We start from the raw sequence: 51,815 nt of genomic DNA on the forward strand, positions 1-51,815 counted from the left end.
CAGACTCAGCACAGCCACATCGGTAGTGCCGCCGCCGATATCAACCACCATAGCCCCGCAGGGCTCGGCAATCTCCAGACCGGCCCCCAGCGCCGCTGCCAACGGTTCTTCGATAAGATAGGTCTTACTGGCTCCTGCCTGCACGGCAGCTTCCAATACCGCCCGTTTTTCCACGGTAGTCACACCGGAAGGAATACATACCATGATTCTGGGTTTGAAAAAGAAACTCTTGCCGGCCACTTTCTGGATAAAGTGTCTGAGCATAATTTCGGTGGTGTCATAATCGGCAATTACCCCTTCGCTTAACGGACGGATGGCAATAATGTTGCCCGGTGTCCGGCCAAGCATCCGGCGCGCTTCTTCACCGATAGCCAGAATACGGTTAGTGTCACGGTCAATAGCCACCACCGACGGCTCCCTCAATACAATACCTTTTCCTTTTATGTATACTAAAACGTTGGCTGTTCCCAAATCGACGCCAATATCCATTGTCCCAAACATGTAGAATCTTAATCCCCTTTCACGTTATCTTCCTTATTCCCCGGGCTTGTCTTACCTTGCGGTAAAGAAAAAGGAGGAAACAATAAGATAATCACAAGTGATTTAATTATTCTACAAATAAATTAAAAGTCCTCTATTTTCTGCCATCTATCATTACGGTCTGACAGATTTTTTCTCCTTACTCTTTGCTCTTTGTTTATTCTTCTTTTTCTTCCTGGTATTTCTTCCGGGTGGCCTCACCGCCGCGTATATGCCGCTCGGCCTTGTTCAGTTCCAAAATGTTTTTTACCTTGGCTGCCAGCCGTTTATTAATTTCAGGGAGACGTTCAATCATGTCCTTGTGAACAGTACTTTTACTTACCCCGAAAACAGTGGCTGTTTGACGCACGGTGTGCTTGGTTTCCATGATGTGGTTACAGATATCCAGCACCCGTTTGCGAATATATTCTTTCATCCAGTCTTTCCCCCCCGCGCCCGTCCTTTTAACCCTTTGCTAACATGTATATGCGGAGGAAAAGAAAAAATGACCCTGCATGAGGGCCATTCTTATACCTAAGTTAAATTAATCTTAGTATGCAGTTCAAGACTCCTGCAGCTGCATGCATCAGTCAGTTTTACTGAAGCGAGCTGGCCGGAATATCCGGAAATAGTTCCTGAGGATTGACTGCCTTTTGTCCGTCATTGGTTTTAACGGCCAGATGCAGGTGAGGTTCAGGCTCACCACCGCAAATCCCCATAGAGCCAATAGGCGTGCCTGGTTTAAGCATAGCATTTTTTTGCACCGCAGCACTGGCCAGCGAACTATAATACACCGTATATTTGCCGCTGCGGACGGCTACTGTCAAACCATATGCCTTGTCAGTATACACATCAACAACTTCACCACTTAGCAGCGCCGGCACGATTTGTCCTTCGCCGCCGCCGATATCTACGCCATTATGGTACCGCCAGTCCCCATATAATGGATGGAGCTGCCAGCCAAAGGCATGGGTAATACCACCATGCCATAACTCTTGAATGGCTTCATTCGCGGCACTATTGTCCTCGGCAACCGCCGCCTCCGGTATGGTTGGCGCAGCTGCCGCTTCCTGAATACTGCCGGTGTTCACAGGTTCAGGCAAATTAGCAGTTGCAGCAGCCTCTGGCAATGGTACTGCCTCGGAAACCGGTGCTGTGTTAGGCGGCAGCGGCGCGGCGCCCTGCTGTACTGCACTAATAACACTGAGCAGCATAACTGAGGCTACTGCCAGCAGCACCCCGGCTGTCATTGCTTGTCTGCCATAACGGCAGCCTGCAACCTTGCCCCAAATTCTTCTGGGCATATTATCACCTCATAGATAGTATGCCCAGAAATTGCCTGCTTGACACCTTGCGGCCAATACGACCCTATGACCCAAAAATATTTCTGATGCCGGCACCGGTGTAATAATAAGTCAAAATCTGACGGAAATCCCGGTTTTCTTTGGCCTGGCCATTGGCTCCATACTGGCATAAACCAACGCCATGCCCATAGCCGATAGTTTTAAATACCAGCTTATCTGCCGCCGGCTCCACTGTAAAGTTAGTAGAACGCAGCTCTAATTTCTGCCGTATTTCCTGGCCTGTCAGCGTTTTGGCACCGATCCGCACTTTATTCACCCTGCCGGAATCGGTTCTGTCAATAATCCCGGCAATAGCGGTACTGTCGCCGCTCTGGAGCGCCGCCATGATTCCGGCATCCGCCCCCAGCCGGCCTTCTAATTCGGCAAAGGTTATTTCTTTCGTTTCCTGATATCGCGGTGATTGCCGGTCCCAGGTACAAGCAACACTTTGCAAATAGGGATAATCAAAACCCCACACTTCTTTGGCACTGGCTGTCCGTTCCCCGCTGGTAGAGTGAAATACGGCATTAATCGGCTCGCCATTATACGTAAGTATCAGTCCCCGTGTTTGGTCCACCGCCTGGTTGATCTTGCGCCAATACTTGCCGTAATTTGCACCCCATTTGACTCTGAGCCGAGTTTCATCAAGCCAGGCCTGACTGTCTTTATAATCGGTAGTTACGTCGGCACCCGGGTGTTCTGCCGAGCCGGTACCGCCAAAAATTTCCATATGCTTTACGGCATAAGTCCGGGCAGCCACCGCCTGGGCCTTAAGCGCCTCCAGTTCAAATTCGGCCGGCATTTCGGCGGCTATAACCCCTTTTATATAATCCTCCAGGTTCATGGAAACAATTTGATTAATTTCGTGCATATACACTTTAATCGTAATATCTTCCCCCCGGTAAGCAAAAGGCTGGTTTATGGCCGCCTTTTCCTTATTCCAGTCATACAGCCCCAATACTACCACCGACGGAATAGCGACAACCGACAGGATTACCAATACGATGCCATAAAGCACCACATATCTCAAGCTGATCACCCCTGGCGCCATTTTGCCCTTGTTTTCAGCATTGTCAGGTGACTCACCCGCGCCACCTGAAGCTAAGTCTACTTTAATAATATGCAAACAAGCTTTGAGGTATGAGCAAATACGGAAAACAAAGAGATTGCCACGCTGTGTCCGTCGCGACAAAGGCATAAGGCCCCTCCGTTCAGGGTGAACATAGGCGAAGCAATCTCCAATTTACGGGAAGCTGCACACTGTATTTAGGCCTGGAGAATATCATCCATGGGCAAAAGTAAGATTAGCAAGGTTTCTCTTACATGGTTATTTTAATGCACATCGCCGTACAATCATCTCGCAGGACACCGATGCCTGCCGCATTTCTAACACCTTCTACCACTTCATCAAAGGCAGCGTTTACCGGAAGACTGCCCTCTTCTACAAACTGATCGGCAATGCCGTCACTGTAGAAACAAATAATGTCCCCTGCGGCTATCGGCATGGTCAGGACTTCAAATTCCGGCTGATCGGATAACCCTAAAAATGAGCCGAAGGTTTTGAGCCGGCCTTTGACCAAAGCCGAGCTGATGAAAAATTCCGTAATGCCTGCCGCTATATAGCTGAGTTCCTGGCGTTTAAAATCCAGTTGAAAGCAGCACGCCGCCACCATGGTATCGTCTCTGAGATATGAACCTATTCGCTTATTTAGCTCAACCATGCCTTCGGCTAACGAGAAGCCGGCATGCAAATTTTCCTGAATCATCACATTGATTGCCGCCGTCTGCAGTGCTGATGCCGCACCATGGCCGGTGACATCGATGATATATCCAAAAAGAATGTCGCCTTTTTCCAGCCAGTGATACCCGCAGAAGTCCCCGCTGACATGCATGCTGGGCTCATAAATTATCCTTAAGGCTAGACGCTCCTGCTCGATATCCGGCGGCAGCATGGACCTCTGCTCCTTGCCTGCCTTCATCAGTTCAGAGTGCAAACTCTCGCGCAGTTTTTGCTCCCGCTCGGTTATTTCCTCCAGCGCCTTGGTCCGTTCCGCAACCTTCTGCTCTAAGCCTTCCACCAGGCCGGTAATTTGCTGGGCCATCGCATTGAAAGAGCGCGCCAGCTGTCCAAGTTCATCCTGCCTGTCCGTATCCGGCACCGCCTGCAATCGTCCTTCGGCAAGTTCGTGAGCTGCCGAGTTAAGCCTGAGTATCGGGCGCGCTATCCATCCGGCTGTCCAAACCGCCATAAAGGAGGCGCCAATTACCGCAAGTATTGTTATCACCAGAGTCCAGGTGACTGTCCTTTTCATATCTCCGAGAAAATCATCATTTGCCAGGACCACATAGATGTTCCAATTGATTCCGCTCGCCTGGAACCCTTTCACGCCTACCAGAAAGGAACGGTTATCATACTCAATCTCGCGTGATTCGCCCCCGCTTTCACTCGCTAAGGACTGCACGGCTGTTCTCAGCACCGGGTTTCTGGCCTCACTGGCCTGAACCCGGCTAACCTGACCGTCCTTTTCCACAAAAAGCGCATTCGATGTTGATGTGGCAACCAGCAATCCTTCGGCATCGGTGATAAATATCTGTCCGGAGGTGCCTACCGGTATTTCCCGCAGAACATCTCCCACCCAGGACAAAAGATAATCCACACCGAAGACGCCAACCACCTTCCCACCGGCGTCAAATACAGGATGAGCGGCAGTAACAGTCGGCTCATGAAACACGAAATGCCGGTATACGCCGCTAAAGGTCGGTCTGCCGAGCTTTGCCGCACCTTCGTACCAGGGCCGGGTCCGCGCATCAAACCGCTGGAAAATTTCCTCACGGTCAACGGCGTCACCCTGCGGTGAAACAGAATAATACCAGGAATCCCCGCCGGTCTCCCGGTTGTTCCGCACCACCTGGATTTCACCGGTGGCTTTGCGCCGGGCACCGTAAAACGCGCCGTCATGCAGGCCGGCAAACGTCATGGCCGCACCCGGGAAAGCCCGGATATGGCTGGTGAAATACCGTTCCCTGGCAGTTGTATCAGCTAAATCCAGTATCCCGACGCGCCAGGCGTCGACATTCAGGCGGTTAAGCTTCACCGGTTCTTCCATATAACGGCTTAGCTGTTCGTAAACCCGTTCCAGAACTTCGCGCTGCATTTCTTTAAGAACGGCATTTACAGCCTGTTGGCCGCCATAGACGCAAATGCCTGCTATCAGCCCAAACAGCACCATAAACTGAAACACAAAAGCAACCGAGAACACCTTTTGCAGCGAAAGTTTTGCCGCCATATTCCGCAAAACCGTCTCCAGCGTGCCGGCTGCCTGCTTTTCTCCCGAATTATCTCCCGCGCGCATTCATAACACCTTCTATACTGAGATTGGATCTTTACGAATTCATCCGGCTTTTTCCCGAAGCCGCTTGACCATCATGATTTCTCTGCCATTTCGGCTGTAGCATACTTTGTCAAAAATGGCGTCAATCAACATAAGCCCCCGCTGAGACTCCTTGTCCACCACCGTCTCAAAGGGGTCTCCCCTGATGGTCCGGATAGCTGTCAGTAACTGGTTGCCAGAAAACCCGCCCTGTTGGTTTTTTATCCGGATAATTATGATTTTACCTTTGATAATGACCAATTTGACCAATATTGGCTGTACCGGATTATTCAATGCCTGCGAATGGGCAATCGCATTATTCAGCGCTTCGTTGAAGCCGACATACAGCAACCCGGCATCGCTTTCCCCCAGCACTCCGCGAACCTGTTCCCGAAATGCCGGTATTTGCTCTTTGTCATATATTTTGAACCGGGTAATAAAGGTTTGTAATTTCGCACCTTGATGAAATAATCCAGACAAATTGTCATCCCCTTTTTGAACCGTTCGCCGGTTATGTGTAAAGGTAGGCAATGGTTGTCATAAAGCCGCTCTACTGCCTAATATCGAAAACCCTAATCAGCCCCGAGAAAGATGGCAGTCACCGCAATCAGAGTCATCAGCTTGGTAAAAATTTTCATATCCCTAAGTACATTCATAATACCCCTCCTCCACACAGCCCATAATATTACTATGTATTGTAAGAAATCTTGTCAGCATGCTCAGTTGCCAACATGAAACACATATTTTTTGGCGCGAAACGCAACAATTTTACAAATGTATATAGGAAATCTAATTAACTGTCATTATATAGGGCTGTACCATAATTATCTAGTACCCATGAAGATAAAAATAAAGCGCCAGAACAGGTTTATTTTATCTTCGCGCGATACCGCCCAGTGATCAAGCCTGGAAAGATATAAAGAAAAATAAAGTAAGGCGGCCGGGCGTGAGCGCGGCCGCCTTACTTTATTGCTTTCTGGCATTATAATTAATTAGTTCAGTTAACCGACACGTTCAATATCTGCACCAATACCACGGAATTTCTCTACCAAATTGTCATAACCGCGATCAATATGGTGAATATAGCTGATCTCAGTTTGACCTTCGGCCACCAGTCCGGCTAATACCATAGCTGCGCCGGCCCTAAGATCGGTGGCTTTCACCTGGCAGCCGGTAAGCTTGGCCACCCCTTCCACCACGGCGCTGCGTCCGTCAATTTTGATCGAGGCACCCATGCGCTTGAGTTCATCAACATGCATAAACCGGTTTTCAAATACTGTTTCAGTAACTATGCTGGTACCCTGGGCAATGGTCATAAGGGCCATAAGCTGGGCCTGCATATCGGTCGGAAAACCGGGATAGGGCAGAGTTTTAATATCCACAGACCGGATCATACCGGTTCCGCGTACTCTGACACCATTGATATCTTCTTCAATAACAACGCCGGCTTCCTTTAGTTTGGCGATAACCGGTTTTAAGTGCTCTATCAGGGCATTTTCCACATAAACATCGCCACCGGTCATGGCGGCAGCCACCATGTAAGTGCCGGCCTCAATTCTGTCAGGGATGACTGCGTGGCAAGCCCCTTTCAGTTCGCTTACGCCTTCAATCCGGATTAGATTAGTACCGGCGCCGCGGATGTTAGCCCCCATGTGATTAAGCATATTGGCTAAATCAACAATTTCAGGCTCTTCGGCCGGGTTTTCGATAATGGTCTGGCCTTTTGCCATACTGGCTGCCATCATGATATTTTCAGTAGCGCCGACGCTGGGAAAATCCAGATAAATTCTTGCGCCTGTCAGACCCTGCGGTGCTCTGGCTTCAATGAAGCCATGGCCGGTAATGATTTCAGCCCCTAAGGCCTCAAAGCCTTTAAGATGCAAATCAATAGGCCTGGTACCAATGGCACAGCCGCCAGGCAGCGAAATTTTCGCGCATCCTTCACGCGCCAGGAGCGGTCCCATGACTAAAAAAGATGCCCGCATTTTGCGCACAAGCTCATAAGGAGCCTCAAGGGCCGTTATTTTCGTGCAATCGATATATAGCGTACCTGGTTCGATTCTCACCGACGCGCCTAAATGCTCAAGCACTTCAGCAATTGTGCGGACATCCTCCAGATCCGGTATGTCTTCTAACGTGCTGGGAGTTGTCCCCAACAATGTTGCCGCAATGACCGGCAGCACAGCATTCTTGGCTCCACTGACTCTGACTGTGCCAAAAAGACGCCTGCCTCCACGAACAATTAATTTTTCCACAAGATTTCCTCCCACCACAGCGGTAAGTACATTTTTCCTAGACTAGTTTATCATTACCGTAGTAGCTAAGCAAGAGCCCGAGTCCAAAAATTACATTTAACTGCAAATGTCATCTTTATTTTTTCCAGTATTTAGGCAGGTTATCCATGTAAATTATGGTGAAATAAAAAAATGAGATTGCTTCCATCTGCCGGCAGGCATGATGGAGCAATCTCATTTTTTATTTACTTCCGGCAACCCTTAGACGGGTCATAGCACGTCTCAGAGCCATTTCAGCCCGTTCGACATCTACATCCTGGCCGCCTTTTAAGCGGGATTCAGCCCGCTCTTTTGCAGCTTCCGCCCGTTTAATATCGATTTCTTCCGGTAATTCCGCACAAGTAGCCAAAATGGTTACTTTCTCAGGACGGACTTCGATGAAGCCGCCGCATACAGACAGCTGCTGCTCACCTTCCTCGTTCTTTATCCGCAACGGCCAAACAGTAAGGCCGGCAATGAGCGGGGCATGTCCGGGAAGAATACCCAGATCACCGTCTGTGGCTCTGGCAATAACCATAGTAACATCTTCGGAATAAACCATCCGATCAGGAGTAACAATATCCAGCCGCATCTTATTGGCCATATATTATTCCCCCTTCATCTTTTGAGCCTTTTCCACTGCCTCGTCAATAGTTCCTACCATATAAAAGGCCGTTTCCGGCAGATCATCATACTTACCGCTGATAATTTCCTTGAAGCCGCGAATGGTTTCTTTGAGCGGCACATATTTACCGGGGGTGCCGGTAAAGGCTTCCGCTACGAAGAACGGCTGGCTCAGGAATCTTTGAATCTTCCGCGCCCGGGAAACTGTCAGTTTATCTTCATCAGATAATTCTTCCATACCCAGGATAGCGATGATGTCCTGCAGCTCTTTATAGCGCTGGAGAACTTCCTGCACACCGCGGGCCACTTGATAATGGTCTTCGCCTAACACATTGGGGTCCATAATCCGGGACGTAGAGTCCAGCGGATCAACCGCCGGATAAATGCCAAGCTCGGCAATCTGGCGGGATAATACCGTGGTGGCATCCAAGTGAGCGAAGGTGGCTGCCGGAGCCGGGTCAGTCAAGTCATCGGCAGGCACATATACGGCCTGAACCGAGGTGATTGAGCCCTTTTTCGTGGAGGTAATCCGTTCCTGCAGGGCGCCAACGTCGGTGCTCAGCGTCGGCTGATAACCTACCGCGGACGGCATCCGGCCTAAGAGTGCCGAAACTTCGGAACCGGCCTGGATGAAACGGAAGATGTTGTCAACAAACAGGAGCACGTCCTGACCGCCGACATCACGGAAATATTCGGCCATTGTCAGGCCGGTAAGCCCTACACGCATACGCGCTCCGGGCGGTTCATTCATCTGACCGTAAACCAGCGCCGTCTTGTCGATAACGCCTGATTCAATCATTTCATTCCACAAATCATTGCCCTCACGGGTACGTTCGCCTACACCGGCAAATACCGAGTAGCCGCCATGCTCTGTGGCTATATTACGGATAAGTTCCATAATTAATACCGTCTTACCAACACCGGCGCCGCCAAACAGGCCGATTTTGCCGCCAAGCGCGTAAGGGGCAATAAGGTCAACAACTTTAATGCCTGTTTCCAGGATCTGAGTGGTTGTTGCCTGGTCTTCAAAAGCAGGAGCCGGACGATGGATAGGCCAAAATTCGTCGGCATTCACCGCCTCAGCATTGTTGTCAACTGTTTGTCCAAGTACATTAAATACCCGGCCCAGTGTACCTTTGCCGACAGGAATTTTAATAGGCTCCCCGGTATCAACTGCCTTCATGCCGCGAGTCAGGCCATCTGTGGAAGACATGGCAACGCAGCGAACGGTGTTATCACCAAGATGCTGCATTACTTCAGCAGTCAGCTTAACAGTAACGTCGCCGACTGTTTCGTCAACCGTAACAGCATTATAAATGGCAGGCAGTTTTTCCGGGGGAAACTCGACGTCAATAACAGGACCGATAACTTGAATAATTCTACCGATATTCACGGGGTTCCCCCTCCTTAACTTCTTCAACCCTTCTACTTAAGTGCCTCGGCCCCGCCCACAATCTCGTTGATTTCACTGGTAATCGTGGCCTGGCGTACTTTGTTGTAGTTTAAGGTCAGTTTGGAAATGAGTTCTTGCGCGTTATCTGTGGCTGAGCCCATGGCAGTCATCCTCGAGCCCAGTTCACTGGCAGACGACTGTAACAGTGCGCCATAAATGACGGTTTCCAGATAGCGTGGCAGCAAGAGGCTCAATACTTCACCGGCTGACGGCTCAAATATATACTCGGTCTGAGGAGTTTCTTCCCCATCGCCGGTTCCGGTTACCGGCAACAGTTTGACGGTTGTCGGTTTCTGGTTAACAGGTGAATAAAAGTGAGTGTAGGTCAGATATATTTCATCATACTCACCTGAGGCAAATTTCTCAGCCATCAGTTCTGCCAGCATTACGGCATCCTGGTAGGACGGCTTTTCCGAAAAACCGAAATATTCGCCATCAATTTTATAGCCGCGCCGTTTGAAATAGTCACGGGCTTTGCGCCCGACAGTAACTAATCTGGCATTATCTTTGCCGCTGATCTGCGGCAAAACCTCTTTCACCAGGTTGGACGAGTACGCTCCGGCCAGACCTTTATCGGCACTAAGCACAAGATAACCTACCTGTTTCACTTCCCGCACTTCTAAAAGCGGATGGGAAGCATCACCGGCATTGGCTGTCACACTGGCCAATACTTCTCTGATCTTGTCAGTATATGGCCTGCTGGCAATAGCCCGTTCCTGTGCCCGGCGAAGCCTGGCAGCAGCCACCATCTTCATGGCCTTGGTGATTTGCTGGATATTCTTTACACTTTTAATGCGGCGGCGGATATCTCTGGCGTTAGCCATATATTATCACCTCGCCGCTTCAACTTTAACAAAAGTATCTTTAAATTCTTTGATTGCTTTTTTGAGGGCCGCCTCAGTTTCGCTGTCAAGGTTCTTCTTATCTCTGATGGTTTTGGCCACTTCGGCGTAATTGCTGCGCATGAATTTAAGCAAATCCTGCTCAAACTTGGTTACATCCTCAATGGGCACATCATCAAGATAGCCGTTGATGCCTGTAAAAATAACCATAACCTGTTCTTCTACCGCCATAGGTATATATTGCGGCTGTTTCAGGATTTCCATCATCCGCTGACCACGGTCAAGCTGCGCTTTGGTAGCTTTGTCCAGGTCGGAACCAAACTGGGCAAAGGCCGCCAATTCACGGTATTGTGCCAGGTCCAGACGCAGACGGCCTGCAACCTGCTTCATGGCCTTGATTTGAGCCGAACCACCTACGCGGGATACCGACAGACCGGCATTAATCGCCGGACGGATACCGGAGTAGAACAGTTCGCTCTCCAGGAATATCTGACCATCAGTAATGGAAATTACGTTGGTAGGAATATAGGCGGAAACGTCGCCGGCCAATGTTTCAATTACAGGCAATGCGGTAATGGACCCGCCGCCCAGTTCGCTTGAAAGCTTGGCTGCACGCTCTAAGAGACGGGAGTGTAAATAAAATACGTCGCCCGGATACGCTTCGCGTCCGGGAGGACGGCGGAGCAAAAGCGACATGGCACGATAGGCTACCGCATGTTTGGATAAATCATCATACACGCAGAGCACGGCGCCGCCTTTATACATAAAATACTCACCCATGGAAACACCGGCATAAGGTGCCAGATATTGCAGCGGCGCACTGTCAGAAGCAGTCGCGGCAACAACTATGGTATACTCCATAGCGCCGGCTTCTTCCAGGGTCTTAACGACACGGGCCACGGTGGAGGCTTTTTGGCCAATAGCGACATAAATACAAATTACGCCCTGACCTTTTTGGTTGATAATGGTGTCAATAGAAATGGCTGTTTTACCGGTACCACGGTCGCCGATAATCAGTTCGCGCTGGCCGCGGCCGATAGGCACCATGGAGTCGATGGCTTTAATGCCTGTTTGCAGCGGTTCTTTAACCGACTGCCTGGCGGCAATGCCAGGTGCGGCATATTCAACCGGACGGTGTTCGGTGGTAACAATCGGTCCTTTACCGTCAATCGGCTGACCGAGTGCATTGACAACACGGCCAACCATGGCTTCGCCTACAGGAACCTGCATGATGCGTCCTGTGCGGCGTACTGTGTCGCCTTCTTTGATTTCAATTTCGCCGCCCAATAATACGGCGCCGACATTATCTTCTTCCAGGTTTAGAACCATACCAAATACTTCATGCGGAAATTCTAATAGTTCGCCGGCCATAGCCTTTTCCAGGCCGTGAATCCGGGCGATACCGTCGCCTACTTCGATAACAGTGCCAACATCATCAACATTGAGGTCTACCTGATACTGCTCAATCTGTTGCTTGATGATAGCCGTTATTTCTTCTGGCCTCATTTTCATACCTTGTATGTCACCCCAATCATAAAGTCTACAGCAAGACGGCTCAAACTGCCTTATACTAAAAATACTGAGACTACACAGCAGCAGTGGCTTGGTTAGTCAAAAGCGCAGCTTTGAGCGCTTTTAGCTGACGGGCTACGCTGCCGTCAATCAGTTTGTCGCCAATTTTGACAACAACACCGCCGATCAATTCCTGATCGATAGTTGTCTTAATCACGATATTTTTACCGGTAACCTGGCTTAGTTTTGCTGCCAGGGCCTTACGCTGTTCTTCACTCAGCTCTTTGGCGGTAAAGACCTCGGCTTCGGCAATATTTCTGGCATCATTGGCCAGACGTATGTACTCGCGAATGATAGCCGGTAAAGCCGGCTCACGCCGTTTGTCAACTAAGAGCAGCAAGAAATTACGGACAAAAACGTCCAAATCCTCGGCAAAAATCCGGTTGATTGTTTCTTTTTTTGCTGGTGCAGGCACCAATGGATGGTACATTAAAGTAGCCAACTCTTCATGTCCGGCAATTGTGGCATCAACCAGTTTAAGCTGTTGTTCCACTGTATCCAGCGCAGCTTTTTCAGTGGCAATTTCATAAATGGCCTGCGCATAGGTAAGAGCTAACTGATTGGTTAGCATGGCAAACCACCAATTTTCTTGCCATCCAAATTGTTAATGAAATCATCAACAATTTTAGCATTGGCTGTGTCATTCATATTTTGAGCAATAATTTTGGAAGCCGCGGCAACAGCCAATGTCACCACTTCGCCTTTAAGCTCGGCAACAGCGCGCTCACGCTCCCGGGCAATTTCCTCCTGGGTGGCTTTTAACAGCCGTGCGCTTTCTTCACGGGCTTCCTTAAGGATTTCGTCTTTGGTTTGTTCAGCCAGCTTGGCAGCCTTATCAACAATAGTTTGCGCCTGTACACGGGCTTCGGTCAATTGGGCAAGATATTCCTGCTTGAGTTTTTCAGCAGCTTGCTTTTCCTGTTCAGCCGTTGCCAGGCTATCTGCGATTTTGGCCTGCCGGTCAGCCAGCGCCTTCATTAGCGGTTTATATGCCACTTTTGTTAAAATAGCCACAAGTATAAGAAAATTTATAATTTGCGCTATAAGCGTCGCATTCAAATCAACCAACTGAGGGCCCCTCCTCTTTCCGGCGTATAAGGGGAACAAAAGGCAGAAGGCATAGTCCGTTCTGCCAGTTGCCCGATAACGCTTAGATTACTTAATAAATGGATTGGCAAATACCAGCACGATAGCAATAACGGCAGCAATAATAGGAATAGACTCGATCAAACCTACTGAGATAAGCATGTTTACGAGAATAGTTCCCTTAGCTTCCGGTTGTCTTGCCATCCCCTCAATAGCTTTGGCAGTAACTGCACCGTCACCGATACCAGCACCAATAGCGGCAAGGCCGATAGCCAAACCCGCTCCAATAGCAGAGGCTGCAATAATAATAGCTTGTTCCACAAAAAACTCCTCCTTATTCTTTGTTCAATATGAGTATTTCTGAGTAAGTAATTTTAATGGTGTCCATCCTGTAATGAGTTGGACAAATACGACATGGACAGCATGGTAAAAATAAACGCCTGTACAACGCCGACAAACACACTGAAAGCCAACCATGCTGTTGGAATAACATACGGTACGAGCATTCCCAAAATGATGAGCAATATCTCACCAGCCAGAATGTTGCCGAATAAACGGAAGGATAAGGTAATCGGCTTAGCCACTTCTTCAATAATGTTGATAATAACAAAGGGGATGTAAGGTTCAAAAAAATGTTTAAGATACCTGACAGGACCTTTGTTTACAGCCCCGAGAATATGTACCATAACAACAATCATCAGCGCTAGGCCCAGTGTGGTGTTAATGTCATTGGTCGGTGAGGTAAACCCCGGTACCAGACCCAATTCGTTACCAACAAGCAGGAACAAAAACAGCGTGATAATAAGTGGTGCTAATTTTCTCCCCTTGGGCCCCATGGTATTATCAATCTGATCTAACAAAGCAGTAACTGCCATCTCCAGGAAGTTTTGCCAGCCGCGGGGAATAATTTCTACCCGGCGGGTGGCAACCATTGCCAGAGCAATGACAATCGCCATGGTTAGCCATGTCATGTATAAGGTGTCGAGATTGAACGTCAGTCCGGCAAAATGCGCCAGCTTATGTCCCATCTCATGGCCTCCTCCACCATGTCCCATACTTTCATTTTCACTCCCTTCCTGAATTATTTTGCTTGCCGAAATTTGCTATAAGTCCGCAAACCACGATATACACGGCATTTATCAGTAATACTATATGAAGTGAGAATAAACCCACTACTGCCGCCAAAAAATCAATACCGGGCACTTGGACTGATAAGACAAGTATGGCTATGATAAACCCCAAGCGTATTAGCCACCCTGCCCGCATAGAAGCCAGCGCCTGGCCGGGTGGTAATTCAGCGCTCTGTTTTACCCGGCGGCACATCAGCAGAAAATAGATTACACTGCTTGTCCAACCGGTCAACAGGCCGGGTATCACAAAAGTTTGGCCTGCCGCCAGCGCACTCAGGGTCATAAACAACCCCAGCGCCACTAACTGCAGTAACGTCCGCCGTACTTGAACGACGTAGTTGTCAGCAAAACCTGCTTTAAACACTATAACATCCTTTATCACTTAACAATTTTTTTGTAGGTAGACCACAGCCCGCCCGCCATGCCAAAAACAATACCTGACACGGTAAACCAGGGAAAGGTGTTGAAATACTGGTCAGCCCACTTGCCGCAGAACAGCCCCACAGCTACCATGGCAGCCATATTAAGACCAATCGTTCCCGCCAGGCTCAGAGCCGCCCACATCCCATCCTGTTTTTTCGGCATATCTGCACCTCTTGTTAAGCCAAGCGCAAATTTCTACAAATTTCTACAAATTAACGCAGCTCAACTTTATAGCCTATTCTCCATCATCCTCTGAAATTCCTGCTGATTACAGAAAAGAATAAAGATTTGGTCATATTTACACTAAATGTAAACTTTGGTAGTTTTATAGGCATACTTCGAATTCACCGGGCCGGCTGCCAACCAGCCCATATTTGTGTAAAATAGCCGCCACAATGCGGCTGGAAGCCTTGCCGTCCCCGTAAGGATTGACGGCATTGGCCATACGCTGGTATTCTGCTTTGTTAACAATCAATTCCTTGGTCTCTTTATATACAAGCTCCCGGTCTGTGCCGATGAGTTTAACAGTACCGGCAGTTACCGCCTCAGGCCGTTCGGTGGTATCACGCAAAACCAGCACCGGTTTACCAAGGGCCGGCGCTTCTTCCTGAATCCCGCCCGAATCGGTCAGCACCAGGTAAGACCTGGCCATGAGATTGGCAAAGGGCTGGTAGTCCAGCGGATCAATCAGGTGAACACGCGGGGCTGAGCCCAATTCCTCCTGCACCACTTGCCGGACTAACGGATTCTTATGTACCGGAAAAACAATCTCAACATCGGTAAAGGCGGTAACAATATCTCTTAACGCCTGATACACATGGCGCATAGGCTCGCCTAAATTTTCACGGCGGTGGGTTGTAACCAGGATAACTTTACGGTTAGCATAATCAATCCCCTGCAATAATATGTCGGTAAACTGGTAGGCTGGGTCCACAGTAGCTTTTAACGCATCAATTACCGTGTTGCCTGTCACCAAAATGCTTTCATCGTCGATATTTTCCCTGAGCAGATTTTGTCTGGCCGTAGCTGTCGGGGCAAAATGGACATCGGTAAAGGACCCTGTCAGCTTGCGGTTCATTTCCTCAGGAAAAGGTGAGTATTTGTCGCCGGTACGCAGTCCGGCTTCCACATGGCCAATCGGGATCTGGTGGTAAAAAGCAGCCAGCCCCCCGGCAAAAGTAGTGGTGGTATCGCCATGAACCAGCACCATATCAGGCTTTTCTGCAGCAAACACCTGATTGAGTCCCTGCATGGCCCGGCAGGTAATGTCAAACAGCGTTTGCCCCTGACTCATAATATCAAGATCATGGTCAGGCGTAATGGCAAACAGCCGCAGCACCTGGTCAAGCATTTCCCGGTGCTGGGCGGTTACCGTCACCACCGGGGTTATGTATTCAGGATGCTTGGCCAATTCCAAAACAACAGGCGCCATTTTTATAGCTTCAGGCCGGGTGCCGAAAACCGTCATAACTTTAATACGGGACATGTATATTGCTCCTTCCGCAACAATAAGTGCGCACTTTCACTTTCTACCTTTATAAACACAAGGCGGGCACCAAATGCCCGCCTTGCCATTGTGTGAAATACGGTATGAGGTCTGTGCTGAAAATTAATGACTCTTAAGCGAATCAGGGCTTTTCAGGACACCGTCATTATTATTTAATACGCCAATTTTCTTGGCGCCAAAAAAGGCTACTAAAATGATAGCAAGCAAAATTAAGGCAGCATATACTTTACTTACCTCTGTCAGGGCAATAGCGCTTATCCCCAGGCAGCCACTGATTACATACATCAGCAAAACAGCCTGTTTTTGGCTTAGCCCCATGGCCAGCAGCCGGTGATGCAAATGACCTTTGTCCGGTTTAAAAATCGGCCGGCCGCTCATATACCGGCGGATAATGGCAAACGCCGTATCCATAATTGGCAGCCCTAAGGCGATAATGGGTACAAATAACGCAATGGTGGCAGCACTTTTAACCGTTCCCAGCACAGAAACAGCCGCCAGCATGTACCCTAAAAACATACTGCCGGTATCACCCATGAAGATTTTCGCCGGATTAAAATTATGCTGTAAGAAGCCAAGCGCACTGCCGGCCAGCGCTGCCGTCAAAATAGCCACCGTCCAAAAGTTCTGCTCCAGTGCCACCAACAGAATGGTAATCGAGGCAATGGTAGATACCCCGGCTGCCAGTCCGTCCAGACCATCAATCAGGTTTACCGTGTTTGTCAGGCTGACTACCCACAAAATAGTAAGCGGAATAGATAAATAATTGACATAAATCATTTCACCAAACGGATTTGTCAGCCATTCAATGCGGATGTCAAATAAAATAAGGACAATAGCGGCCGCAATCTGTCCCAGCAGTTTGACTTTTGCCGACAACTGTTTCAGGTCGTCGATAATGCCAACAGCCAAAATGACGGTACCGCCCAGCAGCAAGCCCAGAATTTCATGATTGACATGCATGCTTGACAGCACGGCCAGCACAAAGCCAAAATATATTGCCAACCCGCCCATGCGGGGAATCGGGCTGGTATGCACTTTACGGGCATCCGGAGCATCAAGCGCGCCGGCTTTAATGGCTAAATCCTTAACACGCGGCGTGATAAAGTAAGCTGCAGCCAAGGCAACAGTAAAAGCCACTATATAGGTTTGCATATTATAACACCTCTTTTTCTACGCAACACTCATTTTACCTTACTTGTGCAAAAGTTGTCAATCCGCAGCAAGCAGGCAATTCGTCCCGTATTCCTATTATTTTCACTACCAATAACAATATGCATGAAATACACTCACTATACCTTAATTTAGCTCAGCCGGATACCGTCCTGGAACGGCTGCCATTTAGCAATAACCCCGCCGCTGCAGCTTGTTCACATGTCCGGCAACCAATTCAGCAATATTTACGGCATACCGTCCGGCCAAAATATACATCATCGTAAAACAGCATTGCGCAATATCCAATAATTCCAAAGCCGCTCCCCGGTTGACTTCGTCAGGATCAAGCCGGGCCTGTTCACCGGATGCTCCGGCATGCTTGCCCAGAAACTGGGTCAGTTCGCCTATTTCCTCCTGAATCTTGCACACAGTAGTCAATAAGGTAACATTATCAAGCCTCAGGTGCGGGAGGCTGATATATTTATAGTTGCCATCCTGCCGGTTTGGGGTTGTGGTAATGCGGTAATTTTGACTGGTATCATAAGCATAACCTTTATCTGCCAGTTTGGCGAGGTGTTCACCAATCAGACTGTCGGCGTCAATGCCGAAGGAATCCTCCATAACAAAAATCATGGTAACACAGGTCTGAGCCACATCCAGGAGTTCTTCCTTGACATCGGCAAGCAGGGCAATGGCCTCAGTCTGTTCTTTCAATTCAGCCGGGCTGAGTTTTTCCCAAGGCATAAAATTCAGTACCGCCCGGGCTAATTCCCCCGCCTCTTCCATGGCTTTCAGCAGAGTGGAATCAAGGGTGGGGGTGAGATATCTCAGTTTAGGTAAATAAATGGCTTCCAGCATGCAAAAACTCCTCTGTAAAAAAGCTGGTTGAGTATTGGGAAACCCAGATACCAAACCAGCTCTATAGTTAGGAAAATGCGGCTTGCGCCGCCAGCGACCAAATAATGGCAAAGTATTATTGATTACCGAGGGAATATATTCGCCATGTTTGCTATAAATCCTTCTTGGGTTTATTATAAAGCGGAATTTTCTGGCAGGTTGAGTTTTTTTTGCTCTGATTTGACTTTGAACCTGACTAATAAGTTTGGAGTATAAGAACGGGCTTACTTTTGGCATTGCCCCAAAAGTAACAAAAAGTCTAGGCCTGGAGCCTCCAAAAGCTGAAAAGCCGGGCGGTATTCCTAAAATCCGTAAACTCGCTACGCTCAAACAGTACGGATTTCTTAACGGAATACCGCCCGGCTTTTCTCCTGCGGAACGCTTTTTCCGGCAATGGCCGGGAGGGTTACGGGAGTTACGAGGGGTACGGAGATACGGGGGTACGAGATTACCGCGCATTGCCAGGGGTTATCGGAGATTGTAGCTTCAAAAAAACTGCCTAACACTCCGAACAGAGTATTAGGCAGTTATATTTATTTAGGTAAAACAAACATATTCGATTCCGGCTTCGGCAATTAATTGCTCGGCCAGTTTATCCGGATAACTGTACTGGTAAACGATGCGTTTGATACCGGCGTTTATTAGAATCTTGGTACAGGCTGAACAAGGCTGATGGGTGGAATAAATGGTGGCATCACGAATGGATACCCCGTACATGGCTGCCTGAACGACAGCGCTTTGTTCGGCATGAAGCCCCCGGCACAATTCCTGACGTTCGCCGGACGGTACCTGATTGTTCGCGCGAATACAGCCGGTTTCGCCACAGTGGGTCAAACCGCAGGGTGCACCATTATAGCCTGAACTCAAAAGCCGTTGTTCCTTGACAATAACAGCGCCGATTTGCCGGCGAAGGCAGGTTGAACGGGTAGCAACCACCTTGGTAATATCCATGAAATATTCATCCCACGATGGCCGGTCAAGCCCTTTGTTGTCATTCATACTATTCCCCCTTGACCAAACGGTGTATTACCAATGTATTCACAGCCCTGGTACACAGTGATTTATCGAAACAGATAATTTTCTTCCAATTACTTTGTGCCGAAAATCCGGTCACCGGCATCGCCCAGACCGGGCACAATATAGCCATGTTCATTCAGATGGCTGTCGACAGCGGCAACATACACCTCTACATCCGGATGGTGTGCGTTCATCACGGCAACACCTTCCGGCGCCGCTACCAGACACATTAATTTAATCTGTTTGGCACCTTTGGCTTTCAGCATCTCAATGGCCGCCACCGCCGAGCCGCCGGTCGCCAGCATGGGATCAACAACAATCAATTCACGTTCTGCCACATCGGTAGGCAGTTTGCAAAAATACTCGACAGGCTTTAAGGTTTCATGATCACGATATACCCCGATATGTCCCACCTTGGCGGCTGGAATCAGTTTGACGATACCGTTTACCATCCCCAAACCGGCGCGCAAAATGGGCACTATGGCAATTTTTTTGCCTGACAGCATCTTGCAGGTGCAGGTGGTAAGCGGCGTTTCTACCTGCGTTTCTTCCAGGGGCAGGTTCCGGGTCAGTTCAAAGGCCATAAGTGTTGAGATTTCTTCCAAAAGCTCGCGAAACTCTTTGGTTCCGGTTTTAACATCACGGACAAGTGACAATTTATGCTGAATCAAGGGATGGTCGATTATTTTTACTTGCATGCATTCATCTCCTCATACTTCATATGTTATGCCCAAAGCAACAGCCTTTTAAGCATACAACGGATATTTGCGGCACAGCTGGGCCACCATGGAGCGGGCCTTATCCCGGGCAGCGCCGTCCTCCAGCTTAGTCAGGGTCATGGTGATAATGTCGCCGATTGCCACCATATCCTCTTCAACCATACCGCGCGAAGTGACGGCAGGAACACCTATGCGGATACCGCTGGTAATAAACGGACTGGCCGGGTCGTTGGGAATGGCATTTTTATTGACAGTAACGCCAATCTCATCCAAAAGTTCCTCAGCCTGCTTGCCGGTAATATGCTGCGAGCGCAGGTCAACCAACATCAAATGATTATCCGTACCGCCGGATACTAACGTAAAGCCATTTTGCTTAAGGCGTTCAGCCAGAGCTTGCGCATTTTTGATAATTTGTCCCTGATACAGGCGGAATTCCTCGCTGAGAGCTTCCTTAAAGGATACAGCCTTGGCGGCAATAACATGCATTAACGGGCCGCCCTGGATGCCGGGGAAGATGGCTTTGTCAATGGCCTTGGCATACTGGGACCGGCAAAGGATCATGCCGCCGCGCGGACCGCGCAGGGTTTTGTGGGTGGTTGTAGTAACAATATCCGCATGCGGCACCGGGCTGGGATGATAACCGGCAGCCACCAGGCCGGCGATATGCGCCATATCAACCATGAACATGGCACCGGCTTCACGGGCAATTTGTCCCAGGCGGGCAAAGTCAATAATCCGGGAGTAGGCACTGGCACCGGCTACCAGCATTTTCGGTTTGTGTGTCATAGCCAGCTCGGCAACCTGATCATAGTCAATCCGGTGGGTAACATCATCAACACCATAGGCCACAATATTGAAGTATTGCCCGGAAATATTAACAGGACTGCCATGGGTCAGATGGCCGCCATGGGCAAGATTCATACCTAAAATGGTATCGCCAGGCTTCAGAAAGGCAAAATATACAGCGGTGTTGGCCTGCGCTCCCGAATGGGCCTGAACATTAACATGTTCTGAGCCAAATAACTTTTTGGCCCGGTCGATAGCCAGTTTCTCGACAATATCAACATATTCACAGCCGCCATAATACCGGTGCTCAGGGTACCCTTCGGCATATTTATTAGTCAATACTGAACCTTGCGCCTCCATTACCGCTTTGCTGACAAAGTTCTCTGAGGCAATAAGCTCCAGTTTGGTTTGCTGACGGGTGCGTTCGAGCTCAACAGCTCGTGCTACCTCGGGGTCTACTCCTGCAAGTATTGTCATGTTCTATTCCTCCTCAAATTACATGTAAATATATATTTAAAAGCACATTAACAGAGCTCATAAACAGCGCGTGCCCCGCCGATCAGTTTGGGCCTGGTGCGGGCGGCTGTCAAATAGGCTTGTCCGATATATTTTTGCGTCAGGCGTACCGGAATGGCGACTTTTTTAATATGCATGCCAATGAGTGTGCTGCCAATGTCCAGACCGGCCTGGGCCGTAATGCTTTCCACCACCGCCGGATTGTCAAAGGCGCGCATCGCCTCGGCGGCCAGCGCACCACCGGCTTTAGGCACCGGAATAACCTGGACCACTTCGAGGTTATGTGTGTCGGCTACAGCCTGTTCAACAACCAGCGCCCGGTTAAGGTGCTCACAACACTGTATGGCCAGCGAAACCTGATACCTGGAGCAAACTTTAAAAAGACTCGACAAAAGTCGAGCAGCTATTACTTCAGAGCCATAGGAGCCGATACGCGCCCCTTGCACCTCACTGGTACTGCAGCCCACTACCAGAATGTTCCCTGGTTTTAACCGGGCTGTTTTTATCAGTTCTTCCGCCGCCTGTGTTATCTGGCGTCCAATGGTTGCCAAATCTGTCTCCACAGTTCTTCACTCCCTACACCTTTTCGAGGGCCATTATCTTTTCTACCCGGCAGGCATGCCGGCCGCCGGCAAACGCAGTTTTGAGCCAGACCTCAACAATCATCCGGGCCAGACCGGGACCAATCACCCGTTCACCCAGTGTCAGGATATTGGCATCATTATGTTCACGCGACATTTGCGCGGAAAAGACATCATTACAAAGCGCGGCTCTAATGCCGTTAATTTTATTGGCGGCAATACTTACCCCAATACCTGTGCCACAAACAATAATGCCCCGTTCATATTCACCCTTGGCCACAGCTTCGGCTACCTGCCGGGAAATGTCGGGGTAATCAACCGAGTCCGCCGTATGGGTGCCAAAATCGTCGGCATCCACACCAAGCTCTGCCAGCAGAGCTTTAAGTTCTTCTTTCAGGCAAAAACCGCCATGATCGCTGCCAATAGCTACCTTCATGCAAGTACACTTCCTATATTTCATATTTAACGTCTTTTCACCTTTTTCCACGTTAATTACTTTTTTCCTGCCAAACTGACAATTTTTCCCCAGGCCTGGGTAAGCAGCTGCCGGATTTGCCCGGCACATTCCCGGTATACAGCCTCACTGCCGCCGAAAGGATCACTCACATCCCTGGTTTCACCGGCAAACTCAGCCAGCGTGTACAGTTTTCCCTCCAGGCCTGCTGCCATACCGACAAGAGCCTGTTTATGCGCCGCCGTCATGGTTAGGATGACATCTGCTGCCGTCAGCAGCTGCAGCGTCAGTTGTTGGGAACAATGGTTGTCCACATTCAGGCCAGCCTGCCGCATAACACTCCGCGCCTGCGCCGAGGCCGGCTGCCGCCCTGCGGCAAGGCCTGCCGATGCAATACTTATGCGGCCGGCCATCCCGGCTTTTTCGGCTATATCGGCGAGAAGAGCGGCCGCCATCGGACTACGGCAGGTATTGCCTGTACACACAAATAAAATTTTGAACATGGTTCGCTCAACTCCTTTATATTTTGTGTCCGGAAAAAATATCTCATACCTGTTACTCTGCTTTTATACTGGACGAAAAACCGCTGGCGGGGTTCTGTCAATTACCGGCATCTGAGGCGCGGGCGACCGTTAAAGCGCCAGTATCGTAGCGTTTGTATGACGGCTGTCCGCGCCGGGCCTTGTGTTGACACCTTTGGTTTTATAAGCGTTTAAATCGTTGACCAAATGATATGTATGCCTAACAGCAGCAGGACCAGGCCACCCAGCAATTCAGCCCTGCTCCCGATATAGTGCCCCAGTTTGCGGCCCAGCCCCAAGCCCAGGAGGGCAATGACAAAGATGACCAGACCCAGAATCATACTCAGCTGCAGCAAATCCACATCCATCATCCCCAGGCTGAACCCGGCTGCCAGGGCATCAATACTGACACTGGCGGCCAGCACAAAAAGCGCGCTGCCCCTCAGCGGGCTGACCGGGGAAGCCGATTCCTGCCCACGCACGTTATCCTTAATCATATTAAGTCCCAGGCCTGCCAATACCAGGGCGCCAATAATGGCGGCAATGTTTTGCACATTAGCTGCCGGCCAGTCAATATGGTAAGCGCCAATGTGCTCCACAACGCCTCCCAGCCAATGGCCAATATGATAACCGGTTAAAATCATAATAATATGGAACAGAGCAAATACAATGGCTGACCGGATAATAATCAGCCGGCGCACTTTGTTCATGCCAAGCGGCACGGCTACGGAAAACAAATCGGTTCCTAAGGCCGCACTCAGGACGAAGAGTTCAAAAGCACTCATATTCCCCACCTCCGCCGTAATATATATGTACCGGCAGAAGGCAATATGAAGCATTCCTCAGACTCTCATTCCCGATTTCAAAACTTATTAGCGGAGAATGCGGTAACCGGCGGCTTTGCGCAAGCGGTTCATCACCGCTAAGCCTAATCCCTGCTCGGCAATGCCCTCGGCATAAATAACATCCACCGCCTTGTCGTCAAAGCTGCGCAGCACCGTATATAAATTAGCCGCCACAGCGGCGGCGTCAGCCCGTGAGCCATAGACCGCAGTCACGACTGCCGGCGGCACACTGTCCGCCAATTCGGCAGATACAATGGCGCCTACTGTTTTACCGGCTGTCAGGGCCTTGTTGATTTCCTGAATTAGCAAACCGGCACTGCGGCCAGGTTCGGCTTCAATCAAAGTCAGGGGAGCTGCCGGCGCATAATGAGTATACTTCATGCCGGGAGACTTAGGGACAGTCTGAGCACCGGCCAACGCGGGATCAACTTCTAGATCGCCCAACACAGCTATCAGCATCTCGTAAGTAACCCCTCCCGGCCTGAGCAGGGTCGGCACCGGCGTGGTACAGTCTATTACGGTGGATTCTACGCCGATATCACATGGTCCGGCATCGATCACCGCGGCAATCTTACCTTCAAGGTCTGCCAGGACATCCTGCGCTGTGGTCGGGCTTGGCCTGCCGGAGGTATTGGCACTGGGCGCAGCCACCGGGACACCGGCCAAACGGATTAACTCCCTGGCAACAGGCGATGACGGCAAACGCACCGCCACCGTTTTGAGCCCGCCGGTCACGGCATCAGGCACATGCCCCTGACGCTCAACCACAACGGTAAGCGGACCCGGCCAATAGCATTCAACCAGCGCCCTGGCACTGGCCGGAACGGCAGCTGCCAGCTCAGCAAGATTATCCGCGTCAGCAATATGCAAAATCAGCGGATTATCTGACGGCCGCCCTTTGGCCTGGAAAATGCGTTGTACCGCTGCGGCATCCAGCCCGTTAGCCCCCAACCCGTACACCGTCTCTGTCGGGAACGCCACCAATTCTCCCCGCCTGAGCAGTGCCGCCGCCTCTGCCAGCATGGCAGCATCCGGACAAACGGGGTCAACTCTATAATATTTCGTATACATATCTAATCAGCTCCAGGGATAATAAAATTGCCACAAGTGGCTGCAAGGGGAGATCCAGTGCAGCCTTCAGCCACTCAGTGGCGCGGGCGAAAGACCAGCACGCGGTCAATTCCCGCGTAATCCTTGATAATAGCTTCCAGGTTCAGACCGCTGGCTGCATCGGCCAGCATCCCCACCAAGCCGGCTTGCTCAATGCCCACCTCGACGGCAAGGAAGCCTGCAGGCTTAAGATACCCGGCAGCCTCAGCCACAATACGCCGGTAAAAATGCAAGCCGTCATTGCCGCCCGCCAGTGCCTGATACGGCTCCTGCCGCACCTCGGCACTCAACCCGGCGATATCGGCATCCGGAATGTAGGGAGGGTTTGACAGTATGGCGTCAAACTTTTTCCCGGTGAGCGGTTCAAACAGATCGCCTTGGCAAAACTCCAAACGGGCGCCGACCTCATGTCTGGCGGCATTTTCCCTGGCGACTGCCAAGGCAGCGGCTGAGACATCCACAGCCATACCGGAGGCGGCCGCCAGTTTGGTCAGCATGCTGACAATGATGGCACCACTGCCTGTCCCCAGATCGGCAACTGCCGGCTCCGGCTTATCTGCCAGCCGTTCAAGGGCGGCTTCCACTAAAATCTCAGTGTCAGGACGGGGAATGAGTACCGCCGGACTAACAGCAAAATCCAGCCCCATAAATTCTTTACAGCCCGTAATATAGGCCACCGGCGCCCGCAGCGCCCGCCGTTTGACAGCTTCGCGGAAGGAGGCTAATTCCTCAGGGGTCAGCGGCTGGTCAAAATTAGTATACAGATACAGTCTGTCCCTGCCTAGGATATGGGAAAGCAGTATCTCGGCATCCAAGCGGGGATTATCAATCCCCTTGGAGCCGAAATACTGCCTAGTCCAATGTAAAATTGAAGATATGGTCCATTGCTCACTCATATTATTCAACGTCTTTCAGTTTATCACTCTGTCCGGCAGTTACCAGCGCCGAAATCATTTCATCCAAATCACCGTTTAACACGAAATCCAGTTTATGCAGCGTTAACCCAATGCGGTGGTCGGTAACCCTGCCTTGCGGGAAGTTATAGGTCCGAATCCGCTCACTGCGGTCACCGGTGCCAACCTGGCTTTTGCGGGTTCCTGCCAGCTCAGCGGCCTGCTCCGCCTCCGCCATCTCCAGGATTTTGGCTCTCAGGACGCGCATAGCTTTATCACGGTTTTTAAGCTGTGATTTTTCGTCCTGGCATTGCACTACCACCCCTGTGGGCAAATGTGTAATCCGCACAGCCGATTCGGTTTTGTTAACATGCTGCCCGCCTGCGCCGCTGGCGCAATAGGTATCAATCCTCAGATCATTCGGATTGATTTCAATATCCACCTCTTCGGCCTCCGGCAGCACGGCTACGGTCACGGTGGAGGTATGAATACGGCCGCTCGACTCGGTGGTCGGCACCCGCTGCACCCGGTGCACGCCGCTCTCGTATTTGAGTTTGGAGTAAGCGCCATCTCCCTCAATGGAAAATACCACTTCCTTAAATCCGCCCAGATCCGGGGCATTGGCGTCAAGCATCTCTACCCGCCAGCCCTGGGTTTCCGCATAACGGGTATACATGCGGAACAAATCACCGGCAAACAGTGCCGCTTCATCGCCACCTGCACCGCCCCGGATCTCGACAATGACGTTTTTATCATCATTAGGATCTTTGGGCAGCAGGAGGATTCTGAGCTCCTCTTCCAGTGTCAGTTTTTTCGTCTTGGCTTCCTCATACTCGGCTTCCACCATTTCGCGGAATTCATCATCCAGTTTGTCTTTAAGCATTTCACTGGCATCATCAAGGGCCTGAAGCGTCTTTTTGTATTCACGGAACTTTTCCACGACAGCACTCATCTTGCTGTGGGCTTTGGTCAGTTTCTGCCATTCGTTCATGTCAGCCATAACCGCCGGATCGCTGATCCGGCCTTCCAGTTCCTGAAATTTATCTTCAAGCGCCTGCAGTTTATCACGCATCTGTTTTCACCTCTACATCTTGGTCCGGCCGCACGGCCTGTAAGGCCGCGATGGCAACTTCGATTTGATCGTCACTGGGTTCACGGGTAGTTAATTTTTGCAGCCACAGACCGGGAGTAATCGCACAGGCCACCCATTTGGCCTTGCTCCTGCCGGCAAAACGGATAATCTCATAGGCAATGCCTGCCACCACCGGCAAGAGTACAATCCGGGACAAAATCCGGAGCCAGAGATCAGGCCAGCCCAAAAAGGCAAACATAATAATACTTACCACCATGACAATGAGCAAAAAATTTGTGCCGCAGCGCGGATGCAGGCAGCTGTACTTCCGGATGTTTTCCACCGTCAGCTCCTCGCCGGCTTCATAAGCATGGATGGTCTTGTGCTCAGCGCCATGATACTGAAACACGCGCTGAATATCTTTCATTAAAGATATTCCCCAAACATACAGGAAAAATATAACCAGGCGCAATATGCCCTCAAAGGTATTCAACAGCCGGGAGTCTGTTACCGCACTATGGATATATTTGGCCGCATACGTGGGAATGATGACAAAGAGCACGATGGCTAATCCCAGAGAAAATAACATAGTCACGGCAATCTCTTTATTGGACAAGGTCTCTTCTTCTTCTTCACCGGCAGCCTGGGCCGAAAATGACAAAGCTTTCATGCCATAAATCAACGATTCCGCCAAAGCCACCACACCGCGAATCATGGGTTTCTTCAAAACAGGATAACGGTCGGTAATGGAGGTCAGCCGCTCTTTCTGAACAATAATATTGCCGGACGGTTCGCGAACGGCAGTGGCGATAAACTCCGGACCACGCATCATAACGCCTTCGATTACAGCTTGCCCGCCGACAAAAGGTCTTTTCTCACTCACGCTACCCCGCCCCTTTCTCAATATAATTACAGCAGAGCATGCCTGCCCTGCTGCAGTGTTTCCGATTATGACATCATATAGTGTAACAGCAGAGCATCACTGCTCTGCTGCTTGCTAATTAGCCTTGGCTTTGGCTGCCGTAACGCTTGTTGAATCTTTCTACACGGCCGCCTGCAGCTATTTGACGCTGTTGACCGGTATAGAACGGATGGCATTTTGAGCATACATCTACACGCAGTTCTTTTTTAACCGAACCGGTCATGAATGTATTGCCACAGCCGCAGACTACTTTGGCTTCACCGAATTTGGGATGAATTTTTTCTTGCATATCTTGCACCTCTCTTTATAAAGCCACTTTAAATTACGCGTGATAATTATAGCACATAGGCCAATGCCGCGCAAGCTATCTTATATGGCAACTTTACTAATATAAATGCAAAGCCACCGTTCCCGGCCGCTATCGTTGCAGGGCTATTCTGATCCCCAGGCCAACTAATATTGTTCCTGTAATTGCCTTTAACCACTTTTGCGTTTCACTGCGTACCAAAAAATGGCGTAATTTTCCCATGAAGATGACAAGCAGGCCATACCAGGTTACCGATACCAGCGAATAAAGGATGGTAAGTATCAAAGATTGAATAACAATATTGCCACCCGGGTGTATGAACTGAGGGAAAAATGCCAGAAAGAAAAGTGCTGACTTGGGATTAAGAACCCCTGTCAATACACCTTTGGAGTAGAACGTAAAGCTGCTTTCCTGCGTAACCACGTCCGGTGCCTGACTGCTGCTATCGCTGGTGCAGGCGGACTCCTTTTGTCTATGTAGCTTATAGGCATTCACTAAGCTGGTTACTCCCAAATAGGCAATATAGGCCGCGCCCAGCATTTTTATCAGGTTATATATCTCGGCCGACTGCATGATAATCAGTGTCAAACCCAGGCCGGACAGCAGGGCATTCAGATAAACTGCCGTGACAATGCCAAATACATTGAAAAGGCCGGCCCGCTGGCCGCTAATGCCAACCGATTGCATGACCAATACGGTATTGGGCCCCGGAATCACCACAAGTAGAGCCACAATGCCAACATACGCATAAAGCTCGGCAAAAGAAAATGGCAAAAGTCATCATCTCCTTTCACATTAAATGGGGGTCTTATGCTGCTTACCCCTCATATAACTCCGGACGACGGTGCTTTAAGAGCGGCAGTTCTGCCCGCACCCGGTCCACTATCTGCAGGTCAATTGTGCCAAAGATTACGTTCTCGGCTTCATCAGCCATTGTCAGGATTCTGGCCCAGGGGTCAACAATAGCCGAATGGCCGTAAGCTTTATACTCTGCTGCGGCATTAAGGGCCGGAGCGGCACCGATGACATAGGCCTGATTATCGACAGCCCGCGACTGCAGCAACAGCTGCCAATGCGCCGGTCCGGTTACCGGTCCGAAAAGTGCCGGATAGACCAGGATATCGGCTCCTTTAAGCACCATCGTCCGGGCCAGTTCGGGAAAACGCACATCATAACAAATGGCCACACCAATGGTTCCCAGCGAAGTCTTTACCACTGTCACATCTCTGCCGGCCGCTAAGGTTTTCGATTCCTGAAACACAGTCCCCCCTTTAATGTTCACATCAAACAGGTGGGTTTTGCGATGGCGCGCCAGCAGCATGCCGTCTTCATCAAAGATAAAACAGGTGTTATAAATCTTGCCGTCGTCGTCCCTTTCCGGAATAGAGCCGCCAATCAGGATTATTTTATGCTCGGCAGCACACTCGGCAAGCATGGTAATGGTTGGGCCGTCCGGATAGCACTCTGCATACCGGGCGAACAAGTCTGACTGATAAGGGCAGTTAAACATCTCCGGCAGTACTACAAGACGGCTGCCGCCAGCTGCTGCCTCACCAATCATCCGGCGGGCTTTATCAATATTAGCCTGTTTGTCAGGCACAACACCCTGTTGACAAATACCGATAGTAAAGGTTGACATGGTTTCTCCTCCTAAATAGTAATTTGCTTAACCGCTAAAATCAGGGCTCCCGCTTTTCCCGGCGGCGCCGGTTCACTTGAAACAGACGCTGCCCCCAGTCTGCTCCTGCTAGTTCAGTTCCAGCGCCAAGAGCCCATTTTTAGCTCAAATAACCGGTGCCATTTAAAGGATTCATGGTATAGTTTGTCGAATAAATTTCGCATCAAATACCGGAAGGATATTTCGCCGTTATGCAAAAAGTTTCCACCAAACATCTACACCCGGGAATGGTGCTTGCCCGCAATATCTTCAGCACCGAAGGCATATTGCTATTAAGCGCCGATACTGCTTTAAACAGTACACAGATTGAACGTCTGCAGCAATTTGATCTGGTAAATGTATATATCAGAAATCCTCTTACAGACCAGTTAACCACCAATGACATGATTGATACCATCCCGGAAGTCGTTCGTGAGGAAACGCGGGTGCAGGCCGTTCAGGTTGTCCAGACGGCCTTCCAAAACTTCTCAGCCAACCAGAAGCTGGAATCACAGCCCTTCAAAGATACGGCTGATTTTCTTATGAACGAAATTATCGAAAACCCCGGTGCCTTGGTCCATCTGACCGATATCCGAACCCGCGACGGCTATACCTTCGGCCACTCTGTCAATGTCTGCGTCCTGTCTACCCTTACCGGCGTTCAGTTGGGGTACAACAGGCTGCAACTCAAGGAACTGTCCTTAGGCGCTTTGCTCCACGATGCCGGCAAGATGCTTATTCCTAAAGAAATTTTAACCAAAGCCGGTCCACTCACAGCCAGTGAGCGCAAGTCCATGGAACAGCATCCTACCCTTGGCTTTGATATTCTCCGTCGTCAGAGAGACATCCCCTTAGTTTCCGCCCATGTCGCTTTTCAACACCATGAAAAATTTAACGGCACAGGCTACACCCGGGGGCTGAAGGGCGTACATATTCACGAATATGCCAGAATTGTCGCCATCGCTGATGTGTATGACGCCATTACCTCCGACCGCCCTTATAAGGAGGGCTCCTTACCCCACCAGGCCTATGAAGTCATGCTGTCACTTGCCAACACCCATTTTGACCCCATAATCTTACGGACCTTTTTGAATCAGATTGCCGTTTATCCGGTGGGCAGTATTGTCAGACTGACCACCGGGGAAATTGCGGTAGTAACAAAAGTTATTACCGGGCTGCAAACCCGGCCTGTATTAAAGATTATTTTTGACGCAAGCGGCAGCAAACTGGAGAATGGCCCGGAAATTGATTTGTCACAGCAGCTGACTATTTTTATCGATAAAGTATTTACTGCGGCTGAGGTGGCGGAAATATCACTTGGCAACATGTATCTCAACCAGCCTCTCCGCCAGGCTCAATAACTCTTCCTCCGTGGCTGCCCCCTCCAGGGTTACTTCCAGGTCGTTAACAATCACGGTAACTTTGTTTTTGTCAGGCGGTTTACTCGCGGCATGGGTCGATTCACCGGGAAGCAAAGCCGCCGTTCTCATCTTGGTTTGCGGCGGCCGGGGAGGTGCAGCCATGCTCTGCTGCTTGGGAGCCTGGGTAACAATAATTTCATCAGCTGTTCCTTGACGGTAGATTTGGCGGATGGTTTTGCTGGCCGCATCAATTGTGACGGCATCGGCAGTGAGGTCGGCTAAGGCCAGCATAGTATCAGCGGCTGCCGGAACGGGAGACTCTGGCTCCACCAGGGTAACCAGCTCAGCAGGTGCCGCGGCATCGGCGTGTCCCGAGGCCGGCGATGTAGTGACAGCCGGCGGCGGCTCAATGATTGCCGGCGGCAATGCTGCCACCTGGGGCGACGGGACGACAGCCGGCGGCTGAGGCTGCTCAGCGGCCGGCGCCGGTGGCGCTTTAGCCAGTTCCCGTTCCGGCGTAACCGGCGGCATAAACTGCAACATGGCTGCCACCAGCACAGCGACTGCCGCACCGGCTGCACCGGCCCAACGCCAGGACTGGCGTTTTTTTTGTTTTTCACGGACCAGGGTATTTGACGCCTGTCTGACAATATTGTCAAGCACTGCCTGGGGGGGCGCGTCTGCCGGCAAGCCAGCATCCTTGACTGCTTTGGCAATATCCACAAGTTCTTCTACCCCGGCAGCCGGTCTGTCCGGGAGCTCGCCCCGGTTAAGAGCATCTATCGCTGCCGACAGGGCCTCTGCCTGTTGTTCTTCGTAGTTATCTTGCACCTGCTTTACCTCCTTCCATTCCATTTTCAACAAATAACTCTTTAAGTTTTTTAAGCGCCCGTTGCTGCAGCATTTTGACGGCAGCGCCGCTTTTTTCCATAAGCCGGGCGGTGTCGGCTACTGCCAGCCCCTGAATAATCCTAAACTCAATCACCTTTCGCTGCTCATCAGGCAATAACGCCAGCAGCTTGAGGACTGCCTGCCGGCGTTCGGCATGAATCACAGCCTCGTCCGGCTGCAAACCGGTATCAATAATGCCTGCACTGTATTCGGTGATATCAACCACCGGAGGCGCATGCCCGCGCCGGCGATAATAATCGGTGATCAGGTTCAGCGCAATCCGCGAAAGGTAGGTCTTAAAGGCGGCATTGGTTTCCTTATAACGCGGCAATGCGGTAAACGCCCGCAGAAAAGTGTCTTGCGCAATTTCCTGGGCATCGTCCGGATTGCTGGTCTTGCTTAAGGCCAAACGGTAAATATAAGGCCAATGGCTGACCACCAGCGCATTAAGCGCTGCGCTGTCACCCTCCCGGGCCCTGGCAATAATAAGTTTTTCTTCCTCAGACAATCCCATGTCACCACGCTTTAGCCTTTCATATAATTTAACGCTGGCTGCGCCAATAAGTAACGCAGCCGTTATCTTACCAAAAACTCGCCTAACTGGAAGGGCAGCTGGCCTAGTTGTTCTTTTACCGCGGGAACACTGTCGACAAAGCTGTCTGCCGCTTCACTATCGTCAAATCTGACTTTTACATCCAGGTTCTGTCCGTCATAGAGGCGAAAAGCCGCTTCTACCATACCGATATTTTCTGTTTCCAGACAAATCCTCAGCCACGTCTCGGTCATCTGCTGACCGGATTTTTTTTTGTCCTCTTCTTCCTGGTATATATGAATGTGGGCCGGATAAACCGATTGTCCGTCACCAAAATATAATGGCACCGTAAAGGACAGCACACTATGACCGGCTTGGCGTTCTGCAAGTACGCCGCCTGATTTGGGCATAGTGTCAGCCAGTTCCCGCATGGCCTTAGCCGCAGCCTTTAATACTTCCTGATTTTTGTTGCGCCAGGCATTGATTAGTTCTGCCAGCACCTGCTGTCCGCCGACTGCCGTTTGCAGGGCAAAGCGTCCTTCCGGCCTGAACAGTCCGGCAGCCTCTGCCAGCATGCGGGCAAGCATGGTAAATTTATCGGCTGCCGGCTGCGGTGATTTTAAAAGCGAGGCCAAAGGTTCCGGCAAATTGGTAGTTATCGGCTTATTTGCGTCAGTCTGCTTGAGCAGGACTTGAATAAATTCTTTGATTTCGGCCGGCATGTTTTTCATTACTTCCGGCCGGGCGGCAAGCATACGGGCAAGTACTGCCGCTTCCGGCTGCTCTGGCATGCCACCGCCGGAGCGGGCTGCCGCACCGGGAGCCTGCTGCTGCTTCACAGCGCTATTGTCCTCCGGTGTATCTGCCGCCGGCAAAGCCGCTGCCGGATTCTTGTTTTCCGCGGCCATACCGTTAGGCTTTTGCGGAATTGCCGGTTGGGTTGCCGGCCTATTTTCCGGCTGGTTTGCGCTATTGTTTGGCCGGGCCAGCGGTGCGTCCTGCTCCTCTGCCGGCTGTGAGGCCGGCACCGGCGCAGCAGGCGGTTCGGCCGGCGCTCCCGCCGGGCGCGGCATTGCCGCCCCCTGTTGCATGACAGGCAATCGTCCGGCTTGTGGCGCCGGCGTGTCCGGTTGTTTACCTGCCGCCTGGCCTGGCTGTGGCGTGGTTGGCGGTTCCTGTTGGCGGACGGCAGCCTGACCCGTCTGGGAAGGTTTCGCCGGCAGCGCCTGAGCCACCTGCTTACCGGCCTGATTCGCGGCAGTTGCCAGCTCCTTCAGCATTTTAGCGGCTGCCTTAAGTTCATCAGGATTACTGTCACGCAAGGCATTCATAAATTTTTCCGGAACCTGCTGTTTGCCGGCATTTTTTCCGTCAGTCTGTTCAGCGGTCTTAGCCGTATCAGCCCCTGCTGCTTCTTCCAGCATAGCTGCCAGCAGGCTGAGTTTTTCGCCTGCCGACCTGGATGAGGCCAGCAAGGCGGCTAGCCCCGCCGGTAAAGCGGTTTGCGCCGCCTGAGTCTGATTGAGGATTTTTTGCACCAGTTCCTTAAACTCCGGCGGCAATTTGTTCATAAGTGTTGTCCTGGTGGCAATAGTTCGCGCAAGGGCATCCAATTCTGTACTCATCAAACTTTTTAAAGCCACCAGCACCGCTTTACTGGCGGCAGCGGTCTGCTCTGCCGCACTTTGCCTGGCTTGAACAGAGTCACGTGTGGTAGTCTGCTCTGTTGTCTCTGCCTGTATTGGCGATACTGCCGTCCCATTGCTGGCAGTAGTTACATTATTGATATTTATGGCTGCCACCACCTTTCTTACGCTGGACATATATATAGTATTATCGTTGGAAAATCTCAAACTCAATAGTTGAAGGTGAGCACAGTCCGGCGTGCAGCGGAAGGATTATTCTAATATTAACATAACACACAATGTCTGTTACAAACATAAACTATACTAAAACTGCAAGGGAGGCAACAGCATGCCGAGTTTTCAACAAATGCTAGCCGGTCGCTGTACAAAGTTACCGGTATTTCAGCTAGTTCCCGGGCAGTCGTTAACTGCCGGTTATTTTTTAATCCAGGTTGAGCCTGCTATCCGGCATGGATTAAGGCGAGTTGACAAACAGCAATGCGCGTCATGCCATGACCGAGCTGGCGCTTATGTGTTATTTAATGGGCATGGGCTTTGATTACCGCACCGCAAAAGCAATTGTCGAGTCCTGGGAAACCGATGACAGCTTGCTGGCGCAGGGACTATTAACCACCGACTAGCAGGACGCATCTGTACGGCACTGAGACGCGGGCAGCCGTTGTGCGTAAGCGGAGGTTGAGCGCCAGCGGCGCAGCATTGGATGACGGCCGCCCGTACCGAATCTTGTGTTGATACAAAATGAGATTGCCACACCACACGCAATGACCTGCGAAATAAGTACATCCCCAAGTCATTGCGGCTGTTGTCTGTGGCAATCTCTGTTATAATGCCCATCCTGTTGTCAAGCCTGCAAAGCAGGAAATGAACTATTGCTTCCTGTTGGCAACAGCCGGGAGTCAGGCAAATTAATCGATAACCGTAACCAATTCGCCAAACAGCGCCTGGCTGGCTTTGATTTTCTGTTCACCGCCCATAACGCACAGGTAGTTTGCCTTCATAACATCGTCCACAAGAGCAGCCAATTCCTTAATATCCTGCTGCTTTGTTGCCAATATTTCATCCCGTTCCTGCTGTAAATCAGCCTGGCTGATATTGCGGATATAGGCCGTATCGGCGCGCTCCCCCTTCATTTGCGGTGTCAGCGGGGTATCCATGCTGCTTATTGTACCGATAATGTATTTGGTCATTTCCCGTTTGCTGATATTTTCGGCAGTAAAGTTATTGAGATACCGTGCCGTCTCATCATATACTTTGATGGTTTCCTCCAGGTTAGGATCACGGTAAGAACCAAATACCACATTGCCGCTGCGGTCAAACTGGGCAAACGCACCGTAAGCACCACCCTGCACCCGGATGCGGTTCCAAAGATAGTCATAGCGCAAAATGGTTTCCAGCACTTTCATACTGCCATGATAATTATATCCCAGGCGGCGGAAGTTGGCACCTTTAGCGACATATTGCACCTTGCCTGAGGTCATGAGGCCCTCGTTGCGGGCCTGGATATCGAAATAATGTTTTGCCGGTTTGTACGGCTTTGTTCCCAGTTTGCCGGTGAGCACCGGAAAGCTCTGGGCAAATTTTTCATAGTCTTCACTCTCGCAAGTGATTCCTGCCAGCAGATTGTCGCGGTTGAACACCGTCTTAGCCACAGCCGCCAGTGTACGCCCGATCTCTTGTATGTTGCTGTCAAGGTCTTCTTCCAGCGCAGCAATAAATTTGTAATAGGTCAGCTGGCCGTTTTCATTAAACTTAGCCACCGGCGATACATAGGATAACAGCCGGCTGGCTACCACCTGCTGACCACGCCGGAAGATGGCGGTGTCCCAGACGGCCTTGATCTCACGGATAAGCTCTTTCAGCCGTCCCGCATCGGTAAACAGGCTGTCGCCGGTTATGTCGCCGATGAGGCCAAACATTTCCGGCAGCTTGCCGACAAGTGCCTTGGCCTTCACCCGGAACATGGGCGCATAGCTCTCATAATCGGCAACCCCCGGATAAGCAAGCACATCATAGTTGAAACCGCCGGTATGGATATTTACCTCCTTGACCAGATCGGCATAGGGGTATTTCCCGGTATCCACCTTCCCCAGAATATCGGCGAGCAGGAATAAATACGGCAGTTCGGCTTCGGCTACCGCCCCGGTAGAAAAGTATAGATTGACATACGCAATCTTGTTGGTAAACATAGGATGCAGCAGCACGGTGACGTCTTGTTCTGTGCGCTTTTCGGTTACCAGTTCTTCTACTTGCTTATTAATATCCTTTAATTCCAGCAGCGGAATAAGCTCCAGCTTTTCCGGCGCATCCGGCGTTTCCTGGCGCTCTTTAAGCACCTTGGTCTGGTGAATAAGCTGCTTGATTTCGGCCTCACTCAGGCCTTCTTTATAAGCGGCCAGTTTTTCCTTAAGCTCGGCGGCCTGCCGGGCTCCGATCTCACCATTGGGCTGTAAAGCTACCAGCGCCTGATGAGAATTGTCTAAAAGGCAGCGTTTGATTAACTGCTCAAAATAACCATTTTTAGCTTCCCGTTTAATTTTATCCAGTGACGCTTCATATGCCAGATGGATCAGCGGGTCCTGATCATACAGCCAGCTGTCCAGACATTTCATGTTGTAAACCAGACCTTTGGGCCGGTTGCCGTAATTAGCTTCCCGCAGATGGAATTCAAAGATATTTACCGAGGATTCCACCAGTTTGGAGTCTAAGCCTTCATTAGCCAGCTTTGTCAGAGTCGACTGCACGGTTTCCTGGAATGCGGTTACCTGTTCAGGATTGGCGCCGCTTACGCCAAACGTCATTGTAGGCTGCAGGATGCTCTTACTGTAGCTGCCGAACACTTCTTTGCCCAGGCCGGCGTCCAGCAGCGCTTTTCTGAGCGGTGCCGCGGGTGTCTCCAGCAGAATGTGTTCCAACATCATCAAGCCCAGATAGCCTTCCGGCTCGGTGGCTTTGCCTGCGGCAATGTTCAGGGTGATGAAGGTCTTATCTTTTTTCGACTCTTCCGGTGATACCGGATAGTCGGCCATTTTAACTACCGTTTTGGCAAACGGCTTTTGCAGCGGTATCGCCGAGTTAATTTTCTTAGCTTCAAAGTCTTTGAGGTACGCCTCATTCAAAAATTTCAAATTGTCATCCAGGTCAAGGTCGCCATAGAGGAAAATGTAGCTATTGGAGGGATGGTAGTATTTCTGGTGAAAAGCAATAAACTGTTCCTGTGTCAGGTCAGGTATGTATTCCGGATCGCCGCCTGATTCCACGCCATAGGTAGTGTCTGGGAACAGGGCGGCATAAATCTGATGTTCTAAAATAGCGTCAGGCGAAGAAAACACGCCTTTCATTTCATTGTACACAACACCCTTATAGGTGAGCTCAGCCGCTTTATCCGGCAATTCGTAATGCCAGCCTTCCTGCATGAGAATTTCCGGAGTTTCCAGCATCAGGGGATAAAACACGGCATCCAGATACACATCCATCAGGTTGCGAAAATCCTTCTCATTGCGGCTGGCAACCGGATACATCGTCTTATCGGGAAAAGTCATGGCATTCAGGAAAGTATTGAGCGAGCCTTTTACCAGTTCGACAAACGGCTCTTTTATCGGAAATTTGCGCGAACCGCAGAGTACCGAATGCTCGACAATATGCGGCACACCGGTTGAATCCGCCGGCGGGGTGCGGAAGCTGATCGAAAATACTTTATTGTCGTCTTCATTGCCTAAATATAGCAGGCGTGCGCCGCTTTGCTCATGAACAAACAGCTTGGCATCCGAATTAATCTCAGCTACACGCCTGGCATCCACCAGCTTAAACCCATGGTAGTTTTGACCTGTCTTAAAGGACATAGCTTTACCTCGCTTTTACTATTTTCTTTTCTTATCCTATGAACTACTTTGCTAATAAGTCAATATTTTGCTTTTCGGCAATATGGAACGGTTTTCCTGCAAAATTTAAAGAAAACACGACTTGTGCCGAGCCTTTGGCGGGCCGAATTGCTATGCCATCCATGGCGCAATCGGCACTAGCGCCATCCAGGCGCGTCGCAGCGGAAGTCGATGTTGCCCTTATCCTGCGTTTAAGAAAGTTATGCTTTCTGTTAGGAGAACAAGTGAATCTACTTATAGATTCTCCCGCTTGGCTGGATTTAATTATGACTCAATAAATATTCTGTTGCAAAAACATACTTGCTTTCCGCCCGATAGTACGGCAAAGGCTCCGCGATATACTCGCAGAGCCTTTGCTTGTCTGGTATCTTACGGCTGCTAAACAGCCTGTACACCATGTATTTATGAGACTAATGATCTGTAACCTGCTGCTTACGCATAGCCGACCACCGGTAAATGACAATCGGCAAGATCAGCAGCGGCACACCGAAGTACAAAGAAATTCTCAGTTCCTCGGTAAACGCAACAAAGACCAGACATGCAATCTGGACCCAAATGCCCAACTGGGTAACATAAGGGAACAGCGGTGCTTTATATTTCAGTGCCTTCACTTCGTCCGGGCTAAGCTGCTTGCGGAAGTTATATTGACTCCAGCAAATGGAAATCCAGGCAATGGCACCGGTAAAACCGGACAGTGCCAGCAGATAGGTATAGATACTTTGCTGCTGATCAAAAGTGTATAACACAACCCCCAGCCAGCACACGCCGATAGATAATGCCGTCGCATTTTGCGGTACACCCTGACGGTTCAGCCGTCCCAGCCAAGCGGGAGCCATACCCTCCTGTGCCAGTGCATACATGGCGCGGGTGCAGCCGTACAAGCCGGAATTAGAACAGGAAATAGCGGCAGTCAGAACCACAAAAGAAAAAATAGCCCCCGCCCACTCCAATCCATAGGAGCTCAACGCTGCCGCAAACACACTATTTTCCAGACTGGCTTTATCCCAGGGAAAAATAGTTACCAAGAGCAGCATCGGAATAATGTACAAGGCGATAATCCGCACAGTGACCTGCCTGACGGTAGCCGGAATGGTCTTAGCCGGTTCCTGGCTTTCGGCAGCCGCCAGACCGATAATTTCCGACCCCTGGAAGTTGACCAGAATAATCACCATTGTCAGCAGCACCACCCAATAACCATCAGGGGCAAAACCGCCGCTGGATAAGAGGACACTGGTGCCGAGAAACCCGCCGCCGAGTGCACCGAAAAAAATCATGATAGCTAAACCACAAAACATAATCAGCGCGGCGATCTTAATCAGCGCCAGCCAGAACTCCAATTCGCCAAACAGACTGACTCTGGACAAATTGATAACCGTTATCGCCAGACCAAATAGTACCGCCCACCACATAGCGCTTACAGTGGGAAAAAAACCGTTCATAATGATACCGGCGGCAATCATTTCCGACGGAACATAGGTTACCCAGGTCAGCCAGTAGCACCAGCCGACACCGCACGCCCAGGCCGGTGATATATAGTCACGGGTGTAACTGATAAACGAACCGGAAATGGGCCGGGCTACAGCCAGCTCACCCAAACATACCATAACTGCATAAACAATTAAGCCGCCTAACAGATAGGCCAGCACAGATGCCGGACCGGCTTTGCCGATCACATAGCCACTGCCCAAAAAATAGCCACTGCCAATAATTCCCCCCAGGGCAATCATCTGCAGATGGCGGTTTTTGAGTCCACGCTGTAATTGTCTTCCGGTCCCCAGTTCTTCCAAGTATCATTCCTCCAGTTAAGTATAAAGAAAACACGGCTTGGCCGAACCTTTGGCGACGGTGGAAGTCGATGTTGTCCTTATCCTGCTTTTAAGAAAGTCGCACTTTCTGTTAGGGCAAAAAATGCTAATGAAATGATTATAACATAATCATTTTTCCTGACAATGGCTTTTTAAAAAAATAGACATGTTTCATAGCGAAACATGTCTGATTTTCTGCTTACGCTTTTTTGAAGGATTCATATACCACTTGATACTCAGGTGTCGGTGGAATGGATTTGTAAATATAGACATGAACACCAGTCGGGTCATTGACGACAAAACTGCGTTCACCCCAGGGCTTATCCTGCAGCTCCTGGAAAATTTCAACACCGGACTCTTTCAGCCGCCGGTACTCGTCATCAACATCCTCCACTTCCAGCGAAACAATAATGCCGGTTCCATGAAAAAAATCGCCGGCGTCCCGCTGCGGTTTCGTAAAGCTAATTCCTGCCGCCATTCCGGGGGCAAGCAGTTCAATATACCAGTCACTCTCATATACCAGTTGAAAACCAAAATGCTTCATATAAAAATCCCTGGATTCGATAAGTTTATCTGTACTAATCGTGGTATCAAACCGTTTTATTTTCATATCATTACCTCCCCGTTTCCGGTTTGCGTTGTTTAAAATAAACTACCTTGAGCTTGCACGCCTCTGCCAAGGCATAGCCGGCATCCAGCCTGGCACCGATATCCTGCTGTTTGTGAGCATCCGAACCAATGGTGACAAACTGCCCGCCCAGTTCGCAGAACCGCTGGTAAATCGGCCGTACGATATCCATCGCTGCCGGGCTTGTCAGCCGGCGGGTATTAATTTCCAGTGCTTTGCCGTTTTGTGCAAGGGTTTTTAGTATTTCATCAATCCAGTCGCCAAATTCGTGGTAATATATCTCCGGGTCTTGATAGCGCGCATAACGGGCTATGTAATCAATATGCCCCAGACTGTCAATAAAATCATGCGTTTTGAGACATTTTAGCATCCAGGCAAAATACTGTTCATAGGTATCGCGTTTTGTGCGTGAATGGTAATACGCTTCCAGATAGATGTCCATATTATCAACCGAATGAATGGAACCAATAACATAGTCAAAAGGATGATTAACAATAATGCGCCGGTTTTCCTCCACACATTCCAGCCCCATGCCTATTTCAATTCCCAGAAGCACCTTGTCACTGTGATATGGATCATACTCCTGAAAATACCGGCCAACATCAAAAGTAACGGTATCGGGCTCAGGAAAAGCCAAATCCGTATGCTCTGTGATAATAATCCCCAACCCTAATTGGGCAGCCTGGCTGACAGCCGCCTCGACAGCCATATTAGAGTCGACAGAATAACGAGTGTGAATGTGAGTATCAAATAGCAAAGGTACAGCCTCCTAACAGTAAAATGGCGTATAGTATCATTCTAATACAAAAACACCTAAACTACAAACGGAAAAGGTACTCTGCGCCAAATGCAGAGTACCTTTTCTGAAAGAATCTATCCGGAAATATAAGTTTGTGTTCTTTTACGTTATTTGCTAATAAACTCTTGTACGACATATACCGAACCGCCCGGGCTGCGTACTACACCAACACCTACATCGGTATAAGTGGAGTTAAGAATATTGGCACGGTGGCCCGAACTGTTCATGAAAGCTTTTTCTGCAGCAACAACACTGGTATTAATCGCCAGGTTTTCGCCCGCGGTTTTGTAGGTGATACCTGCGTTATTCATTCGTTGAAACGGTGACAGACCTTCCGGATTATAATGGGAAAAATAGCCGCGTTTAATCATATCCTGAGCATAGTTTTCGGCCAGTTTGGTCAACTGGGCATTGGATTTGAGTGCAGTCAAGCCATTGGCCGCACGGTCCTGATTCAAGAGACTAAGGGCTTGGGCTTCTTCAGAAGTGGAAATTGTACCATTCGACGATGTGGAGTTAGAAGTTGAATCAGAAGTTTTAGTTGATGTTTTTGGGGCAGAGCTGTTGTCAGAGGAATCGCCACGATTACTCAGAACACTGATCAAACCAATTACCGCAATGCCCGCCAGTATGTTATTTGTAGTAGAGTTATCTTTGACTGTTTCTTCCGCTATCGCAGCTTCAGAACTCTCAGCGAAGGCGGGGAGAGCGAAAACACCGCCGAAGGATGTGGTAAACAGCGAAAAGGCAACAAAACTGTGTATAAATTTGCTTCTAATGGACTTTCTTAACAAAAAGATCACCTTTCTAATAAAAGAAATTATTTGATTCGGATTCTGCTAGTAATAATTCGCGCTTACTTAACATAATCCTTCAAACAGCGGTGCGCCAGATTCTGTCAGGTCTACTAATTACCGGATTTATTGGGCTGATAGGGCATAACCAATTCCTGTAATGACAGGGTTAGTGACACTGCATGCCTTTGCTATTGTTGTCGGCAACCCCCGTCCCCTCTGATACTATGCTTTGGCCTCAACCCACCAGTTATACTGCTGATAAGGTTTTCTTAATTTGTTCAGTTCCTGGCGTTCAGCTATATATTGGTCTTTGACAGCCTCCAAAAGCTTGCCATGCTCTGTCATCCCTGCGGGAGAAAACCGTGGATGTCTGGGGGTAGCAAAATGCACCTTAACTTCCCCTGCGATCACTTCAATTTGGCCATCTGCCCCGCACATCCGACATATTACCTTCCCGCTGGGCGCAAGCTGAAGCAGCGTATTGCCGCATAACGGACATGCATGCACAGGCGAGTTGGTTGCCTGCTGCCCATCGCTGATGAGCATTGCTGCCAGACTGCGGGCTTGATCAAGTATTTCCGGTTTTACAACCTCTCCCGGGCTTGCCGCCTGAACCAGCATTGTCCCAACCACATCCAAATGAAAGAACCGGGCGGTATTGACTGCGGTCTCGCGGGCATATCCCTCCCAGCCGTCAATCCCATAAGATACGGCGACAACGCATTTTTTGCCGGCAAATTCTTTAGCCTGCTGCAAAAGGGAAATCAACCTGTCGCCAATAAGCTTCAGCGTGGTATGAGTGCCTAAAAAGTAACAAGGTGTGGCAATGATAACAGCATCCGCCTGCCTGATATGTTCCAGTAAAAAGGCAAAATCATCATTAATGACACACTGCTTGTCTTCCGGCAAACAGGCGTAACAGGCATTGCACTGCCTAATATCAAGATCAGTCAGCCGTATCATGACTTTTTCCACTTCATCTGGTAATGAAGCCAGCATTTCTTTTGTTAATATCTCGGAATTCCCCAATTTTCTGGGCGAAGCTACTAAACCTACTACTTTCATAGAAAATTTCATTCCTTTCAAAGTGTCAATCTATAACTATGCTCAATCATTTTAGTTAACTCTTTCTCAGACACATCACCATTAACCATTACGGTATTCCAATGCCGTTTGTTCATGTGAAAGCCAGGAAAAACATCTGCCTTTAGTTCTCTTATCTCGTCTACGTATTGAGGCTCACATTTCAAATTAATATACAATTTATCATCACGCTCAAAAATTAGAGCAAAAATTTTTTTATTTGCTTTATGTCTTATCGTAGTCCACAATAAATTAGACTGCCTTTTATTAAAAGGATAATCTTCATAAACGTTATTGAGTTTTAAACACAAAGAAATTAGCTGTTTGCGTGTCATAGTTTCTCCTCAGTAAACCTACCCATCATTCCTTGACACTAGGACACTAGTGACACTAGAGTGACACTAGTGACACTAGGGACGTTCCTTATTTGACAACTTTTGCTATTGACACTAGGGGACGTTCCTTATTTGACAACTTTTGCTATTACGCCTCGTGATATTCCTGTTGCCCGCTCAATTTGACGAATAGATAAACCTTCTTGTTCTTTTAACTGACGAATTACGTAGTCTCGTTCTATTTTAGGCCAGCTTACTATTTCGTGAATTTCCCGCCCGCCTGTATACTGCATTATTCTCCGTCGAATTTCTTCTTCGCTTATATTTGTCCTGCCGGTTACATCAAAATCATGTTCCGTAATGATCTGATGTAGTTTAAACCACTCATCTCTGCCCAATAGGCCCAAGGAAAATTCAGTATCTGTTAGATTTCCTCCATACAAATATTCTCTATAGCTACTAAACCGATATTCTTCCGCTATCGAAACAATCCCGGCTCTTATTGGGTTTTGATGTATGTAACATAACAATGGAATAAAGTATTCATCGATCTCTACTGGCACACTTTTATACCGGCTACTTATTAATGCTCCGCTTCGATCATATTTCCGATTAAAGTACATTGCATATTTTGTCAAAAGTCGTTTCATAATTAAAGAAATATCGCCCGGTTCTCTTTCCTTTATTAACATATGGACATGATTGCTCATCAAGCAATAGGCATGTATTTCAAATCGCATTTCGTACTTTAAGTGCTGCAAGTTGTTAAGAAAATATATAAAATCATTATCTTCTTCAAATAAATGCAATCGGTTTATGCCACGAAAAACAATGTGATAAAAGCCTGTAACGCTTATTTTTCTTGCTTGTCTGCTCACTCACTTCTCCCTTTCCGTTAAAAGAGTCCTACTGTATTTGTTTATATATTATCATATGTGTGACAAAAAAGGAACGTCCCCTTTTTGTCCTACTGCTACTGTATTTGTTTATATATTATCATATGTGTGACAAAAAAGGAACGTCCCCTTTTTGTCCTACTGTCCCTGAAGGTTAAAAAATTAGTATTAATATAAAAAATATTCTGAAGGAGTTTTACTATGGATATTTAACTCTTTTAATATAGTAGCTAATAGCTTTTACGGATAACTAGGGCTACGCCTCAGGGCAGGTCATTTTTGACTTTATGATACATTGTTTACCGCCGGGCCAGCGAATAAATAAAAGGAGATTTTTCCGGTTATTGAGTGACAATGAACGCGGGGAAAGAGGTGAGGATATGGAGTTATCTTGGACTGCAGAGGAGTTAACCCTGATATTGAAGAATGGTCATTTACGGAAATTCCCAAAAAACCAGATCATTTTTTACGCCGGGGCGGTTTGCAATGAAATATATTATATTGACAAAGGATGGGTCAATATTTATAGCCTGACAGACGAAGGCAAGCGGGTTTCCGTAGGGCTTAGAAGCAAGGGTGAATTTATCGGTATTTCCGAAGCATTTTGCCGGAGCCCGTGGCAATGCTTTGCTCAGGCGTTAGCAGAAGTCGAGGTCTATGCTATTGAACTTAAAAATTTGTATATTATTTTGGATAAATATCCAAATATCCTTCGTAAGTTTTTGAGTTTAACGGCATACCGCCTCCAGCAGGCAAATACAACTATGCTCAACTATGTTTGCAAACAGGCACCGGGGAGACTGGCCATTACCCTCCTCAATCTGGCAGAGAAATCCAGCAGTAAAAAGAATGGTAAAGTAAAGGTATCAATCAAATTAACGCAGGAAGAACTTGCAGCCATTATCAGTACTACACGGCAGTCGGCAAGCCGCATTATAAATTCCTTTAAAAAACTGGGATTTATAGAAATGAAAGGCAGGCAGATACAGGCAATTTATCCGGATAAACTGAGAGCAAAATCCGTAGGGGAAATATAAATATGTGCTGCAGGTTGAACTGTAATAAGCCGCTTTAAAAACAGTAAAAAGGGTACAAACTATTATGCTCCTTTTTGCAGTAGCCAGGATAAACTGTCTACTGCAAAAAGGAGCATATTTTTATGGAAAAAAAATTTATGGGTTCCTCTTCTTTGCGCCAAGGTTGTGCCGCTGGACATTTCTTTCTAAGAAATGTCACTTACTTGACATTATATTGGTATCTGATAAGCACTAAGGTGTCAGGCAAATAACGGAAATATTTCGAATAGAGTGCTATTATTAGCAAGTCAGACAATTAGGCATTGTATACATTGCAGTATTCTTAGCCCAGAAATACTTGTTCAAGAATCGCGATTCTTTATCAGAACAGTAACTAAATTGGGGAGGTAAAAAAAGAACCGGAGGCGGATTCATGTTAGAAAAATATTTAACAGATATATCTTTACCGAGAATGGTTAAAGTACGACAAACATTCTCAGCTGAACCTATTACTAATTTGCATGCTGCTGTAAGTGAGCAACTAACTGGAAAAGAGATTGCTCAACTCATTAAACCGGGCGCCCGCATTGCTGTGTTGGTGGGTAGTCGTGGAATTGCGAAGATTGATGATATAGTGGCAATTACCATTAGCCAATTGAAAAGGCATGGCGCAGAGCCTTTTATTGTTCCGGCCATGGGAAGTCACGGAGGAGCAACAGCCGAAGGACAGATCGAAGTATTGCAGAGTTTGGGTATTACGGAGGAGAAAGCCGGTGCCCCGATTATATCTTCTATGGATACGGTCGAACTTGGACGAACAGGTTCCGGCTTACCGGTTTATTTCGATCGCAATGCCGCTGGTGCCGATGGGATCATTCCTATTGCCAGAGTTAAACCCCACACAGCATTTCGTTATCACCATGAAAGCGGTGTCATAAAAATGCTTACCATTGGCGCCGGTAAGCAGCGTGGTGCCAGTGCATTGCATTCCAGGTTTAGTGTAAATGGTTTTGGCCCGTTACTGCGTGAGGCCTATCAGCAGGTTTGCCGCAAATTGCCGGTTTTATTTGGGCTGGCTATTGTTGAAAACGCGCAGGAACAGGTGGCTATGCTTGAAGCCATACCTCAACAGCTAATTGAAAAAAGAGAGCCTGCACTTTTACAAAAAGCATTTGAGCTAATGCCTAAGATCCCCTTTACTAATTTTGATGTGTTAATTGTTGATCAATTGGGCAAAAACATCAGTGGTGACGGCATGGATCCCAATATTACCGGACGTTATGCTGTTGATATAAAAGGGGGTCTTGCCTATCAGCGGCTTGTGGCGCTGGACCTTACGCCGGAAACGGAAGGCAATGCGTTAGGTGTCGGTATGGCAGACATAACCACCCGTAAGCTGGTTTCAAAAATTGACTACAAAAAAGGCTATATGAATGCCTTTACATCGAAAATTGTGTTGGCAACGGTCAAAATACCAATGACGCTGGAAAGTGACAGGGAAGCGATTGCGGCAGCAATACAGACCTGCGTTTGTGTTGAACCGGGGCAGCATAAGGTAATTAGAATAAAAAACACTTTGGAAATCAGCGAGATGGAGATTTCAGAAACATTGTTAACCGAAGCGGAACAGAAAGCTGGCTTGGAGATATTAGGGCACCCATTGGAAATGAATTTTGATTCTAAAGGCAACCTGCTATAGCCTTGGAATAAGTTTAAATTATAAAGGAGGCAATTATGACTAACACCGTGTTTACCGAAGAAATGCAGAACAAGCTGATGACTAAACTGCGCTGGAGAATAGTACCTTATATTATGCTGCTGTATGTGGTATCTATGATGGACCGGCTGTGCATCAGTTTTGGAGCACTGCAGATGAACAAAGAACTTGGTATAAGTGCAAGTGCTTTTGGGATTATTGCCGGGATTTTCTTTATATCCTATTTCTTTTTCGAGGTACCCAGCAACGTGATCATGCATAAAGTGGGTGCCCGGGTCTGGATTACCCGGATACTGGTCACCTGGGGAATCGTAACGATAGGTACCGGTTTTTCCGAGACGGTAACGCATTTAGCCATTTGGCGCTTTTTACTTGGTGTGGCGGAAGCGGGTTTTTATCCTTGTATGATCTTGTATTTGACGCTATGGTTTCCGGCTAAACATTTAGGACGGACAATATCGTTATTCATGTGCGGTATGGCCATTTCCAACATCCTGACCGGGCCACTTTCCACCTGGATCATGGACAATGTTACCTGGTTTGGTATGTCAGGCTGGCGCTGGATGTTTATTATCGAGGGTATACCGGCAGTTATTTTGGGAATAACCACTTTCTTCGTCTTAACGGACAGACCTGAACAAGCTAAATTTTTAACACCGGAAGAAAAAGCTTGGCTGATAGCAGAACTTCATCAGGAGCATGAAGCAAAAAATAAAAAGCTGCAGGTTTCAAAATGGGCTGTGTTTTCTCAACCGCGCGTCTGGTACATGTGTATTCCTTATCTTTGCTACATCATGGCACTATATGGTCTGGGAATGTGGGTGCCCCAAATCCTGCGTGCTTTATCGCAAACACTTACCAATTTTCAAATTGGCCTTATTTCGACCTTGCCGTATATAGTTGGTGTCATTGCCATGATACTTGTTGCCAGACATTCAGACAAAACATTAGAACGGCGCTATCACATCGGCATTCCTATTCTTTTTAGTTTTTTCAGCTTAATCGCGTTAACTATGACAAAAGATTTGTGGCTGTCAATGTTGTTCATTTGCATTAGTACTGCAGGCATATATAGTTTCGTTGGTACTTACTGGACCTTACCCAGTTCCTTTCTAAGCGAGGGAACGGCGGCAGTAGGTATCGGTATTATTAATTCTGTTGGCAATCTTGGCGGCTTCTTCGGGCCGTATGCTGTAGGCTATCTAAAAGATATGACCGGCTCAACATCGGCCGGAATGTATGTGCTGGCAGCTTTTGCCTTATTTGCAACAATATCTGTTTTAGCTATTCCTGCAAAAGAAGTGGCACTTAGAACGCAAACCGGTAATATAAAAGCTGATAGCTAAAAACTACTGCAAAACTTAATATGCTTTTTAGACTTAGCAATAAAGAAGCCGCTGTTGCCCTTATCCTGCCACAGGCCTCACACCGAAACTGTATCGGTAGCCTAAATCCCTGGTACATCCTGCTTATCAAAGTCCCTTACCACTTGGTAGGGGATTTCTTCTTATGTTTCACAGCTCAAACAATATAGCGTACTAGTCCCTTTGCTCTATTTTACGGCACTGATGGTAATATTCGTCCGGCGGTAAAAGTGGTGTTTTCCTCTGCCACGATGAGCGCACCGATCAGGTTGATGCCATCTCTCCTTTGTGGGACAAGGGACCTGTCCCCTTGTCCCACTATACCCGCAAAAAAAGACGTGCCCTTAAGCGCTTTTAACGCACAGAAGCACATCTTTCAGCACAGATAAATAGTAAATACGCTGGTTAACCCTCTGCAGCGTTCTTGGTTAATTCTTTGCAAACGCTAATACCCCAGCCTAGGCCTAAGCCAATTATCATCGGTATAACCCAGCCCATCCCTATATCAAAAAATGGGACAAATTGCTGGTAACTGACAAGAACACTTTGCACTGCCGCCTTGTTCTTAATGAATTCCGGCATGGCGTTAAGCGCATCACCAATACTGATAAATAGTGCGCCTAACGTTGCCAGTACATAAACAGTCTGCCGGTTTTTGAACAGCGGCGATAAGAGTGCCAACAAAATCAAGGTAATAGCTAACGGATACAAAAACATCAATGCCGGAATAGACAGAGAGATTATCCGGGTTAGTCCTACATTGGCAATCAGACAGGATAAAGCAGTAAACACCAGCACATAAGATCGGTAACTAAGTGATCCCGGAAACAATTCCTGAAAGGTTTCCGCACAAGCTGTAATTAAACCAATGGCAGTTTTTAAACAGGCCAGCGTAACAATAATTGCCAACAAAATACTTCCCAGCGAGCCAAAATAATAATTGGCAATTTGCGCCAGCGCAATACCGCCATTTTTTGAGACCTCAAATTGGCCCACACTAGTTGCACCAATATACGCCAGGCAGCCATAAATCAAACCCATCAGAACAACACTCACAGTACCTGCTTTCAGCGTACCCATCGCGATGCCGCGGGGCGATTGAACCCCTAACCCTTTCAGTGTCTGAACAACAATAATACCAAAAGCAAGCGAAGCCAAAGCGTCCATTGTGTTATAGCCTTCCGTAAAGCCTTTAAAAAAAGGATCGGTGGCATACTGACCATGAACGTCGGCAGCCGAAATACTCCCCATAGGCTGCCAGAAGCTGACAACAACTAAAAAAGCCAAAAATAGCAAAAATAGCGGGTTGAGAACTTTTCCCACCCAGGTTAGAATTTCACTCGGGCGCAATGAAAAAAACAATGCGACCATAAAAAATGCCAAGGTAAAGCAAGCCAGCCCCACTCCGTGATACTCGGCTGGAATAAACGGCACCAATCCAATTTCGTAGGAAACCGTCCCTGTTCTGGGTAAAGCAAAAAAAGGCCCGATAGTCAGATACAAGGCAATAGTCATCAGATATCCGTAGGTGGGATGAATACGGCTGGCCAGTTCAAACAAACCATTGCTTTTAGATACGCCCATAGCTACAATTCCCAAAAATGGCAGCCCTATCCCGGTAATAAGAAAGCCGATGGTGGCCGCTGCAACATTGCTGCCGGCTTCTTGTCCCATATGCACCGGAAAAATTAAATTACCGGCACCGAAAAACAAACCAAATAGCATAGAACCAATAAACAGATAGGACGACAAGGACAACCGTTGATCCAATAAAATCCACTCCTAATGCAAATTGCAACTTGTCTTGGCCGCTTGGGCCGCATTTTGCATTATATATCTTTTCAGAAATTTATTCAATAAACGTTTTTTGTCACCCTTTCAACTTGACGATTGGCTGGTTCCCAGACGTAATAAACAAGAGCACATCAGTATCAAAATCATTAAAAATATCATCATCAAACTGCGTAACCGCTTACCTATTGACCAAACGATTTCTTCCCATACCTTGCCACTCCTTTGCTACCCATGCTCTGGACCATATGCAATAGCCGGATTGTAGCACGATTGAACCCTTAACAAACCGTCCTGTTGTGTTCTTTGATATAGCAAAAAAGCAGCCATTTGGCTGCTTTTGCTTGTTCTATTCCACAATTCCCTGCGCCTTGCGCAAAGCGGCGTTCTTATTAATCTTATATGTGCCAACCGTCAACAGCGGCAGCACAATGAATATCAGGCCTATGTACCCCACTGTGCCGTAGCCTTTGACCACAAGCGCGGTTAGGCCGAATACCGAAGCTCCGGTACACAGTACAATAGTCAGAATAGAAACAATCATACGGCGTACACGAATGCTTTCGAACATGCCTGTCCTCTCCAAAACCTTCTCGAAGCGAGCTACTGAGGTGTATGTAAAAGATAGAGCTGTGCCAATTAGAGCTACAAAGAGAATCACGCTATATATGATCTTCAACCAGGGTATCCCCAGTTGATTTGTTGCGTAATATACCGGCAAGGTTTCCTTTAGTACTTCCGGTGCAAAACCAAGCAGCATAATGCACATGATAGCTAGGAAGCCGCCGTTCAGCAGGAAGCCAAAGAGACCGAAATAGTTGCATTCCTTGGTAGTGGTAACTTTATGAGAAACAGAAATAAGTGCTACGATGTTAATACTCTGAAAGCCGACATACAGTGCAGCTTTCAGCACTGCCTCCCAAGGATCAGTGCCAAAGGTTTCCTTGGTTGCGATAAAGTTTTGCCATTTGGCAGCACCGGCTTCCAGTCCCAGATACGCCAGCAAAATCAGGGTAACGATAAGGAAATATGCCTTGTAGCGTAGTACACGGATAATCAGCTCGGCTCCGAAAATGGTTAGACCCAGTAAGACAGCTCCTAAGACGGAAATACCCACGAAGTAAGGAATGCCCAGGGTATTCAGGAGCAAGGCTCCCGCACCGGCAATGGAGCTACTGATGGCAATGAACATCGTGGCAATAACGCACAACTCGAAGATGAGTGAAAAGAACTTCTCGTAGGGGTGATACAGTATGGTTGAAAAACTTTTGTAATCATGGACCTGATGATCCTTAGCGAGAACCATGGCATTTCTGCAAAGCCAGCCGACAAAGAACATGGCAATAAACGGCAGTACCGCACTTAGCCAGCCATATTTCACATAAAAGTTAACCTCTTGATTACCGGTGGCAAAGCCGCCGCCGCAATGTGTGGAAAACCACACTGTCGCCATAGAAAAGGCGATCCACAACGAACTTGTTTCTGTCTTTTTTTCTAGCATTTCTTTTCTCCCCACAAATAAGAATTACGAGCAGGTCAGGGTCAGGCTTGAGTTATATGGAAGATTGACTTATTGCTCTTCATCCCACTCAATTAACTCTTGCCAACTCCTCGTATTATAAAGTAGTAGTTATTAACGCCCCTCTTCAAGGGCAATGTGCTACACTGTAAGGGATACTGTGGA

54 protein-coding genes (1 of these 54 only partly in view) are annotated in these 51,815 nt (G+C 48.7%); 7 read left to right on the plus strand and 47 right to left on the minus strand.

What is annotated here, in order from left to right; translation table 11 throughout:
• The 34 genes from GT1_RS14635 to GT1_RS14800 all read right to left on the minus strand — a co-directional run.
• A protein-coding gene (locus GT1_RS14635; RefSeq protein ID WP_075757114.1) for a rod shape-determining protein crosses the window boundary here: on the minus strand, window positions 1-501 show its start. 528 nt of this gene lie to the left of the window's left edge; the window shows 501 of its 1,029 coding nt (coding positions 1-501); its start codon is at window positions 499-501; its stop codon lies beyond the left edge, outside the window.
• 196 nt (window positions 502-697) lie between these two features.
• Entirely contained in the window at window positions 698-955 is a 258-nt protein-coding gene (spoIIID, locus tag GT1_RS14640; RefSeq protein WP_075757113.1) for a sporulation transcriptional regulator SpoIIID, read from the minus strand.
• Between the two features lie 160 nt (window positions 956-1,115).
• The gene (locus GT1_RS14645; protein ID WP_188399365.1) at window positions 1,116-1,823 is read right to left on the minus strand and encodes a peptidoglycan DD-metalloendopeptidase family protein; all 708 of its coding nucleotides are present in this window, start codon (window positions 1,821-1,823) and stop codon (window positions 1,116-1,118) included.
• A gap of 64 nt (window positions 1,824-1,887) precedes the next feature.
• Entirely contained in the window at window positions 1,888-3,060 is a 1,173-nt protein-coding gene (gene spoIID, locus GT1_RS14650) for a stage II sporulation protein D (protein WP_223226280.1), read from the minus strand.
• A gap of 121 nt (window positions 3,061-3,181) precedes the next feature.
• Entirely contained in the window at window positions 3,182-5,215 is a 2,034-nt protein-coding gene (locus tag GT1_RS14655; protein ID WP_188399366.1) for a SpoIIE family protein phosphatase, read from the minus strand.
• 39 nt (window positions 5,216-5,254) lie between these two features.
• Window positions 5,255-5,713, minus strand: a complete 459-nt coding sequence (locus tag GT1_RS14660; protein WP_188399367.1) for an ATP-binding protein — start codon at window positions 5,711-5,713, stop codon at window positions 5,255-5,257.
• 521 nt (window positions 5,714-6,234) lie between these two features.
• Entirely contained in the window at window positions 6,235-7,488 is a 1,254-nt protein-coding gene (murA, locus tag GT1_RS14665; protein WP_075757109.1) for a UDP-N-acetylglucosamine 1-carboxyvinyltransferase, read from the minus strand.
• Between the two features lie 220 nt (window positions 7,489-7,708).
• Window positions 7,709-8,110, minus strand: a complete 402-nt coding sequence (locus GT1_RS14670) for a F0F1 ATP synthase subunit epsilon (RefSeq protein WP_075757108.1) — start codon at window positions 8,108-8,110, stop codon at window positions 7,709-7,711.
• A gap of 3 nt (window positions 8,111-8,113) precedes the next feature.
• On the minus strand, window positions 8,114-9,523 hold the full coding sequence (gene atpD / locus GT1_RS14675; RefSeq protein ID WP_075757107.1) for a F0F1 ATP synthase subunit beta: 1,410 nt from the start codon (window positions 9,521-9,523) through the stop codon (window positions 8,114-8,116).
• A 32-nt stretch (window positions 9,524-9,555) separates the two neighbouring features.
• Window positions 9,556-10,407 (minus strand): ATP synthase F1 subunit gamma, encoded by an 852-nt coding sequence (gene atpG, locus GT1_RS14680; RefSeq protein ID WP_188399368.1) that lies wholly within the window; start codon window positions 10,405-10,407, stop codon window positions 9,556-9,558.
• Window positions 10,408-10,413: 6 nt separating this feature from the next.
• Window positions 10,414-11,937, minus strand: coding sequence for a F0F1 ATP synthase subunit alpha (gene atpA / locus GT1_RS14685; protein WP_075757105.1), 1,524 nt, complete (start codon window positions 11,935-11,937; stop codon window positions 10,414-10,416).
• A 73-nt stretch (window positions 11,938-12,010) separates the two neighbouring features.
• Complete coding sequence (gene atpH, locus GT1_RS14690) at window positions 12,011-12,568, minus strand: ATP synthase F1 subunit delta (RefSeq protein WP_188399369.1); 558 nt, start codon at window positions 12,566-12,568, stop codon at window positions 12,011-12,013.
• Window positions 12,562-13,065 (minus strand): F0F1 ATP synthase subunit B, encoded by a 504-nt coding sequence (gene atpF / locus GT1_RS14695; RefSeq protein WP_075757103.1) that lies wholly within the window; start codon window positions 13,063-13,065, stop codon window positions 12,562-12,564. The genes atpH and atpF overlap by 7 nt, the downstream gene beginning before the upstream one ends.
• 87 nt (window positions 13,066-13,152) lie before the next feature.
• On the minus strand, window positions 13,153-13,404 hold the full coding sequence (atpE, locus tag GT1_RS14700; RefSeq protein WP_075757102.1) for a F0F1 ATP synthase subunit C: 252 nt from the start codon (window positions 13,402-13,404) through the stop codon (window positions 13,153-13,155).
• Between the two features lie 53 nt (window positions 13,405-13,457).
• The gene (gene atpB / locus GT1_RS14705; RefSeq protein ID WP_188399370.1) at window positions 13,458-14,138 is read right to left on the minus strand and encodes a F0F1 ATP synthase subunit A; all 681 of its coding nucleotides are present in this window, start codon (window positions 14,136-14,138) and stop codon (window positions 13,458-13,460) included.
• Window positions 14,139-14,148: 10 nt separating this feature from the next.
• On the minus strand, window positions 14,149-14,595 hold the full coding sequence (locus GT1_RS14710; protein WP_223226281.1) for an ATP synthase subunit I: 447 nt from the start codon (window positions 14,593-14,595) through the stop codon (window positions 14,149-14,151).
• Window positions 14,592-14,798: an AtpZ/AtpI family protein gene (locus GT1_RS14715; RefSeq protein ID WP_188399371.1), complete on the minus strand. Its 207-nt coding sequence runs from the start codon at window positions 14,796-14,798 to the stop codon at window positions 14,592-14,594. Before GT1_RS14715 ends, GT1_RS14710 begins: the two co-directional genes overlap by 4 nt.
• A 163-nt stretch (window positions 14,799-14,961) precedes the next feature.
• Window positions 14,962-16,122: a non-hydrolyzing UDP-N-acetylglucosamine 2-epimerase gene (gene wecB, locus GT1_RS14720; protein WP_188399372.1), complete on the minus strand. Its 1,161-nt coding sequence runs from the start codon at window positions 16,120-16,122 to the stop codon at window positions 14,962-14,964.
• Window positions 16,123-16,245: 123 nt separating this feature from the next.
• The gene (locus GT1_RS14725; protein ID WP_188399373.1) at window positions 16,246-17,295 is read right to left on the minus strand and encodes a glycosyltransferase family 4 protein; all 1,050 of its coding nucleotides are present in this window, start codon (window positions 17,293-17,295) and stop codon (window positions 16,246-16,248) included.
• 186 nt (window positions 17,296-17,481) lie between these two features.
• Window positions 17,482-18,153, minus strand: coding sequence for a nucleotide pyrophosphohydrolase (locus GT1_RS14730; RefSeq protein WP_075757096.1), 672 nt, complete (start codon window positions 18,151-18,153; stop codon window positions 17,482-17,484).
• A gap of 576 nt (window positions 18,154-18,729) precedes the next feature.
• Complete coding sequence (locus GT1_RS14735) at window positions 18,730-19,191, minus strand: cytidine/deoxycytidylate deaminase family protein (RefSeq protein ID WP_075757095.1); 462 nt, start codon at window positions 19,189-19,191, stop codon at window positions 18,730-18,732.
• A gap of 89 nt (window positions 19,192-19,280) precedes the next feature.
• On the minus strand, window positions 19,281-19,907 hold the full coding sequence (gene upp / locus GT1_RS14740; RefSeq protein WP_188399374.1) for a uracil phosphoribosyltransferase: 627 nt from the start codon (window positions 19,905-19,907) through the stop codon (window positions 19,281-19,283).
• A gap of 48 nt (window positions 19,908-19,955) precedes the next feature.
• Window positions 19,956-21,191 carry a serine hydroxymethyltransferase gene (gene glyA / locus GT1_RS14745; RefSeq protein WP_188399375.1) on the minus strand — a complete coding sequence of 412 codons (1,236 nt, stop codon included), beginning with the start codon at window positions 21,189-21,191 and terminating at the stop codon, window positions 19,956-19,958.
• Window positions 21,192-21,238: 47 nt separating this feature from the next.
• A complete protein-coding gene (locus tag GT1_RS14750) occupies window positions 21,239-21,793 on the minus strand; it encodes a TIGR01440 family protein (protein ID WP_223226282.1) in 555 nt (184 codons plus the stop codon).
• Between the two features lie 13 nt (window positions 21,794-21,806).
• Entirely contained in the window at window positions 21,807-22,247 is a 441-nt protein-coding gene (gene rpiB / locus GT1_RS14755; RefSeq protein ID WP_188399376.1) for a ribose 5-phosphate isomerase B, read from the minus strand.
• 56 nt (window positions 22,248-22,303) lie between these two features.
• On the minus strand, window positions 22,304-22,768 hold the full coding sequence (locus GT1_RS14760) for a low molecular weight protein arginine phosphatase (RefSeq protein ID WP_188399377.1): 465 nt from the start codon (window positions 22,766-22,768) through the stop codon (window positions 22,304-22,306).
• Between the two features lie 209 nt (window positions 22,769-22,977).
• Window positions 22,978-23,571 (minus strand): manganese efflux pump, encoded by a 594-nt coding sequence (locus GT1_RS14765; protein ID WP_188399378.1) that lies wholly within the window; start codon window positions 23,569-23,571, stop codon window positions 22,978-22,980.
• 87 nt (window positions 23,572-23,658) lie between these two features.
• On the minus strand, window positions 23,659-24,702 hold the full coding sequence (locus tag GT1_RS14770; protein WP_188399379.1) for an L-threonylcarbamoyladenylate synthase: 1,044 nt from the start codon (window positions 24,700-24,702) through the stop codon (window positions 23,659-23,661).
• Between the two features lie 74 nt (window positions 24,703-24,776).
• Window positions 24,777-25,637, minus strand: a complete 861-nt coding sequence (gene prmC / locus GT1_RS14775; RefSeq protein WP_188399380.1) for a peptide chain release factor N(5)-glutamine methyltransferase — start codon at window positions 25,635-25,637, stop codon at window positions 24,777-24,779.
• Between the two features lies 1 nt (window position 25,638).
• Window positions 25,639-26,706, minus strand: a complete 1,068-nt coding sequence (gene prfA, locus GT1_RS14780) for a peptide chain release factor 1 (protein WP_188399381.1) — start codon at window positions 26,704-26,706, stop codon at window positions 25,639-25,641.
• Window positions 26,699-27,538: a DUF1385 domain-containing protein gene (locus GT1_RS14785; protein WP_188399407.1), complete on the minus strand. Its 840-nt coding sequence runs from the start codon at window positions 27,536-27,538 to the stop codon at window positions 26,699-26,701. Before GT1_RS14785 ends, prfA begins: the two co-directional genes overlap by 8 nt.
• A 169-nt stretch (window positions 27,539-27,707) precedes the next feature.
• A complete protein-coding gene (gene rpmE, locus GT1_RS14790) occupies window positions 27,708-27,917 on the minus strand; it encodes a 50S ribosomal protein L31 (RefSeq protein ID WP_075757085.1) in 210 nt (69 codons plus the stop codon).
• Window positions 27,918-28,046: 129 nt separating this feature from the next.
• A complete protein-coding gene (locus tag GT1_RS14795; protein ID WP_188399382.1) occupies window positions 28,047-28,709 on the minus strand; it encodes a LysE family translocator in 663 nt (220 codons plus the stop codon).
• Window positions 28,710-28,752: 43 nt separating this feature from the next.
• Complete coding sequence (locus GT1_RS14800) at window positions 28,753-29,574, minus strand: carbon-nitrogen hydrolase family protein (RefSeq protein ID WP_188399383.1); 822 nt, start codon at window positions 29,572-29,574, stop codon at window positions 28,753-28,755.
• 230 nt (window positions 29,575-29,804) lie between these two features.
• On the opposite strand from GT1_RS14800, the gene GT1_RS14805 reads away from it, so the two are divergent.
• Window positions 29,805-30,953: an HD-GYP domain-containing protein gene (locus GT1_RS14805; protein ID WP_188399384.1), complete on the plus strand. Its 1,149-nt coding sequence runs from the start codon at window positions 29,805-29,807 to the stop codon at window positions 30,951-30,953.
• Here GT1_RS14805 and GT1_RS14810 read toward each other — a convergent pair.
• The 3 genes from GT1_RS14810 to GT1_RS14820 form a co-directional block, all read right to left on the minus strand.
• Window positions 30,906-31,784, minus strand: coding sequence for a hypothetical protein (locus GT1_RS14810; protein WP_188399385.1), 879 nt, complete (start codon window positions 31,782-31,784; stop codon window positions 30,906-30,908). The genes GT1_RS14805 and GT1_RS14810 overlap by 48 nt on opposite strands.
• Window positions 31,774-32,358, minus strand: a complete 585-nt coding sequence (locus GT1_RS14815; protein WP_188399386.1) for an RNA polymerase sigma factor — start codon at window positions 32,356-32,358, stop codon at window positions 31,774-31,776. The genes GT1_RS14810 and GT1_RS14815 overlap by 11 nt, the downstream gene beginning before the upstream one ends.
• Window positions 32,359-32,420: 62 nt before the next feature.
• Window positions 32,421-34,199 carry a hypothetical protein gene (locus GT1_RS14820; RefSeq protein ID WP_188399387.1) on the minus strand — a complete coding sequence of 593 codons (1,779 nt, stop codon included), beginning with the start codon at window positions 34,197-34,199 and terminating at the stop codon, window positions 32,421-32,423.
• A 287-nt stretch (window positions 34,200-34,486) separates the two neighbouring features.
• Between GT1_RS14820 and GT1_RS14825 the strand changes: the two genes are divergently transcribed.
• Window positions 34,487-34,642: a hypothetical protein gene (locus GT1_RS14825; RefSeq protein WP_188399388.1), complete on the plus strand. Its 156-nt coding sequence runs from the start codon at window positions 34,487-34,489 to the stop codon at window positions 34,640-34,642.
• 285 nt (window positions 34,643-34,927) lie between these two features.
• On the opposite strand, the gene GT1_RS14830 is transcribed toward GT1_RS14825, so the two are convergent.
• Window positions 34,928-37,861: an insulinase family protein gene (locus GT1_RS14830; RefSeq protein WP_188399389.1), complete on the minus strand. Its 2,934-nt coding sequence runs from the start codon at window positions 37,859-37,861 to the stop codon at window positions 34,928-34,930.
• Between the two features lie 38 nt (window positions 37,862-37,899).
• Here GT1_RS14830 and GT1_RS22305 point away from each other — a divergent pair, with 38 nt between their 5' ends.
• On the plus strand, window positions 37,900-38,178 hold the full coding sequence (locus GT1_RS22305) for a hypothetical protein (protein ID WP_223226283.1): 279 nt from the start codon (window positions 37,900-37,902) through the stop codon (window positions 38,176-38,178).
• A gap of 132 nt (window positions 38,179-38,310) precedes the next feature.
• Here GT1_RS22305 and GT1_RS14835 read toward each other — a convergent pair whose 3' ends face one another.
• The 4 genes from GT1_RS14835 to GT1_RS14850 all read right to left on the minus strand — a co-directional run bounded on the left by GT1_RS14835 (window position 38,311) and on the right by GT1_RS14850 (window position 41,590).
• Entirely contained in the window at window positions 38,311-39,627 is a 1,317-nt protein-coding gene (locus GT1_RS14835; protein ID WP_188399408.1) for an amino acid permease, read from the minus strand.
• 277 nt (window positions 39,628-39,904) lie between these two features.
• Complete coding sequence (locus GT1_RS14840) at window positions 39,905-40,315, minus strand: VOC family protein (RefSeq protein WP_075757077.1); 411 nt, start codon at window positions 40,313-40,315, stop codon at window positions 39,905-39,907.
• 4 nt (window positions 40,316-40,319) lie between these two features.
• On the minus strand, window positions 40,320-41,090 hold the full coding sequence (locus GT1_RS14845; RefSeq protein WP_188399390.1) for a histidinol phosphate phosphatase: 771 nt from the start codon (window positions 41,088-41,090) through the stop codon (window positions 40,320-40,322).
• Between the two features lie 149 nt (window positions 41,091-41,239).
• Window positions 41,240-41,590: a CAP domain-containing protein gene (locus tag GT1_RS14850; RefSeq protein ID WP_255430448.1), complete on the minus strand. Its 351-nt coding sequence runs from the start codon at window positions 41,588-41,590 to the stop codon at window positions 41,240-41,242.
• A 52-nt stretch (window positions 41,591-41,642) separates the two neighbouring features.
• On the opposite strand from GT1_RS14850, the gene GT1_RS22310 reads away from it, so the two are divergent.
• Window positions 41,643-41,960, plus strand: a complete 318-nt coding sequence (locus GT1_RS22310; protein ID WP_223226285.1) for a hypothetical protein — start codon at window positions 41,643-41,645, stop codon at window positions 41,958-41,960.
• Between the two features lie 191 nt (window positions 41,961-42,151).
• On the opposite strand, the gene GT1_RS14855 is transcribed toward GT1_RS22310, so the two are convergent.
• The 3 genes from GT1_RS14855 to GT1_RS14865 all read right to left on the minus strand — a co-directional run bounded on the left by GT1_RS14855 (window position 42,152) and on the right by GT1_RS14865 (window position 44,225).
• Window positions 42,152-42,994 (minus strand): flavodoxin family protein, encoded by an 843-nt coding sequence (locus GT1_RS14855; RefSeq protein ID WP_188399392.1) that lies wholly within the window; start codon window positions 42,992-42,994, stop codon window positions 42,152-42,154.
• A 17-nt stretch (window positions 42,995-43,011) separates the two neighbouring features.
• Window positions 43,012-43,347 (minus strand): MmcQ/YjbR family DNA-binding protein, encoded by a 336-nt coding sequence (locus GT1_RS14860; RefSeq protein WP_188399393.1) that lies wholly within the window; start codon window positions 43,345-43,347, stop codon window positions 43,012-43,014.
• 128 nt (window positions 43,348-43,475) lie between these two features.
• Window positions 43,476-44,225: a transposase gene (locus tag GT1_RS14865; RefSeq protein ID WP_188399394.1), complete on the minus strand. Its 750-nt coding sequence runs from the start codon at window positions 44,223-44,225 to the stop codon at window positions 43,476-43,478.
• Between the two features lie 398 nt (window positions 44,226-44,623).
• On the opposite strand from GT1_RS14865, the gene GT1_RS14870 reads away from it, so the two are divergent.
• The 3 genes from GT1_RS14870 (at window position 44,624) to GT1_RS14880 (ending at window position 48,322) form a co-directional block, all read left to right on the plus strand.
• Window positions 44,624-45,280 carry a Crp/Fnr family transcriptional regulator gene (locus GT1_RS14870; RefSeq protein WP_188399395.1) on the plus strand — a complete coding sequence of 219 codons (657 nt, stop codon included), beginning with the start codon at window positions 44,624-44,626 and terminating at the stop codon, window positions 45,278-45,280.
• 412 nt (window positions 45,281-45,692) lie between these two features.
• The gene (locus tag GT1_RS14875; RefSeq protein WP_188399396.1) at window positions 45,693-46,958 is read left to right on the plus strand and encodes a lactate racemase domain-containing protein; all 1,266 of its coding nucleotides are present in this window, start codon (window positions 45,693-45,695) and stop codon (window positions 46,956-46,958) included.
• A 35-nt stretch (window positions 46,959-46,993) separates the two neighbouring features.
• Window positions 46,994-48,322 carry an MFS transporter gene (locus tag GT1_RS14880; protein ID WP_075757069.1) on the plus strand — a complete coding sequence of 443 codons (1,329 nt, stop codon included), beginning with the start codon at window positions 46,994-46,996 and terminating at the stop codon, window positions 48,320-48,322.
• A 423-nt stretch (window positions 48,323-48,745) separates the two neighbouring features.
• Here the strand turns inward: GT1_RS14880 and brnQ are convergent, their stop codons facing one another.
• Window positions 48,746-50,110, minus strand: coding sequence for a branched-chain amino acid transport system II carrier protein (gene brnQ, locus GT1_RS14885; RefSeq protein WP_188399397.1), 1,365 nt, complete (start codon window positions 50,108-50,110; stop codon window positions 48,746-48,748).
• Between the two features lie 370 nt (window positions 50,111-50,480).
• Window positions 50,481-51,632: a hypothetical protein gene (locus GT1_RS14890; protein ID WP_188399398.1), complete on the minus strand. Its 1,152-nt coding sequence runs from the start codon at window positions 51,630-51,632 to the stop codon at window positions 50,481-50,483.
• Window positions 51,633-51,815: the final 183 nt, after the last annotated feature.

Source organism: Sporomusa sp. GT1 (assembly GCF_014634905.1).
Classification (GTDB): Bacteria; Bacillota; Negativicutes; order Sporomusales; family Sporomusaceae; genus Sporomusa; species Sporomusa sphaeroides.

Bases quoted from the DNA above. Each gene is read 5' to 3' on its own strand.
- wecB (WP_188399372.1), bottom strand. From the start codon at position 16,122: ATGTCCCGTATTAAAGTTATGACGGTTTTCGGCACCCGGCCTGAAGCT.
- glyA (WP_188399375.1), bottom strand. From the start codon at position 21,191: ATGACAATACTTGCAGGAGTAGACCCCGAGGTAGCACGAGCTGTTGAG.
- prmC (WP_188399380.1), bottom strand. From the start codon at position 25,637: ATGAGTGAGCAATGGACCATATCTTCAATTTTACATTGGACTAGGCAG.
- prfA (WP_188399381.1), bottom strand. From the start codon at position 26,706: ATGCGTGATAAACTGCAGGCGCTTGAAGATAAATTTCAGGAACTGGAA.
- GT1_RS14670 (WP_075757108.1), bottom strand. From the start codon at position 8,110: ATGGCCAATAAGATGCGGCTGGATATTGTTACTCCTGATCGGATGGTT.
- GT1_RS14715 (WP_188399371.1), bottom strand. From the start codon at position 14,798: ATGCCGAAAAAACAGGATGGGATGTGGGCGGCTCTGAGCCTGGCGGGA.
- GT1_RS14840 (WP_075757077.1), bottom strand. From the start codon at position 40,315: ATGAAAATAAAACGGTTTGATACCACGATTAGTACAGATAAACTTATC.
- GT1_RS14725 (WP_188399373.1), bottom strand. From the start codon at position 17,295: ATGCAAACCTATATAGTGGCTTTTACTGTTGCCTTGGCTGCAGCTTAC.
- GT1_RS14765 (WP_188399378.1), bottom strand. From the start codon at position 23,571: ATGAGTGCTTTTGAACTCTTCGTCCTGAGTGCGGCCTTAGGAACCGAT.
- GT1_RS14785 (WP_188399407.1), bottom strand. From the start codon at position 27,538: ATGATGCGTGGTCCGGAGTTTATCGCCACTGCCGTTCGCGAACCGTCC.
- GT1_RS14875 (WP_188399396.1), top strand. From the start codon at position 45,693: ATGTTAGAAAAATATTTAACAGATATATCTTTACCGAGAATGGTTAAA.
- GT1_RS14730 (WP_075757096.1), bottom strand. From the start codon at position 18,153: ATGCTGGAAGCCATTTATTTACCTAAACTGAGATATCTCACCCCCACC.
- GT1_RS14855 (WP_188399392.1), bottom strand. From the start codon at position 42,994: ATGAAAGTAGTAGGTTTAGTAGCTTCGCCCAGAAAATTGGGGAATTCC.
- GT1_RS22305 (WP_223226283.1), top strand. From the start codon at position 37,900: ATGAACTACTTTGCTAATAAGTCAATATTTTGCTTTTCGGCAATATGG.
- atpG (WP_188399368.1), bottom strand. From the start codon at position 10,407: ATGGCTAACGCCAGAGATATCCGCCGCCGCATTAAAAGTGTAAAGAAT.
- GT1_RS14760 (WP_188399377.1), bottom strand. From the start codon at position 22,768: ATGTTCAAAATTTTATTTGTGTGTACAGGCAATACCTGCCGTAGTCCG.
- rpmE (WP_075757085.1), bottom strand. From the start codon at position 27,917: ATGCAAGAAAAAATTCATCCCAAATTCGGTGAAGCCAAAGTAGTCTGC.
- GT1_RS14880 (WP_075757069.1), top strand. From the start codon at position 46,994: ATGACTAACACCGTGTTTACCGAAGAAATGCAGAACAAGCTGATGACT.
- spoIID (WP_223226280.1), bottom strand. From the start codon at position 3,060: ATGCCTTTGTCGCGACGGACACAGCGTGGCAATCTCTTTGTTTTCCGT.
- spoIIID (WP_075757113.1), bottom strand. From the start codon at position 955: ATGAAAGAATATATTCGCAAACGGGTGCTGGATATCTGTAACCACATC.
- atpA (WP_075757105.1), bottom strand. From the start codon at position 11,937: ATGAAAATGAGGCCAGAAGAAATAACGGCTATCATCAAGCAACAGATT.
- GT1_RS14860 (WP_188399393.1), bottom strand. From the start codon at position 43,347: ATGACACGCAAACAGCTAATTTCTTTGTGTTTAAAACTCAATAACGTT.
- GT1_RS14735 (WP_075757095.1), bottom strand. From the start codon at position 19,191: ATGAATGACAACAAAGGGCTTGACCGGCCATCGTGGGATGAATATTTC.
- rpiB (WP_188399376.1), bottom strand. From the start codon at position 22,247: ATGAAGGTAGCTATTGGCAGCGATCATGGCGGTTTTTGCCTGAAAGAA.
- upp (WP_188399374.1), bottom strand. From the start codon at position 19,907: ATGCAAGTAAAAATAATCGACCATCCCTTGATTCAGCATAAATTGTCA.
- GT1_RS14800 (WP_188399383.1), bottom strand. From the start codon at position 29,574: ATGTCAACCTTTACTATCGGTATTTGTCAACAGGGTGTTGTGCCTGAC.
- atpH (WP_188399369.1), bottom strand. From the start codon at position 12,568: ATGCTAACCAATCAGTTAGCTCTTACCTATGCGCAGGCCATTTATGAA.
- atpB (WP_188399370.1), bottom strand. From the start codon at position 14,138: ATGGGACATGGTGGAGGAGGCCATGAGATGGGACATAAGCTGGCGCAT.
- GT1_RS14820 (WP_188399387.1), bottom strand. From the start codon at position 34,199: ATGTCCAGCGTAAGAAAGGTGGTGGCAGCCATAAATATCAATAATGTA.
- GT1_RS14655 (WP_188399366.1), bottom strand. From the start codon at position 5,215: ATGCGCGCGGGAGATAATTCGGGAGAAAAGCAGGCAGCCGGCACGCTG.
- GT1_RS14835 (WP_188399408.1), bottom strand. From the start codon at position 39,627: ATGATTGCCCTGGGGGGAATTATTGGCAGTGGCTATTTTTTGGGCAGT.
- GT1_RS14890 (WP_188399398.1), bottom strand. From the start codon at position 51,632: ATGCTAGAAAAAAAGACAGAAACAAGTTCGTTGTGGATCGCCTTTTCT.
- GT1_RS14830 (WP_188399389.1), bottom strand. From the start codon at position 37,861: ATGTCCTTTAAGACAGGTCAAAACTACCATGGGTTTAAGCTGGTGGAT.
- GT1_RS14805 (WP_188399384.1), top strand. From the start codon at position 29,805: ATGCAAAAAGTTTCCACCAAACATCTACACCCGGGAATGGTGCTTGCC.
- GT1_RS14870 (WP_188399395.1), top strand. From the start codon at position 44,624: ATGGAGTTATCTTGGACTGCAGAGGAGTTAACCCTGATATTGAAGAAT.
- GT1_RS14770 (WP_188399379.1), bottom strand. From the start codon at position 24,702: ATGTATACGAAATATTATAGAGTTGACCCCGTTTGTCCGGATGCTGCC.
- GT1_RS14645 (WP_188399365.1), bottom strand. From the start codon at position 1,823: ATGCCCAGAAGAATTTGGGGCAAGGTTGCAGGCTGCCGTTATGGCAGA.
- GT1_RS14815 (WP_188399386.1), bottom strand. From the start codon at position 32,358: ATGGGATTGTCTGAGGAAGAAAAACTTATTATTGCCAGGGCCCGGGAG.